A 57671-nucleotide genomic window follows, 5' to 3' on the forward strand; every position below is an offset into this window, starting at 1 on the left:
CAAACTTCCGCTGGGCGATGTGCCCGTCTTCGGTTCTTGAGAAGGCCACCCCGTCATGCTCCAGTTCGATGACGATCCCCGGGGCCTGCTCGGCCAGAATCCGCACGGCATCCTGGTCAGCCAGCCAATCGCTACCCTTGATGGTGTCGTAGTAGTGCCAATGCCAGTCATCCTTTTCCTGATTGCCTAGGCTGGCCGCGATACCACCTTCTGCTGAGCCGGTGTGGGACCGCAGGGGTTGCAGCTTGGAGACGACCAGGACCTTTGGCGACAAGCTGCTTTCGCTTCTGTTGCTCTCCAGATCCCTGTACAGTCCCAGGGCGGTTGACAACCCGGCCGCCCCGGCTCCGACGATGACGGCATCATAGCGGCTTCTGACCTTCTGCGGATTCATACCATTGATACTGTCACAACCCGTTGATAGTGGTGGCCCTTCAGGTCCATGTCTGCTTACGCGGGCAGAATGGGTCTTATGACCGAACTTTCCTTCTCCCAGCAGGTGTATCAGGTCGTCAGGCGGATCCCTCGCGGCAAGGTAGCCACCTACGGTCAGGTCGCCTCCCTGACTGGTCACCCACGCAACGCCAGGTTCGTAGGTTATGCGCTTCATGACAACCCCGAACCCGGGGTGATTCCCTGTCATCGCGTGGTCTTCCGCGATGGTTCTTTGGCGCCGGGATTCGCTTTTGGCGGTCCTGAACGTCAGCGTCAGCTGCTGGAGGATGAGGGCGTTCATTTTGTTCCTCCGCGTAGTGACGAGTCGGCTGGTGCAGACGGCTGGGTGGTGGATTTGGACCGCTGCCGCTGGCAGGCCTGACTCTTCGGGTGCTCAGCTACGACGCATCCGTCCTGCATGTTGATCAGACCACGAATCTCCAGGGATCCCAGCAGTTGCATCAGATGTCTGACGGAGAGCTCGCGTCCTTGATTCGCCAGCTCAGCGCGAAGCTGTCCCGTCATGGGCGGACCATTCCGACGCTGGCAGGTGCGGATAGCCGCCAGCACGGTTGCCTCTTCCTTGGTTAGGCGCTCGTCATCTGCTTTTTTGCATTCACTGTCAGTCCCCGAATTTGATGGCTGGGTTGAAGATTCCTCTCTGTTCTGAGAGTGGGTTGAAGGTCCGTCTCTACCAGTCCGGGATTGTTTGAGCACGGTTGGGTCCGGTTGACCGCCGTTGATGGTCTGGGCCGGATGATCCGAACCAACCGTCGGTGTGTGTCGCGCGTTCTGTCTGTTCGTTTGGTTACCGCGTGATTTGGCGGTATTGACTGAAGCGGAGGCTTCTTGACGGACGGACTTGCCGGGGTGAACCGGTCCATGGGCAGGGTGGCAAATGTCTCGGATGTCGGATGCAGACAGGAGTAGCTCCGCCTTGCCCTCATGGATGAGCCGGTTGCAGCCGGTGTTTTCCGGTTGATCGATTCTGCCAGGAGCGGCCAGTACGCGACGACCCAATTCGACGCCCCAGTTGGCTGTGTTCAACGCGCCTGATCTGTGCCGTGCCTGTGCCACCACGATATCGGAGGCTAGGGCGGCGATGATCCGGTTCCGCAGCAGGAACCGACGCGCCTCGGGGATGGTTCCGGGTGGTAACTCGCTGATCAGTGCGCCGCCATCTGCCTCGATGTTTTCGAACAGACGACTGTTGCGTTTGGGACCCATGTGCAGCAAGCCTCCGGCAAAAACGGCGACTGTGCGTCCGCCACCAGCGGCCAGGGCTCCCCAGTGAGCGGCGGCATCCGTGCCCATGGCCCCGCCGGAGACGACCAGGTGGCCTTCGCCGGCAGCCTTCCTGGCTATCTGGTGAGCAATGGACCGGCCATACTCGTCACATGTTCTTGACCCGACCACGGCCAAGGGTCGGTCACAGCAGATCAATGTTTCGGGATTGCCTTGCCCCCACAGGCAGAGGGGAGGGGCCCAGTCGGAGCGGCGTGCCAGGTCATCCACCTGGCCTGGCCAGCAGGGATCGCTTGGGGTCATCACCCAGAATCGGCCACCGCCAGTCATCATGGTCCGCACCTGGTCGGTGTCCATGGCAAGCGAGGGTGTCAGGCGTCTCCGCCAGGAGTTGCTGATCTTGTGGAACCGGGTGAGGTCCTCGGGGCTCGTTTGTCGTCCCCACCGAGCCGTCCCCTTCAGAAATCGTTCGTCCAGTCTCGTGCGAGCAGCATCATGATGGCTGTCAGTCCCTGCCTGGTTTGGCGCTCTTAGTTCGATCAGATTTCGACAAAGGTCGGCCGCCTGGTCCGAGCCTAGAAGACAAGCAATCATAAAAGCATCGGGACCATCTGCCGCTAGAGTCAACACGGTTCTGGCAAGCCAGTCGCTTTCGACCATGGCCATCGGTAGCGGCTGGCCGTCGGGCATGGGCTTCATCATGGGTTGGGCCATCTCAGACGGCCCTTGTTCTGAGCAGGATGCCGGTGGTCACATCGTCGGCACCGGGGCTGGTCCGCCCGTCCAGGTCTGCCAGAGTCCATGCCAGGCGCATGGTCCGGTCGGCACCTCGCAGGCTGATCCGTTGCTTGCGCAAGGCCTGGTCGACAACCGAACGTGCCTTGGCTGATGTGTTCTGACGCAGCCATTCGCCGCTGATCTGAGCGTTGCAGGTCCAACCTTCCTTGTGGAAACGCTCTGTTGCTGTCTGGCGGGCGCGGGTCACACGCTGGCGGATCTGAGCGCTGTGCTGCCGTGGACGGTGGTCGTCGAATCCCGGGTCGGTCACCGGGGGGACCGTGGTCTGGATGTCGATGCGGTCCATAATGGGTCCTGAGAGCCTGTTCCAGTAGCGGAGGCGTTCGCGGGGCGTGCAGGTGCAGCGCTCGCCGGTGCCGTATCCGTATCCGCAGGGGCAGGGGTTGGCGGCCATGACCAACTGGAACCGAGCCGGGAAGGTGGTGCTGCCCTTGGCCCGGGACAGGAAGATTCGTCCGATTTCCAGGGGCTCGCGCAGGGATTGGATGACCCTTGGAGAGAACTCCGGAGCCTCGTCCATAAAGAGGACGCCGCGGTGGGCACGGGTGATGGCACCGGGGGTGGCTAGTCCGGCGCCGCCTCCGACCATGGCCGCCATGGAGATCGTATGATGCGGAGCCTCGAAGGGTGGCACATCGGTGATCCCATACTGGCTCAGCGTGCCGCACAGCGATCGAATGGAGGCCACCTCCAGCTGTTGGACAGCGTCCAAGGCGGGCATGATGCTGGGAAGCCTTGCTGCAAGCATGCTCTTGCCGGCTCCTGGAGGGCCGACCATGAGCATGTGGTGACCGCCGGCTGCAGCCACCATCATGGCCCACTTGGTCTCCTCCTGGCCAATCACGTCAGCCATATCCGGCTTGGGCGGAGATGGGTCGGCATTGGCGGGGGAGCTGTCTTCATGACCTGAGTTATTGGGATGCACACTCGCTATGGCGGTCGACTTATCAGAGTCTTGGCGATTATCTGCTTCGGAGATGGCGATCCTACTTCGTCCGCCCAAGGCCTGGATAAGCTGGCCCAGGTGGCGTAGTCCCACGACCTCGATATCGGGTACTAGATGAGCTTCATCCAGGTTGTCTGCAGGGACGAAAGCTCGTGTGATTCCCTGAGCTCTGGCCTGCGTCAGGATGGGGAGCAGACCGTTGATGGGCAGAATCGTGCCATCCAGGTTGAGTTCGCCCAATATGACCGTATGGTCCAGGCCTTCCGTCGGCAGTGCTCCGCCGGCTTCGAGGACACTGGTCGCAATGGCCAGGTCGTGTGAGGAACCATGCTTGGGCTTTGAAGCTGGGGACATGTTGACGGTGACCCTGGTTTGCGGCCACCGGAACCCACAGGCCGAGCAGGCGGATTTAACCCGTTCCCTTGACTCCGACAAGGAGGCATCCGGCAGGCCGATGATGGAGAAGTAGGGCAGCCCTGGGGAGATGAAGGACTGTACATGGATCAGAAAGGCCTTGAGGCCTATCAATCCCACGGATTCAGCGGATCCAAGACGCATCAGAAGGCCTCCCTGGTGTGCCTGAGGAAGACTGATCCCGGATTCCATCCGCCCTTGCCCGAACAGTTGGATCCTGTGGCGGCCTCGGCGGATGCCTGACTGGAAGCCAGGGGATAGGGGTTCTCGGAATGCAGGCTTCTGCCAGGGTCGGACTTGACTGACAGGCTGATGACATCGAAACGGGTGCCGCGATGCCGTGCGCTGGGATCTCGGTCATGGCTGATCAGCCATTGGACTGCGGCGCGACGAAGGTGGGTCTGCTTGCGCGGGCCGACAGCCTGTTCTGGGGATCCGAACCGACCGGTGCGTCTGGTTTTGACCTCAACGAATACCAGAGTCGCCTCCGGATCCAGTGCGATGATGTCCAGCTCGCCGAACCGGCTTCTCCAATTTCGGGCTAGAATCTTCCAATTGCGTTGCCGCAGCCACTGGCAGGCGTAGTCCTCGCCCAAACGTCCGAGTTCTCGGCTGCTTACGCCCTTGGCCCTGATCTGTCGCTCAACATCTGCCAGCTCCATGTCGATGGATTCACAGTTGCTCGTATGTAACCTTGTTCTTCCAGGCCGCCTGGTTTCTGGATTGTCGGCGGAGCTGGTGGAAGTAGGCAGAGCGCTTATGGGTTGCGCGACCGTTGAGTCTGGGGTCTTAATATCGGCGTCAGTGCTGCCACCCCGGTCGTCGAAAACTGTGCGGAGATTACTTGGTCTAGTCAGTGCTTGTGTGTCCATGTTTCTAGGAGACCACTGGAGGGAAGTCGGTGACTAGTCGAACCAGGCATGTGGTCGAATGAACCAGCGCATGCACGAAAGTGGATGAACGAGTGGATTGACGATGCTGATGCTGTAGCTATCGCACTCATCTCTGCATCAGGCAGAGGCGGCAGAGGCAAGAAGGACCGAAACAAAAACCAAGGTGGACAGAAACCAAGCAAAGCGGGACTAAGTCAAGCGGAACTTAGGAAACAGAAACCATGGGAATAGAAACGAGTGATACCAGGTAAAGCAAATAAACCAGGGGAGCGGGGCAACAGGCAGTCAAAAGGACCAGAAGCAAAGAGATAAGAGAGGCCGGAAGACATCGCCGGCGGATTCGCTGGCAACGCCTTCCGGCCTGCTGTGGTCAACTATCCTTATGACTGATTGATCACCTTGTCAGCCGAGTATTTGTCTGAAAGGAATGCGGTGATTGGGGCGGTCTGGGTTCCATTTGTCCACCCTTGTCTTCCGCTCTTGACAAATGCCCGGACTCTTAGGCGATTTTCACCGGCCTCGGGCTCACTGCTCCTGCATCAGAGCAGTCATCTGCCCCAGATCCAGCTCGAAGCTGACCCCGCGCTGCTGATAGTCGGGCTGATTGCGTGTGTGCTGCATGGCCGAGCGGACGAATTCGCCGGCGATCCGGGCGGCATCGGCCAGTCCTCGCCCCGCAAAGAGCGCCCCGCAGAGGCTGGAGGCGAAGGCATCGCCGGTTCCATGGATCATGAAGGGCAGCTTGTCGTGGACCAGTTCGGTGCGCTCGCTGACTCCGCCATGATCCGCTGAGGCCACGAAGTTGCGCAGCTTGCCATCCTTCCGGTCGATGCCCTTGATGATGACATTTTTCGCGCCCATGTCCAGCAGGCGGCCCAGACGCTGGCCAACCTGGGCGTCGTCGAGGTCCTGGCCTTCGTAGTCGATGCCGGTCAGCAGACTGACCTCGGTCAGGTTGGGCATGAGCAGGTCGGCTCCATCGACCAGATTGGTCACGGCCCGGCACATCTCCTCGGTGTAGGTGGGGTACATGGATCCGCCGTCGCCCATGACCGGGTCGACCAGCCGCAGGGCCCTGGGGTATTCCCGATACATGCGCTGGATGATGTCGACCTGCTCGGCGCTGCCCAGGAACCCGCTGTAGATCCCGTCCAGCTCGACGCCCTCCTTCTGCCAGGCATCCAGGTATCCCGGCAGCATCTCGGTGGTGTCGTGGAAGGTGTAGTCCTTGAACATGGTGTGTGCGCTGAACAGGGCCGTGGGTACCGGGCAAACGTCGCATCCGGCAGCCGAAAGGATGGGGATGGCGGCCGTCAGCGAGCACTTGCCATACCCGCACATGTCATGCACAGCGGCGACTCGGGGGATGTACTTGCTGTCGCGCTGGTAGAGCCTGTTCTGATCGTCCGTCTGTCCGGCCATCTTTTGAACTCCTTCATGCCTGCTGAGGCTGTTCGCAGCGGAGCCTTCTCCGTTGCTTACTTGACTCTACAGCGAAGGGGTTAAACGGGTACCTCCGCGTGTGCAATGTCGAGACGGAAAAGGCCTGCTTCCAACCTTCTGGAAGCTGTTATAAAAAAGGACGATACCGAAAAGTCCATTCTGGCTTGAACAGAGGGGCTTGTGCCGCTTATGGTCACATTCAAGAACTTGGAAGAGGACGCACGTCACCAACAGATAGGAATCGACATGACCGACCAGAACCCGCACAAGTACCATTTCGAGACGCTTCAGCTCCACGTGGGTCAGGAGCAGGCCGACCCCGCCACTGATTCCCGGGCCGTGCCCATCTACGCCACCACCAGCTACGTCTTCCACGACTTCGACCACGCCGAGGCCCGATTCGCGTTGAAGGACCCTGGCAACATCTACGGACGTCTGACCAACTCCACCCAGGGGGTCTTCGAGGACAGGATCGCCGCCCTGGAGAACGGTACCGCCGGTTTGGCCGTGGCCTCGGGAGCAGCCGCTGTGGAGTATGCCTTCCGGAACATCACCCAGACCGGGGACCATATCGTGTCATCCAAGAACATCTACGGCGGAACCTTCAACCTCCTCAAGCACACCCTGCCCCGTGATGGTGTCGAGACCACCTTCGTGGATCCTTCGGATCCGTCCAACTTCGAGCCGGCCATCCAGGAGAACACCAAGCTGGTATTCTTCGAGACCTTCGGCAACCCCAATGCGGACCTGCCCGACTTTGAGGCCATCTCCAAGATCGCCCATGACCACAACCTGCCGGTGATTGTCGACAACACCTTCGCCACTCCTTACCTGTTCCGGCCGCTGGAGCACGGAGCTGACATCGTCGTGGAATCGGCCACCAAGTTCATCGGCGGCCATGGCACCACCCTGGGCGGGGTCGTCGTGGAAGGCGGCCGGTTCGACTGGGCGGCAGTGCCCGGCAAGTTCCCCACCTTGACTGAACCCGACCCCAGCTACCACGGTCTGCGCTTCTACCAGGATCTGGGGGCTGCGGCCTTCGTCACCCGCATTCGCGCCATTCTCCTGCGTGACACCGGCGCCGTCATCTCGCCCTTTGCAGCCTTCCTCCTCCTGCAGGGGACCGAGACGCTCTCGCTGAGGGTTGAGCGCCACGTTGAGAACGCCTTGAAGGTGGTGGATTACCTGCAGACCGTGCCGGAGGTGGAGTCGGTCAGCCACCCGGCCATCGAGGGCCGTCCCGACCACGAGCTCTACAAGCGCTACTTCCCCAACGGCGCTGGCTCCATCTTCACCTTCGATCTGAAGGGCGGCAAGGATGCGGCCAGGGTCTTCATCAACAACCTGCATCTCTTCTCCCTCCTGGCCAACGTGGCTGATGTGAAGTCGCTGGCCATCCACCCGGCATCGACCACCCACTCTCAGGAGACACCGGAGGAGCTGGAGGATCAGGCCATCCATCCCGGTACCATCAGGCTCTCCATCGGCACAGAGAACATCGAGGACATTCTGGACGACCTCAAGGGTGCCTTCCAGGCATTGAAGGAGTCCGGACTGGCCAAGTAGCCAGCAATTAAACTTCCTTCTTGGTGCCATATCTGCGCGATATATGACCGAGAAGGCACAGAAGCAGAAGGTGCCTGTCGAAACCTCATTACGTTTCGATGGGCGCCTTTGCATATGCCTCCCCTTCCTTCTCCAGTGGCAGACAGCACCTGACCAGTGAGGTGGCAATATTGCGGTAGGTAAGATGGAAGCATGAAACATGGAGCAAAGACGAGGGCGTCTTCCGATCCGTCGTCCGGTGCGGGGAAACCGAGGCAGATAGCTCAGGTGGCCATCAAGGCCAAGGGACTGACCAAGGACTATGGTAGTGGGGAGAACCTGGTCCATGCCCTGCGGGGCGTTGATGTCGAATTCGAACGGGGCAGGTTCACGGTCATCATGGGTCCTTCCGGGTCGGGCAAGTCCACCCTCATGCATACCTTGGCCGGCTTGGACACCGTTACCTCCGGACATGTCTACCTGAACGGGACCGATGCCGCCGGTGTGAAGGGCAGGCGAGCCCGTCGTCAAGGAGGGCGGAGGGGAGTGGTCGACCTGACCAAGCTCAACGACAATCAGCTGACCCTCTTGAGGCGCCAGAGTCTGGGCTTCATTTTCCAGAGTTTCAACCTCCTGCCCATGTTTACGGCCAAGCAGAACATCCTCATGCCTCTGATCCTGGATGGGGCCAAGCCAGACACAGCCTGGTTGGACGTTTTGGCCAAGACCCTGGGCTTGGAGGAGAGGCTGAGTCACCGACCCAGCGAGCTTTCTGGCGGTCAGCAGCAGCGTGTGGCCATCGCCAGGGCCCTCATCACCAAGCCTTCCATTGTCTTTGCAGACGAACCCACCGGAAACCTGGACACGGCCTCTTCGACCGAAGTGCTCAGCTTCTTGCGGGATTCGGTCCGCGAGTTGGGGCAGACCATCATCATGGTCACGCATGATGTCTTTGCGGCCTCCTTTGCCGACCGGGCTTTGGTATTTGCGGATGGGCGAATCGTGGCAGACCAGGACAGACCCACTATGGATTCCATGAACGCCCTGCTCTCCGAGGAAGTCATGGCCTCTACAGCTACAGCTGACTCGGCTGCTCATCGCTGAGGGAACGCTTATGTGGTTCGTTGCTAGAAAAATGATGCGGCATGACCTGGGCATGATGGTTCCCGCCGGCATCGCCATTGTCGTCGGAACGCTGTTTATCGCCATGACCTTCCTCTTCGGCAACACTATGGATGTTTCCATGCGGCGTATGGTCTCATCCGATGCTGCCCAGGCCAACTACGCCATCATCCCAGCGGAAGGCAACCATTCAGAGCAGAAAAGGGTGAAGGACTTCAAAACAGAGGAGCTGGCAAAAGTCTCAGGCGTTCACGCAGTCAGATCAGACACCCAGCTCATGGTGGATGTCCGCGCCGGCATGGTCAAGAGCGAGAGCGTGATTGCCATTCCTATGGCGGATTCATCGCTGATGCCGGTTGGTCTGTCCAAGGGATCCTGGCCCAGTGCTGATGACCAGGTGGTCCTACCCGGGCCGACTGTGTCCAGGCTCAAGCTTTCCCTGGGTGACAAGGTGAATCTGAACCTGTCGCCTAACATGCTGTATATTTCTGAGGACCTTGGGCCGAAAGGGCAAGCCAGCGCTGACCAGGTTGCGGGTAGGTTCGTATCGAGGCCGCTGACCTTGTCGGGTATCAGTGCGAACCAGGGCAACGAGGGCGACAGGTTTGGCGAATCGGGCGGCGCAATCGTGCTGACCCCCAAGACCATAGATGCCTTGATGACGACAGCAGGTCTTGGCAACATGGGTAACCTGTATGCCCAGAACATCTACCTGAATGTTGGCGGGCCGGGCAGCGACCTCGATGGGAGTCTGGCCTCTTTGCGCAAGCTCATGCCTTCCGGCTATTCCCTTGAAGACCGTCACACTATGGAGGACCGACTGGTCAAGACCGCGCTCGGCGGTTCCCAAAACCCCGTGACCACCTTTCTTCTGGTATTCGGCATGCTGGCCATGTTCGTGGCTGCCACCGTCATAGCCAACACCTTCCAGGTCATGGTCGCTCGGCAACGTCGCTACCTGGCCCTCCTGAGGACGATTGGCGCCAATAAGAGCCAGGTCAGGGCCAGCGTCCTGATGCGTTCCATCATCCTGGGCGCTGTGGCCTCCCTGATCGGGGTCGGCGCCGCCATCGGCATCATGGCCATTCTGGGTGCAGCCAAGGCTCATACGAGTTCCCTCTACTTCCAATTGAAGTTGACTCCGGCAGTTATCCTGGTGCCTCTCGTTTTCGGCATCGTCGTTACGGTTTTGGCCTCCCTGGGATCTTCATGGGCCGCCACCAGGGTCAGTCCTTTGGAGGCGCTGAGGCCTGCCGATCTTTTGCAGAACAAGCGGACGAGCAGAATACGACTGTTTGTCAGCGTGGTCATGATTCTGCTGGGCATCACCATGACGGTCTGGTCTCTCTGGCAGGTCAGGCTCAATGTCACGGCAGACAAGGCCAGCAAGGTATCTGGAGATGGACCCAACATTGTTGCCGTGATGGCCGTCATCGGCATCGTCCTTGCCTTCCTAGGTATCCTTCTCAGTGCCAATCGTTGGATTCCTTTCATGCTCAAGGGAGTCGGGTCCCTGGTTTCGCGGATTGGGCCCTCGTCCACAATCGCCGTGGCTAACATTGCACGGAATCATTCCCGTGTGGCGGCAACAGGTACCGCCCTCCTGATCGGCGTAACGCTGGTCGCCACCCTGACTACAGGCGCCGCCAGCGCCAAGCAGACCATGGACGACATGATGGATGAGCACTACTCGGTCGATCTGCAGATCAGCGCCGATGGCCTGGATACCAAGGCTTTGAACGCCATTCGACAAATCGACGGGGTCGCGCAGGCAGAACTGGTGCCCCAATATGCTGCCATGGTCAAATCAGGCGGCGAGAACGGCGCAGGAATGACTATTTTCGCCCTGGATTCGAACATGATCGATCGCCTCCTGAATGCCAAGGTCGGCCAGGATTTTTCTGGACAAGATGCCCTGCTGCTTCCCAAAAGCCTCATGGACAAGCAGAAGGATTTTCATGACGGCGGGAACCTAGGGCTCAATATACTCAACCCGATTCAAGGCGACGCTCAAGGCGGATCCGCAACGGTGGCTCAAAGACTCTTCGTGACCAGTGTCTACGCGCCCTTCCAGGGGATTGATGCCAGTGACTTATATGGCCTGACTGACTCATCATCGCTCAATGGCGCTCAGCCTCAGACCGTGCAGATCTGGGCCAAGGTCGATGGTTCGCCAACAGTCTCGGCGTTCATAGACAAGGTGAAGAGTGCGCTTTCTGGGTATTCGGCTGTTTCTGTGAAGGGCGGGCTGGCTGAGAAGCAACAGTGGGACCGGACCATCGACAACCTGCTCATGATTATCCTGGCCCTGCTGGCGGTGGCAGTTGCCATCGCATTGATTGGCGTGGCCAACACGCTTTCCCTTTCGGTGCTGGAACGCCGGCGTGAGTCCGCCACCCTGCGGGCCATTGGGATGACACGCAAGCAGATCAGACGGTCCCTGGCTGTGGAATCAGGGCTGATAGCCCTGGGGTCGTCCTTGTCTGGCCTGGTCCTGGGTCTGCTCTTCGGCTGGGCTGCAGCCTATGAGATCTTCTCCTCTCTGGGGACTGTGGCTTTCCCCATTCCCTGGTCCACTGGACTGGTGATTCTGGTGGTGGCGCTTGTAGCGGCGATCCTGGCAAGCGTCCTGCCAGCAAGACGTGTCAACCGGACTCCACCGGTTGTGGCTCTTGCTGAGGAATGACGGCAAGCAACCAGCGCGCATCACAAGCACCAGCCTTTATCCCAGCGCGCCTTGGTCGGCGCCCGGAATGATTGATTTGTCTCCCCAGATGCCGTCTTCACTGATGCTGCTTGGAAGCGAGCAGGCTTGAGCGAAGGGACCTTGATATTCCTGTAGTCAATCAAGGGGATCAGGGCAATTGTTGCAATCCCTTGGTCCGATGGTTGCATGTCTTGAGGCTCACGTCTTTTGCGCTGAACATGGTGTTCTTCATCTCCCAGATGTCCATCCCCGCCGCCCCGCGTTGATTTGGATGGTGCCAGCCTAACAGGAAGAGTTTTTCAGCGCACTCATCCGTAAGGATGATTGTTTTCATCGCTCCTAGGGACCATATCGCGGCAGCTGATAGCCGCATAGGGTCAGAAGCAGACGGGAGAAAGGCTTCCTGACGGATAAGGAGCACCATGCAGCACAAAGCGGATATCGCGTCTTCGCAAGGGTTAATCGACAGTGCGGGCCCAGGCGTCGCGGGACCACCGGCCGTCAGCGCCAGGCAGCTGACCAAGGATTATGGGCAAGGTTCGAATGCTGTCCATGCCCTACGCGGAATTGATGTGAATTTTGAACGTGGACGGTTCACGGCCATCATGGGGCCTTCAGGTTCGGGCAAGTCAACGTTCATGCACGTTCTAGCAGGTCTGGATACTGTCACCTCTGGCCATGTCTATATGGCCGCTGATCTTTTGCACCCGAAGAGTAGACATTGTCATCATCCATCGATCGATCAGGCCGGCCGAGTCGATCTGACACGACTGGACGACCGTCAGCTGACCCTGATCAGGCGGCGGCATCTGGGATTCATCTTCCAGAGCTTCAACCTGCTGCCTATGTTCACGGCCAAACAGAACATCCTCATGCCGCTGGTACTGGACGGCGTTCGGCCTGACAGCTCGTGGATGGAACAGCTGGTAGAGACGCTGGGTTTGTCGGAGAGGCTGGATCATCTTCCCGGTGAATTATCCGGGGGGCAGCAGCAGCGGGTCGCCATCGCCAGAGCTCTGATAACCAAACCCGGTCTAGTCTTCGCGGACGAACCGACTGGGAACCTGGACCTGGCCGCAAGCACTGGTGTTCTGAAGTTCCTGCGCGATTCCGTACGCGAGCTGAATCAGACAGTCATCATGGTCACCCACGATGCCTATGCCGCATCCTATGCCGACCGTGCGCTGGTCTTCGCCGACGGACAGATCGTTGCCGACCGACAGGATCCGACGGTGAAAGCCATGAACGATCTTCTGGCTGAACAAGTTTCGGCTGGCGCTGCTGTCTATTCCCAGGTACAGGACTAGGGGTGCATTGTGTGGCGGATAACCCGTACGATGATGAAGCGCGATGCGCGAATGATGATGCCGGCTGGTCTGGCCATCGTGATCGGCACCCTCTTTATGTGCCTGACTCTCCTTTTTGGCAACGTGGCGAATGCCTCCATGCGTCGCGAGATCAGCATGGATGCCGGCCAAGCCAATTATGCTGTGACCTCCAGAAGGGATCAGGACAAGCCAATTCTGTTCGACGAGTTCGATAGCAGGGGGCTGTCGAAACTGCAGGGGGTTCGTGGTCTGCGTCCCGATGTCAACCTCATGGTGGATACGGAAGCAAACGGTCAGTCCAGCAAGGGGATTCTGGCGATTATGGGTGCCAGCCAGGAGCTCATGCCTATCGATCTTGTTCGGGGACAATGGCCGGATTCAGACGATCAGGTGGTACTCCCACGTTCCGTCGCCGACAGGCTCCGGGCGGGCCTTGGGGATAAGGTGCACCTCCATCTGTCCCCGTTGATGCTGCCAGAAAAGGACAGTGCTCAGGATTCTTCAAATAAAGAGAGACTTGTTCACCAAGGCACTGTGGACTTGACCATCTCAGGCATCAGCAAGAGCCGTGGTGGACAGTACGACGACTTCGGCGGAGCTGTGGTGCTGACGGGTTCCCGAATTGATCGTCTGCTGACTAAGGCGGGAATGGCTGGACCGGCGTCCCCTCCTGTGGAAAACGTCTATCTGCAGGTTGATGGCCAAGGCAAGGAACTTCAGAACACTCTGCATGAGATCAGTCGATACGTTCCCGACGGATACCGGCTGGAGGACCGTCGCGTAATGGAGGACAGGCTACTCAGTGAGCAGACCGGCAATGGTGTGAACATCATGACTGTCTTCCTCATGACTTTCGGTGTACTGGCCATGGTAGTGGCTGCCTTGGTGATTGCCAACACCTTCCAGATCATGGTGGCCAGACAGCGCAGGTATCTGGCCCTGCTGAGGGTTATTGGTGCGGATCGACGGCAAATCAGGTTAGGCGTGCTGCAGCAGGCACTGCTTCTTGGTGTCATATCGTCCTTGATTGGCATCCTGCTGGCCATGGGCTTGATGGGTCTTGCCGGTTGCCTTGGTTTGCATTCGGGCACCATGGAGCTTGCACTTCTGCTTACTCCTGCTGCCCTTCTGGTTCCATTTGCGCTTGGCGTTCTGGCAACCTTGGTGGCTGCCTTTGGGTCTACTCGTACGGCTATCAGGGTCAGACCGCTTGAAGCCCTGCAGCCAGTGGATTATCAGGAGCAAGGAAGCAGGAAACGGACCGGTCTGCTGATCAGCATCCTGTTGGCGGTCATTGGCATAGCGTTCGTGATCTGGTCCTCTTGGCGTGTCAGGGAGCTAGTCAGGACAAACACCGGCGATACAGTCCAGACCACTAATCAGCAGGAACTCTTGCTGGGTCTCGCGGTATTGGGTGTTTTGCTGATTTTCCTGGGTGCGCTGACCGGTGCGCGTCGCTGGATTCCAGCTCTTCTGCGTTGCCTGGGTAGGCCTGTGTCCCGGATTGGACCATCTTGCAGGGTTGGAGTGGCGAATATCGCTCGAAATCCCTCACGAGTTGCTGCTACAGGTGTTGCTCTCCTGATTGGCGTAACCCTGGTCTCCACTCTGGCTACAGGTGCGGTAACCACTAAACGGACCTTGGCCAAGGATATCGATCAGCGTTATTCCTTGGATATTGAAATATCTGGTCAGGGGCTGAATAAGAATAATGTGCGGGCCATTGAGCGGATCAAAGGTGTCGCGGATGCAGAGCTGGTGCAGCGATTCAATACCAAGGTCGAGTCAGGAGGCCCCTCACAAGATTCCATGACTGTCTATGCCTTGGATACTTCACGGATCAGGCATGTGCTTCATGCCGATCTGGATCCAGATACGCAAAAGTCGGATGCACTGCTGGTATCGACCAGAACGATTTCCAAGCATTCCGGTTACCGGAACGGAAGTCAGTTGAAGTTGTCGATAGCCGATTCTCAGGCGGACGATAAACATGAAAAAGAGGCAGATGCAAGAAGAACGTTGACCGGGGTCTTTGCAGGATTCAGCGGGCTGGATACCAGTGGCGTCTATGCAATCACGGACTCCCGGAATGTCGCTGGGATAAACACCGAGACGCATGAAATCTGGATCAGGACGCAAGGAGATCGCGATGCCGCACTGCTCTTGGATGACATACGTCAGGCTGTCGGAGAGCATGATGACATGGCTATCAGCGGAGGGCTGACGCAAAAGAGGCTATGGGGCGAAAGAATCGATTCCTTGTTGGCGATCATGGTGGCATTGCTGGGCGTTGCCGTCATCATTGCCCTCATAGGGGTCTCCAACACTTTGATGATGTCGGTGCTGGAACGCCGTCGTGAAACCGCCACGCTCAGAGCAATCGGCATGAGCAGCGTCCAGGTTCGCCGATCCTTGGGAGTCGAAGCCTGCATGATTGCCCTAGGAGCCAGTCTGGCTGGAATCGTTCTAGGAATGCTATTCGGGTGGATAGGAGCCTATCAGGTCTTTGTGCCATTAGGATCCGTGACCTTCACCGTGCCATGGTCGGCTTTTGCGCTGATACTGCCAGTGGCCTTGTTGGCTGCGGTGGCAGCCAGTATGCTGCCAGCCAGGGAGGCAGTCAAGGTTTCACCCATTGAGGCGCTCAGTGATGATTGATGCTGACTGATGGCCTGGTTCATACCAGATGGTTTTCGTAAGCGAAGACCACTGCTTGGACACGGTCGCGGGCATTGATTTTCTGGAGAATGTGAGTGACATGGGTTTTCACCGTGGGCAGTGAGATTCCCAGATTGTCGGCAATCTCCTGGTTGCTCAGGCCTTGGGCTATGTGAACCAGGACCTGCAGCTCGCGATCAGTGAGCAGGTCTGCTTCGGGATCGCGATAGGTTGAGCCAGATGGCATGGATCCGGTCGTAGGCATGTCATGGGCCATATGTTCGATTAGGCGTTTTGTAGCCGAAGGGGCGATGATCGCATTGCCCTGGTGAACTGTACGGATGGAGGACAAGAGGGTTTCAGGCTCGGTATCCTTGAGCAGAAATCCTGATGCGCCGGCTTTTATAGCGGCCATGACATATTCGTCAAGATCGAAGGTGGTCAGCACAATGACCCTGGGCTCCGGGCGGTCAGGCGACAAAGCAGTGATCCGGCGGGTGGCTGTCAAACCATCCATGCCGGGCATTCGGACATCCATGAGGATCACATCAGGCCGCAGGCGCGAAGCCAGGTCCACTGCTTGCTCGCCGTCCGCGCCTTGGCCAACCACGGTCATGTCATCCTGGGAGCCGATGACCATGGCAAAGCCAGCCCGGACCAGATCCTGATCATCCACGATGGCAACGCTGATGGGTTCGGTCCGTTCCATAACTTCCTGCTTCTTTCCGCTAGATGATGGTCAGCGCCACCATCCGATTTTATCCGAGTCGAGTGTGGCTAGGAATTGCGACTGGTTTCAATTTGTAGCCAAGGTAATCGTTGTCTGATTGAGTGTTGTCTAAGCGATGGTTGTCTGAGTGATTGTTACCGAAATAACTGTTGATGGATCCACCACCAGATGGTGAAGTGAGCCGCTTCGGTTACTGACTCCTGGCCTGGGCTGATCTTCAGGTCCGTGATTCATAGAAAGCTCGATTCTTCTGCTGGACTGATTGCCTGCTGTGTTCGTTTCCTGTGTATCCATTTCCTGTGTGCTCGCCATAGGAGGTGCACACCATCAAGAACGCTCATGTCTGGAGTCCGGTTGGTCCGATTGGAAGCGCTTTGATTCCTTATCCTGTTGTGACTGTTGCGGAGGGTTGTCAGGCTGATCGTCAAGATCTACTGGCAGGGGTTTGGCGGGGTGAAGAGCCGGCAGAGGTGCGGTCTCGTGGGTGAGATCGACCATATGGTTCCTGTCTGAATTGGGGCTCTCGTCTGAGGAATTGGCGGTGTCAGTGTTTGAGTGCGAATCAGTGCTGGAACTGTGACGCAGGACTGTGAGTAGTTGTCGCATACGAGCCAGGGCCTGGCGTCCTTGGGTTGCAATGTCGCCGAAGGCTTGTGCTACCTGCTCTGGGGGAGGATCCACCTCCTTGACTTGGTAATCGTTCAACTCGGCGATGGCCTTGCTGGTGGATGCAATGACTGTATTCAGTGTGGCGGCCACCTCTACCTGCATGGTGGCGCCGATGAGTTCCCGCTCTTGATTGGCTGCCAGAGCCTGGCTTTCCTGCAAGGTCTGGTTTAGCGCGCGCTCGCGCTCCTGCTGGAGAAGCAGAACCGAACCACGAGTGCGTCGGCGTGAGGCAATCAGAATGGTCAGCAGGCAGATCAAGGCCGGTGCGGCCATCACTATGAAAAGCGCTAAATGGGATGCAGAAAAAGAGGCTTCTGCTGGTCCTTTTGTCATGTAGGACAAAATGGTGGGACACCCTTGGTTATTGACTGCACATCTGACAGCCCACAAAACCATATCCGTGATGACCGCGAACGGGACCCAGCGCCTGGTGGAGTTTTTACCGTAAACCATCGCCGAATAGACGGCGATTGGGGATAAGACTGCAGCTTCCGGCAGCCAGGGCGAGAAGAGCAGTAGCAGGGCGGCGACAGCAGCCACTATGGCGGCGCAAATGCCTGGACGGACCCTGCGCACAACCAGAGGCAAAGCGATAGCTAGTGTGGCAATGATTCTTGCTGGCCGGCCTGGATCATATTGGGGAGTGACAGGTGCTATGGCAAGAGCTTGACCTGGATTTTCTACCAAAACGACTCCGATTACCAGACCCAGGTCGGCCGTCAACGGATGGCGTTGAAACCAAACGAAGAGCATGGAGACAATCGAACGCAAGGACCATTGCGTTTGTCGGTTGGCATGTATTACTCCTTCAGGGTCGGATTTTGGCGGAGTAGCAAAAGGAATCCGCGCCTGGAGGTGGTAACCGCCCTCTGGCTTGGGACCAGCTTGGAGGCTGCCTCCCAGGGAAGTCAGTCGTTCGCGCATTCCCAAAAGGCCGAAACCTGAATGCTCAGGTCGGTCCATCTGCGGCGGAGAATCTGAATTGGTAGTGGCATGATCGAGCGGTTGGTCGTCAATGGATAGGCACAGACCGTCTGTGAGCCACTGTTCTTCAATCAGCACATCCGAAGCCGAAGCGGCATGCTTGCGAACATTGGTCAAGGCTTCTTGAAGGATCCGATAAGCAGTTATGGCGCGGCGGCGATCCAACTTTTCTGGGTGGGGTCGGCCTTCGAGGCGTCGGTTGAATTGAGATTCTGGCTGAGCAAGTTGGGCGGCATCTATCAAGTTTGTCCATGATCCGTAGCTGGTCGGCGGATTGCTTGAAGAGGTGGCACCTGAGGGCCAAATACACGCATTGTCGGCCGTATCAACGTTGGCCTTGGCAGTGTTAGCAGCTGGAGTTTCTTTGCTTGTGTGAAGATAGTCGCTGGCTTGGCTTGGCTGAGTGCGATCTGTTCCGGCTGGATCCGGATCATGAGCGTTCGCGGATTGACGAGGGGAATTCGTTTGGGCAGTTGCTTGAGATTGGTCAAGGATATGGATGTCGGCAGGATCCGTTGGTGGTGGGGAAGACGGGTGCTGGCCGGGAGGGGAATCCGCTGTTTTTTGGCTGGTTGCGGCCGCTGGGTTGGTCGGTGATTTGAGTTTGCCGAAGAGAGAGCTCAGCTCGCGTAGGGCTCGACGGCTCTCTTGATCGATGGTGCGCATGGTCTTGAGGGCCAGGCTCGTATTGGCAGTGGCTGCGTATCTGCCGGCATCGGCCTGCACGATGACGATGGACAGTGTGTGGGCGACGACATCGTGCATGTCACGCGCTATGCGGGCCCGCTCAGCACTGGCGGACAGGGCGGCGCTCTGTTCTGCCTGCAGGGCCAGGGCGTGATTGCGTTGACGAGCCTCGTCAAGGGCATCTCGCCTGGTCCGCGTCCAGTAGGCTGTGACGATGGCTACGAGCAGTAAAAGCCCTTCGATCAGAAAATTCGATAGGAAGGTGGTCGCCAGTTCTCTGAATGAGATCGGCCACATTGAGGTGCGGTCCGGCTGTGCTCTGCCCGGAGGCAGAAACCCCAAATCGACCAATGTGAAGATAAGGCAGGACAAGGGCGTCATGACCCAGGCCAAGGTCAGGTAGAGTCGACGCAAGGATGGGCGTCCATAGAGCAGACATGAATAGACCATAACCAGGCAGACTGCATCGGCGGGCATGATGGCTGGCCCCAACAAAAGCTGAGCCAGAGCCACAGCAACGAAGAGCCAGGCTGCCAGGTCGGGGAATCGACGACGGATAACGACAGGAGCTATGAGCAGGACCGTCCACATCAGGATTAGGTTTTCCTGCAAGGGGATCAGGGCCCCATCTTTGAGATTGGCGGTGGAGCCACTCAATAGAAGCAACAGAAGGATGGCGAAGAGAGCGTCAGTCAGCAGCATTCGATTATTGGACCTGGTGATTGGTCGCTGCGCTGTTTGACTGACTGTGCTCATGGGATCAACACTATTCAGGGACGGAGGGAGGTGCCATCGGTCCGAGGGATGATGTGGTCAAATGTGGGCCCAGGCTGTCCGAAAGTGGATAAGCCGGAGCAGTCGCGATCGGGGGTGGGTGCTGAATGGCGAGTCGGAGGATGGTGAGTCGGAAGATGGCGGCTTTGCAGATGGCGATTGCCGTTTATCGGTCTGGCCGCTTTGGCCTTGGGAGGCCTATACCGTTCCTTGCCATGGTGCTGTACGCGCATTCTTACATGGAATGGCTTTCTGCATAGCATGCACGGCCGAGACGTATGCGTACCCCAATGCACGGTCCCAATCCTCGGATGGCTTTACTGGCAACAAGTTCGGATTCCATACTTGGATTCAGCAGGCAGTAAGAGCGGATCGCAGACTTGCGCTCAGTCGGCAATGGGTTTGGATTCCATATGGATTCCACATTTGTGCTCAACCGGCAACCGGCAACCGGCAATTGGCAACCGGCAACAAGTATGCATCCCATATCCATCCATCCAGCCTGTATTCCACAGATACCAGTCAGGCCGACGAATCGTCGTGCATTCCGCAACGGTTCGTCGGCCTGACAACGCAGGGGAGGGCACCCAGTCTCAGGAGAAACGCAGCCGAATCTGCTCGGCCGTGCCGTAGGAGGCCTGCGCCCCCTGCCCGGTGGCGGCGTAGGCGGAGACATAGGAGGCCAGCTGGGCGGCCTCAACCAGGGTCATATCGGAGGCCAGGCCGGCCAGCACGGTGCCCATGAAGGCGTCCCCGCAGCCGGTGGTGTCCACGGCGTCCACATGCACGGCGTGAATCCGGTAGGTCCGGCCCTGGTCCAGCACCATGGACCCCTCGCCGCCCAGGGTGACGATGGCCCGGTGGAAGCCGAAGTCCCGCATGGTCTGGTTGATCCGGTCCCAGTCGGCCCCCAGCCAGTCGCCGTCTTCGGGCTCGTCGATGCCCAGCAGCTGGGCCATCTCATGCTCGTTGACCAGGATCAGGTCCGAGTTGGCGATCAGGTCGGCAGGCAGATCGGCGCGGAAGGGGGAGTCGTTGAGCAGCACGGTCATGCCGGCCTCGTGGCCCATGCGCGCGGCCTCGGTGACCGTCTCGATGGGGCTCTCCAGGCACAGGCCCAGCACCTTGGCCGAGGTCAGGGCCTGGCGGGAGCGGTGGGCGTAGTCCACATCCACCTTGCCGTTGGAGCCGGGGGAGTAGACGATGGTGTTCTCGCCGCGCGCATCCACGGTGATGACTGTGGTTCCGCTGGCTCCGGGCACGGTCATCACATGGGAGACGTCCACCCCGGCGTTGCCCAGCTGTCCCAGCAGGAAGTCGGCGTTGGAGTCGGATCCCACGGCCCCGAAGAGCCTGACCTGGGCGCCGATGCGGGCCGCGGTCGCCGCCTGGTTGGCCGACTTGCCCCCGGGCAGCACCTGCAGGGGACCCCCGTTGATGGTCTCGCCGGGCTTGGGAAGCCGGTCGGTGTTGACGGTGTAGTCCGCATTCATGGACCCGACCACCGAGATGGACCCCGTGATGGTATCCAGTCCCTTGAGCACCTGGTCGGGTACCGCCGCCATATCTTGCATCATGTTTCTCCGTTCCTTGATGAGCTTGTCCGCCTTGATGATCACGCTGTGACAGGTTCAGGGATCCTGGCCGGTGTGCGCGGGCGGGCGACCCACCGAGGCGCAGTGGCGGTAGCTGGTCTGCAGCCGGACCGACCGCACGGGCGAGCCGGCCATCAGAGCCAGGAGCATGTCCACGCAGCGGGTTCCCATGGTGTCGATCTGCTGGGAGATGGTCGACACGGCCGGGGTCAGGATGCGGAAGACGGGCAGGTCGTCGAAGGTGATCATGGACAGGTCCTCGCCGATGCCGATTCCCCGGGACTGTGCCGTTTTGATGGCGCGTATGGCATCCAGGGAGGATCCGAAGAGCACGCCGGTGATTCCCTGCCGGGCCCAGAGGTCGATCATGTCAGGGTCGAAGGTGCCGGGCTCTACCTGGTCGGCCAGGGGGTCGTCCATGCCCTCGATGCCTGCCAGCAGGTTCCGGTAGATGTCCAGGCGTTCGCGGAAGGTGGCCGATTCCTTGAGGGGCCCGGGCACTAGGGTGATGTGTCGGTGGCCCTGGGCGTGCAGATCCTCAAGGGCCTGCCGCAGGCCGGGCTCGGGGTCGGCGTCCACGCAGGGGATGGCCCGCCCGTCGCGTCCGGCGGCACCCTCGGCGGCACGGTCCACGCAGACCAGTGGCAGTCCGCGTCGGGTCAGTTCCTCCAAGGTGTGCGAGGAACGCGGCCCGGGCACGATGATGGCTCCGTCGATGTGCTGGCCCAGCAGGTTGCGCACCTGCGCCCGGTCCTCGCCGGGGTCGCCCTGGGTGGAGGTGCAGATCAGCGTCTGGAAGCCGTGGTTGAGCAGCTGGCCTTGGATCAGGTAGGCCAGGTCCGCGAAGTAGGAGTTGCGGATGTCGGGGATGAGCAGGCCGATGGTGCGCGAGTGGGCGGAGTGCATGGATCGGGCCCGGGAGTCCGGCACATAGTGCAGGTCGTGGATGACCTGGTTGATGCGCTGTCGTGTGGCGGGGGAGATGCGCCCGGAGTCGTTGAGGGCTCGGGAGACCGTCGATACGGAGACACCGGCCCGTTGGGCCACATCCCTGATCGTCGCGTACGCCATCATGGCCTTTCGTCGAAGTGGTCGGCCGCCGGGCCGGACTGCCGACCTCGGCGGTTGCCTGACCGCCGCCATGGGCAGGCGAACGGTTCTGACAGCCTTCAGTTATATCAGTGCGGTAACGATACCGCAACTTTCACAGCATGGCCCGTCGAGGGTTGGCTGTGGGTGAAGGCGAGCAAGGTTGAATGCTGGGGGATGAAGCTGCTGTTTGCGCGATTATGCTGGGATAGGGAGATGGACAGCGGCCAGGCTGGCTGGAGGCTGTTGAGCCTCCTGGCCGGCCTGGCCGTGTTTCCTCCTCTCCCAGGCGGAGAGGAGGGCGTGCATGCCTGCCCTCGGCTTCCCGCCTGCAGAAGTGTGGTGGGGGCGCGGGAGGAAAGTGTCGGGCTCTCTTGGGGATGAGCCTTTAAGTGGCACTTGTCCTCCCTGCTCCCCCTTGATGGGCCGGGGGCGGGGGGATTGATATGCCGCCCGGCCGCTCTTACTCGTGCAAAGCGTGCAATAGTCGGCGTGTTTCCTGCCGGTGGCGGCGGGATGCCAGGACCCCGCCCATGCCGGTCATGCCGGTGGCCAGGGTGAGCAGGATGCCTTCCCCGCCGGCCTTGGGGAGCATGCCTGCTGGCAGGTACGTGTACTTCAAGGATGTGTCGGGCGTTTGGGGTGCGCTGCCGAGCGTGTAGTCGACGCTGACGGTGACTGTGCCCGGCTGGTGCGGGGGCGTGGTCACGGTGACGCTGCTGCCGTCGCCGCGCGTCAGGCCTGATGCGGGGGTCTGGTCGAACCTGACGCCGGTGATCGCCAGAGCCAGGTTGAACGACACCGGCACAGGAACAGGGCTCTGGGCTTTACTGTTATATAGCCCTGTGGGGATGCTGTTGTTGCCGAGCTGGCCATAGCCGTTCCATCCCCAGGCCCAGGCGTTCCCGTCGCTGCCCACGGCCAACGAATGATGGCCTCCGGCGCTGAGCTGTGCGGCTTGCAGCCCTTGGCTCTTGTCGGTGGGGTTGTCGGGGTCGCGCACGCGCACAGGAACAGACGAAGTGCTGCCGCTGGTGTTGTTGCCGAGCTGGCCATAGCCGTTTGATCCCCAGGCGTAGGCGTTGCCGTCGCTGCCCACGGCCAACGAATGCCAGTATCCTGCGCTGACCTGCACGTAGGTGAAATCCGCAGGCAGGTCCGGGTACGCCTTGCGGTCAGGCGTCCTCACCCTGACCGGCGTATGCTGGTCGGTGCTCGTCCCGTTGCCGAGCTGGCCATAGTAGTTGTATCCCCAGGCGTAGGCGTTGCCGTCGCTGCCCACGGCCAACGAATGCCAGTATCCTGCGCTGACCTGCAGGTAGGTGAAATCCGCAGGCGCGCCTGCAGGCTTCCCCACTTTGACCGGCGTATTCCGGTAGCTGCTGTTCGTCCCCTCGCCGAGCAGGCCATAGGTGTTGGATCCCCAGGCGTAGGCGTTGCCGTCGCTGCCCAGGGCCAGGGAATGCTGCCATCCGGCGCTGACCTGCAGGTAGGTGAAATCCGCAGGCGCGCCTGCAGGCTTCCCCACTTTGACCGGCGTATTCCGGTAGCTGCTGTTCGTCCCCTCGCCGAGCTGGCCATAGGTGTTAAATCCCCAGGCGTAGGCGTTGCCGTCGCTGCCCACGGCCAACGAATGCCAGTATCCTGCGCTGACCTGCAGGTAGGTGAAATCCGCAGGCGCGCCTGCAGGCTTCCCCACTTTGACCGGCGCAGACCGGGGGTTTGTTGTCCCGTCGCCGAGCTGGCCATAGGTGTTGTATCCCCAGGCGTAGGCGTTCCCGTCGCTGCCCACCGCCAGGGAAAAACCATAGCTGAAGTCTTTGCTTCCGCTGACCTGGCTGAACCTGATGCCCCGGCTGGCGCTGTCCGGCGGGGTGATGGTGGTGGATTCCCTGCCCAGCTGGCTGCCCTTATTAGGGCTGATGCTCCACGTGCTGTTCCGGCCTGCCGGCGTCCAGTGGGCGGTCAGGGTCAGGTCCTTGCCGACGGGCCTGCTGAAATCATAGGCGACATCCCCGGTGAACCAGCCGTCGAACAGGAAGCCTTCCCGCACAGGGTCGGGGGAGGGGCGCTTCACCCTGCCGTACGGGGCGGAGACATGCTGGTCCGCCGGTTTCGGGCTTCCGCCGCCCGTGTCGAAGCGGACCGTGAACGCGGATCGTTGTCCGGCGCCTCTGGTCAGCGGCTGGTCGACCGTGTACGCAAGGCTCCTGGCGAAAGGCTGCCCGTCCTGCCTGCCGGTGATGAGGATGGCGGCTGGCCCCGGCTTGCGGGCGGGGATCTCCGCCTGCCAGGCATCGTTGCTCCTGCTGAGCGTCAATGCGTGGCCGTCCAGGCTGGCTGATTCCAGGATGGACGCTGTGGCGGTGTCGAGCCTGACGGGTTTGCCGGGGTTGCCTTGGGCATCCATGCTCCACGCGAGCATGCCGCCCTGCCTGCTGATGGCGCTGATCCTGCTGCCGGCAGCGGCGGCCTGCATGTACTGCTGGCTCCCGTCGTCCGCGCGCTTGGGGGTTTTGCCGGGCTTCCAGGCCCAAATGTGGCCGTCCGTATCGGTGATGACGGCCTGGTCATTGCTTGTGGTGATCCGGCTGGCTTGCACGCCGTCCGGCAGGCCGACGGTTGCAGGAATGGCTGTGCTGCCAGCCAGGTACCGGGGCTGCCCGTCCGCATCCAGGAGGAGGAACCCCTGGCTGAGGACCTGGGCTTGGACGATGCGCATGCCCGGGTTCTGCCTGATGTGCTCGGGTTGGACGTTGCCGGTGTTTGTTGTATCACTCGTCCAGGCTTGCCCGTCCGCGTCCACGATGAGAGCCTGGCTGCCGGAGGAGGCGGTGACGGCCTGCGCCTGTCCGGGCAGGCTGAGTGTGGCCTGTTCTGTGACTTTCGGGTCTTGGTCTTGGTTGTCTTGGAAGGCGTGGACCTGTCCCCGCTGGTCCACGGCGAGCAGGAGGTTGTCGTTGATACTGATGCTGCTGAATTGGGTGCTCTGGCTGGTGTCGAGGATGGTGGGTGCGGGCTGTCGGCTGGTCCAGGTGTATATCTTCTGGTCGGATCCGAGAGCCGCCTGCCGGCGGCTGCCTGCTGCGGCCTGCAGGTAGCGGAACCCGTCGGCAGCCTGGGCGGGGAAGGGAACCTGCTTGGGCGGGCTGTCTTGTGTCCAGGTGTAGATGCGGCCGTCGCCGGTCAGGCCGACAAGCTGGCCGCCTGCGGCTCGGACGCTGACGTAGTAGGGCTCCTGCAGGCTGGGCGGGCTGATGGTCAGCCTTGCGCCGGCGGCGGGCCCGTGGTCAGGGTTCAGCGTCCAGTCCGTGGTCTTCGTCCACTGGGCTTTCAGGGTCGTGTCCTGGAGGACGGGGGTCCGGAAGTCGAAAGGCTGGCCGTCAAGCATCCACCCGTCGAACCGGAATCCGGGTCGCTGCGGATTCTGCTGCGGGGGAGCGGCGAGAGTCCCGGTTTTCACGGTCGTTTGGGTGGGTTTGCTGCCGTCGGCCGGGTCGAAGCGTACAGTGTGTGTGGCTTGATTGTCTGTCTTATTGGATGGCTTGGTTGAAGCGGGGTCTGTGTTTTCAGGCGTTCCCGTCCTCGATGACGGGATTTCTGAACTTGCTGTCGGGCTTAACGGTGTGGTGGCTTGTATCGGTGAGGATGTGGGCAGTGGGGTATCTGGTGCGCTGCTGGGGAGGGTGCCGGGGTTTTGCTCAGCTACGCGAGGGGTCTGACGACCCCCCCCCCCCGGTGAGGATGGGAGCGTCCGCCTGGGCGGATGCGACGCCCAGGCCTGCAAGCATTCCCAGCAGGACGGTCGTCATCGCCAAGGTGCGACGCAGACGGGAAACCAGATGCATGAAACCAAAACCCCTTCACCAAACACCAAACGGAATCAACGCCGCTTGTCTGTAAACGCCTTGCTTGTCGGAAGCCTTCCGGTCTTCTAACGCCAGCCCGTGCATCGGATTGCAGGAGCCAATGGCGAAGCCAGCCGTCTTCTCGACATCCCCCGCTTTTCACCCTACCACCCAGCCCACGGACAACACACAGGAGCCAGGTCCAACCGCCCGGGGACAATGAACCCGACTGACCTGAAAGAAAGGAGCCAGCGTATGACCAACCAGGGATACTATCTGCCGGGACTCTACGTGAGTGAGGGGTCCATCCCCGTTCCCTTGGACTGGGCGGGCAGTGAACCTGGCGTCTGGCGAGCCGAAGATCATTCGGACCAGGGGGTCATCCGCTGCTTCTACCGCGTGGTCTGTGCCCCCGAGCACATCCACGATGACCTGCCGCTGCTGGTCTACCTGCAGGGCGGACCAGGCTCGGGCGCCCCACGGCCGTTGAACGCCACTGCCGACGGGTGGATGCCTGAGGCCCTGCGCCACTTCCGCATTGTCCTGCCCGACCAGCGGGGTACGGGCCGGTCCAACGCCATTGATGGCTCCACCATGGCCTCCTTGGGTGAGCCCCGGGCCCAGGCCGACTATCTGAAGCATTTTCTGGCGGACTCCATCATCAGGGACTTCGAGCACCTGCGTCGCTCGGTCTTCGCCGGCCGTCCCTGGGTGACCCTTGGGCAGAGTTTCGGCGGCTTCCTGACCATGGCCTACCTGTCGAACTTCCCCGAAGGTATTGCTGCGGCTTTTACCACCGGAGGCGTGCCCCACATCCCCGCTGATGCCTATGAGCTCTATTCCCATACCTTCACCAAGATGGCCCAGCGGTCCCAGATCTTCTATCAGCGCTATCCAGGGGACCGAGACCGTGTGGCGGCCATTGCCGACCGGCTGGCCCAGGGCGATGTGGTCCTGCCCGGTGGCGACCCCCTGAGCGTGGAGCGGCTGCAGACCCTGGGTGCCGACCTGGGCAAGAGCGGCGGGTTCGAGCGTCTCCACTGGCTGTTGGACACGGCCTTCCTGGACGGCGACGGCAGCCTGCCCGCTTCCGGCGCTAGCAGCTCCCGGGCCACCCTCTCGCAGGCCTTCCTGGAGGGGGTGCGGGCGGCCACTGCCGTTACACCGCTCTACTGGCCCCTGCAGGAGTTCATCTACGCCGACGGGGACTGCGAACCCCTGCGCTGGGCTGCGCAGCGGGTGCGCGATGCCCGTCCTGAATTCGACACTGCTGCCCGTCCGCTCATGTTCACCGGGGAGGCGATCTTCCCCTGGATGTTCGAGCAGGAGTCGGCCCTGCGTCCCTTCGGCCCGGCGGTCAGCCTGCTCATGGAGGAGGGCTCCTGGGGCCACCTGTACGAACCCGACCGCCTTGCCGACAATCAGGTACCCCTGCAGGCCGCGGTCTATGCCGACGACCTCTACGTGCCCTCCGAGCTTCAGCTGGACACCCTCTCGCGCGTGGGCCACGCCCATGCCTGGGTGACCAACGAGTTCGAGCACGACGGGCTGCACGGGGACAGGGTCTTCGCCCACCTCTACCGGCTGGCCCTGGAGCGCGGCGATCTGGAGGGGCTCTTCCCGGCGCGCGGCTAGACTTGAGGGCATGAACACGGACTCATTGACTCTCGGATTCATCGGATACGGCAACATGGCCCAGGCCATGGCCCAGGGCCTGGTCGACGCAGGCGTGCTGCCCGGCGGCCGGATTGTGGCTTGCGCAGCCCACTACGATCGCCTGGTGGAGCGGACGGCCCAGCTTGGAGTGCGGCCAATGCACTCCGGCACCGAGGTGGCTGCGGCCGCCGACCTGGTGATTCTGGCCGTCAAACCGGAGCAGGTGGCCCAGGTCTGCGAACCCATCCGCCATGAGCTGGCTGACCCGGACCGCATGGTCCTCTCGGTGGTGGGCGGCATGACCCTTGAGGACTATGCCGACATCCTGGAGGAGGGCACCCACCTGATCTGCGCCATTCCCAACACCCCCATTTCGGTAGGGCAGGGGATTCTGGTCACCCAGGAGGACGATACCCTGACCGACCAGCAGCGGGAGCTTTTCACCCAGGTCTTCGACCCGGTGGCCATGATCGAGCGTCTGCCCCGGGAGCTGGTCTCGGTGGGCACGACCATCGCCGGATGCGCGCCCGCCTACACGGCCATGTACATGGAGGCCCTGGCCGACGCCGGGGTGGAGCACGGGCTGCCCAGGCAGGCGGCCTACCGGCTGGCGGCTCGCATGGTGCAGGGGACCGGAGCCCTCTACCTGGCCACCGGCACCAACCCCGGGGCCATGAAGGACGCGGTCTGTTCGCCGGGCGGAACCACCATCAAGGGGGTCGCATCCCTGGAGAAGCACGGCTTCCGTGGAGCGGTCATCGAGGCCATCGATGCGGTGGAGCGCGGCGACTAGGGGGAGCCACGCCGGGGCAGTCCGGGCAATAGACTGGTGGATATGTCGTTAACCATAGGAATCGTCGGGCTGCCCAACGTTGGCAAGTCCACACTCTTCAACGCCCTCACCCGCAACAACGTTCTGGCGGAGAACTACCCCTTCGCCACCATCGAGCCCAACACCGGCATCGTGCCCCTGCCCGACGACCGTCTGCCCGTCCTGGCCAAGCTGGTCCACACGGACAAGATCGTGCCCGCCACGGTCACCTTCGTGGACATCGCCGGCATCGTCAAGGGGGCCTCGGAGGGGGAGGGGCTGGGCAACCAGTTCCTGGCCAACATCCGCGAGGCCGACGCCATCTGCGAGGTGGTCCGTGCCTTCAATGACGACGACATCGTCCACGTCAACGGCAAGGTGGATCCGGCCGACGACATCGACACCATCAACACCGAGCTGATCCTGGCCGACATGCAGACCATCGACAAGGCCCTGCCCAAGCTGGAGAAGGACCAGCGCGGCGGCAAGATCAAGCCCGCCTACCTGGACACCGTCCGCAAGGCCAAGGAGATTCTGGGCCAGGGGCGGACCATCGACCAGGCGGCCCAGGCCGGGGACATCGACAAGGACGAGCTCTACGACCTGCATCTGATGACCGCCAAGCCCTTCATCTACGTCTTCAATGTGGACGACGACGAGCTGCAGAACGAGGACATGAAGAAGCAGCTGGCCGACTCCGTGGCTCCTGCGCCCGCCATCTTCCTCAACGCCCAGTTCGAGTCCGAGCTGACCGAGCTGGATGAGGCCGATGCGCGAGAGATGCTGACCGACGCCGGGCTCAAGGAGTCCGGACTGGACCAGCTGGCCCGGGTGGGCTTCGACATCCTCGGTCTGCAGACCTTCCTGACCGCCGGGGTCAAGGAGGTGCGCGCCTGGCAGATCCACAAGGGCTGGACCGCCCCCCAGGCCGCCGGTGTCATCCACACCGACTTCGAGAAGGGCTTCATCAAGGCCGAGGTGGTCTCCTACGACGACTTTGTGGCCGCCGACGGCTCCTACGCCAAGGTGCGTGAGGAGGGCAAGATGCGCCTTGAGGGCAAGGACTACGTCATGCAGGACGGCGACATCGTGGAGTTCAAGACCGGCATCCCCTCCGGTTCAAAGAAGTGAACTCCAAGCCCGGGTTCGCCATTCGCCGGGGTCATGGGCTGCCGCTGATCTTTGTGCACGGGTCAGGTGTGGACCACCACATCTTCGACGACCTGGACCCCGTCTTTGAGCGGGTCGGCGGCTTCGAGCGGATTTACCTGGACCAGCCTGGCTTCGGCCGCACACCGCCCGACCCGTCTATCCTCGATCTGGACGGTCTGGCCCGGTGGCTGGATGACCAGGTGGACATTTTCAGCGGTGGCGGCCCCTTCGCCCTGGTGGGTAACTCCCTGGGCGGGTTGCTCAGCCGCCATGCCGCCGCCGGTCGGTTGGACCGTTGCCGGGGGATGGCCCTGCTCTCCTCGGTGGTCGATCCGGTGACCGCCCACAGACGCCTGCCCCCGCGTCAGGTGCTGGTCCAGGACGACCAGGGCCTGGCCGATGTGGACGAGTTCACCAGGCATGCCTACCGGCAGATGGCTGTGGTGGAGTCCAGGGAGCATCTTGAGGCCTACCAGCACACCATCATGCCCGGTATTCGTTCGGCCGATGCCGACACGGTGGCTCGAATGGAGGGGCACTACCAGCTGGATATGGAATTCGACCAGGTCTGGTCCGGATTCATAGCCCCTGTGCTCTTCGTCTGCGGCCGTCAGGATGACCGTGTGGGCTACCTGGACCAGTTCGACCTGGCCTGCCGCTTCCCCCGGGCCTCCTACTCGCTGCTGGACCGGGCCGGTCACAATGTGCAGATCGAGCAGACCGCCCTGGTGTGCGACCTGCTGGAGGATTGGGCCAGGCAGGTGCTGAAAGGCTGAGTCCGCCTTGTTTCCTTCTGCCGCTAAAATGAACTGTGCATACAGGTTCGTTCGATGGCGACGAAGGGGAAGGACATGGCTGTCTGGGGATTAGATGGCAAACGCCTTAAGCGGCGTGTGCTTGCCGTGCTCCGTTGGCTGCTGGACCCCATCCGCCGCACGCCTGTGGTAGTGACAACCGCCCTGTTGACGCTGTTGCTGACAGTCCTGATCGTCAACCGGATCCAGCCAGTGGATGCGGCTCATGCGGAACGATCAGCAGGTGCGAGCGCTTCCAGCACAGCCACTGTTTCGGCGAGACAATTTCCCAAGGCGCATCATTCCGGTAAATCCGAGTCCTCCTCTTCATCAGCGACAAAGAGGCACACAAAGGAACCAGATGAGGAGCAGACAAAGGTTGAGAAGACAGACTCTGCTAGCTCCTCCACTCAGCCTGTCGATTGGCTCAAGCCCTCGCAGCAGGTCGATTACCCGGATCCTGCGGCCCATCCCGGACTCTCCTTGGAGGTCAGTCTACGGGACCAGCGGGTCTATGTGCGCGACGGGTCTCAACTGCTATACACCATGTACGCCTCGACGGGCATGGACGATTCCACGCCCAGGGGCAGCTTCCGTATCCAGTCTGAGCGCGGCGACCACTTCTACAACCCCAGGGAGGGGATGGGCGCCCGTTACTACACCAGCTTTCTGAACCACGGGGTCTTCCTCTTCCACTCGGTCCCCACTGATTCCAGCGGAAGCTACATCAAGGAGGAGGCTGACTTGCTGGGTGTCCGCCCTAGCTCCCACGGTTGCATCCGACTGACCGCGCCCGACGCCCTATGGATCATGCAGTCCGTGCCCGCCGGCACGCCCGTCCTGGTCAAGTGAATTTCAGCACGTCCAAAATGTGACCATTCACCTGCGCTCTCGACTTGGGTTTCCTAATTTTGCCCCTACAACAGAGAGAACTATCGAGAGGAAGTGGTCAGGAATCATGCAAAAGGTGCAGCGGTTCAGTGACTGGTTGACTAAGTGGTTCATTCTGGTGGTCCTAGTTTGGGCCGCCATCAACTTCTTTGTCCCGCAGATTAGCATTTGGGCCCGCAGCTACACCAACTACTTCCTGAGCATTATTCTCTTCGGCATGGGACTGACCCTGAGCCTGGACGATTTCAAGCGAATCGTCAAGATGCCGCTCATGGTCATCGTCGGCACCATAGCCCATTACCTGATCATGCCCCTGCTGGCCGTGTTGCTCTGCCGCATCTTCCGGCTGGACGGCATGATCGCTGTGGGAGTCATCCTGGTGGGCTGCTGCCCTTCGGGGACCTCCTCCAACGTCATGTCCTACCTGTCGCGCGGCGATGTGGCCCTGGACGTGTCCATAGGCCTGCTTTCCACGCTTTGCGCGCCCTTCATGATCCCCATGCTGATGAACCTGCTGGCCAGCCAGTATGTGGCCATCCCCACCAAGCAGCTCTTCCTGACCGCCCTTGAGGTGGTGCTGATCCCCATCGCCCTGGGCCTGGCCGTCCACGCCATCTTCAAGGAGAAGGTGCAGAAGGTGACCGTGGCCCTGCCGGCAGTCTCGCAGATCGCCATCCTGGTCATCATCGGCGTGGTCGTCTCCGTCAACCATGCCAAGCTCTTCACCGCCGCCACTGCCCTGGTTCTGCCGGTGGTCATGCTCCACAACCTGTGCGGGTACGGGCTGGGCTTCCTCTTCAGCCGGCTCATGTACCGCATCTACCCCAAGGGGTTCCGCTACGCCCAGCAGAAGGCCATCACCTTCGAGGTGGGCATGCAGGATTCCGGGCTGGGCGCGACCCTGGCCCTGCAGGCCTTCGCGGCCGACCCGATCGTTGCCATCCCCTCCACCTTCTTCAGCGTCTGGCACAACATCTCCGGCTCGGTTCTGTCCGCCTGGTGGCGTCGGCATGACGACCGTCTCGGGATTGCCGCCGACTCCGCCCAGGGTCGTCCGGAACCGGCTCGCGCCTGATTTCGGAACGCCTTGATTGCTGGCTGGACCTGCTATATGCCCGGTCCGGCCAGCAGGAAGCCCAGGGCCGTCAACAGAGGCGGCAGGAAGATTGAAGCTGCTAGATAGCCCAGGGCTGCCAGGTGCCGTCTCTGTCGAGCCAGGGCCAACACTTCGTTGACCGCTGTCGAGAAAGTGGAGAAGCCACCCAGCAGTCCTGTGGCCAGCAGCAGCCGTCCCCAGTCAGGCAGTCCGTGGAAGGTGGCCAGGGCGGCCACCAGCCCTGCAGCCAATCCGGCCAACAAGTTGATGACCATGGTCGACAGGGGCAGATCCACCTGCCAGCGGGCCTTGACCAGGGTGTCCAGCAGGTAGCGAAGTCCGGCACCCAGGCCGCCGCACAGGCAGATCAGCAATGTCAATGCAATGGTCATCGCGCACCCGCCTGGATATGTGCGGCCAGACGTGTTCCCAGTGCTGCCATGGCCCAGGAGGCCATCAGGCCTCCGGCAAAGGAGACCAGCAGGTAGGCAAGTGTTGCCTGGACTTGACCGCCCGACAGGCCTTGGACCAGTTCCAGCGAGAGGGTAGACATGGTCGACAGCCCTCCGCACAGGCCCATGCCCAGACCCTTGTTGGTCAGCTGCCTTCGGCGTGCATGTGCGCTTTTGGGAAGCCCGGCCAGGAAGGCGGTCAGCAGGGCGTAACCTGCGCAGGCGATTAGGTTGGCCAGGAGGGTTCCTGGATGCAGTGGGCCGCTCTGGCTCGGCAGCAGGCTCAGGGCGTACCGGCAGCCGGTGCCCAGTGTTCCGCCCAGTATCACCACCAGGGCCGTGGCCATATCAGGTCCGGTAGGGGGTTTGGTCATTGAGGTCTCGGTTCCCGACGGATCAGCGTCCGCAGGGTCAGGTTGGATGGCATGTGCCTGCACCCGGCCCACAGACGGGTCGTCGAATCGTGGTGCAGGAACTATCAGCGGTTTGCGGTTCGGGGCTCAAGCCCCGGGCGGGTTCCATCGCCCGATGCTCATTCTAGGAGCCCAAGGGGACCGCAACTGCCATAGCTGTTGCAGTTGCTCACTCGGTGTGGTTCTCCGGGTCCAGGGTCAGCCGGTCGTCGTCGGCATCGTAGTCAAAGAGCTCGCCGTAGCGGCCCCAGGTGATGGCGGTGTCGAACTGCTGGACGGCCTCCTTGTCCGAGTGGTGGGCCCGCAGCAGGTCCAGGATCAGGGAGCCATGCAGGCTCTTGTCGTCGCTGTTCTTCAGGGCCCGGTCGATGATGCGGATCAGCGGAACGTGGTCCATCAGCATCCGTGAGAACATCTCCTTGCTCTCCAGAATGTCCGCGTCGTGCCAGGCACGGCCCTGGTCGGTCAGCCTGACGTGCCCGTTGTCCGCCTGGAAGATGCCCAGCATGAGTCCGGCGTCGATCAGGGGGAAGAGGTCGTCCACCTCGAAGGAGAGTTTGGCAGCCAGGTCGGCCAGGTCCATGCCGTTGGGCTGGTTGACCATGACATCGGCCAGACCGGCCAGGCCGCCGGGGGTGGCGTCGGGCAGGTTGCGTTCGGCGGTGTCCTCGTCCCGAACCGAGTCCCGCACGGCCTGACGGTTGCGCACCTTGGTCTGCAGACGGCGGCGGATGTCCTCGCTGTCACGCTGGCCGGTCAGGATGGAGTAGAGGTAGTCCACGCAGGACTGGAAGAGGTCGGACTGCTTGTCCCGAGGCCTGTCCAGGTTGATGGGCACGTTGGCGATGACCCGGCCGGGATGCGAGTCCAGGACCAGGACCCGGTCGGCCATCTCCACCGCCTCCTCGATGTTGTGGGTGACGATCAGGACCGACTTGACGCTGCCCGCCTCCTCGGACCAGACCTTGAGGACCTCCTGGCGGAGATTCTCGGCTGTCAGCACGTCCAGGGCCGAGAAGGGCTCGTCCATGAAGAGGGCGTCCGGCTTGAGGACCAGAGCACGGGCGATGCCCACGCGCTGGCGCATGCCGCCGGATAGCTCCTTGGGGTAGGCGCTTTCGAAGCCGTCAAGGCCGATGGCGTCGATGGCGGCCAGGGAGAGTTTCTCACGCTCCTTCTTGGGCACGCCCCGGGCCTGCAGACCCAGCTCGACGTTGTCCTTGACGGTCAGCCAGGGCATCAGGGCGAAGCTCTGGAAGACCAGGGCCACGCCGGGGTTGGGCCCGTCCAGCTGCTTGCCCCGGTATTCGACGCTGCCCTTGCTGGCCGGGACCAGGCCGGCCAGGATGCGCAGCAGGGTGGACTTGCCGGCGCCGGAGCGGCCCAGGATGGCCACCACCTCGCCCTCGTGCAGGGTGAAGTCGATGTTGTCCAGGACGGTCAGCTCCGCGCCCTTGTCGGACTGGTAGGTCTTGGTCACGTGCTCGGCCGTGATGATCCCGTTGGAATTGATCTTGGTCATTGTCGAACCTCTCAGACTTCTCATGTCAGGGAATAGCGCCGTTGTGCCAGTGATTGCAGGGGAGACCAGAAGAACCGGTCGGCCAGGACTACGAAGATGCTCATGACGGCCACCCCCAGGATGATGCGGGGGGTGTCGCCGGTGGCGGTCACCTGGGCGATGTAGGCACCCAGGCCCTTGGCCGTCAGCTCCGTCTTGCCGTAGGAGACCACCTCGGAGACGATGGAGGCGTTCCAGGCCCCGCCGGCCGCTGTGATGCCGCCGGTGCACCAGGAGCCGAACAGGGCCGGCAGGATCAGGGTCTTCCATCGCTGCCAGCGGTTCTGGCCCAGGCTGCGCGACATCTCCAGCAGGTCGTCGGGGATGGCCGAGGCCCCGGCGATGACGTTGAAGAGGATGTACCACTGGGTGCCCAGGGCCATGAGCAGGATGCTGCCCCAGTTGATGTCGATCCGCCAGATGATGAAGACCATGGTGACGAAGGGGAAGATGAAGTTGGCCGGGAAGGAGGCCAGAATCTGCACCAGGGGCTGCAGGTAGCGGGAGATGCGCGGATTCATGCCGATCAGGGCGCCGATGGGCACCCAGACGATGGTGCAGACCACCATCAGGATCAGCACCCGCAGGAAGGTCAGCAGGCCCAGCTGGAAGACGTGGCCGACCTCGCCCAGGCCCAGCGGGCGGATGACCAGGCGGTCCAGCTGCCAGAGACCCCACAGGCCGATCAGGGCCAGGCAGGCCCACCAGAGCAGGTCGCCTGTCCGCCTGCGTCCGCCGCCACGGCTCCAGCGCGCCCCGGTGCGGCCCAGGGGGCGGGTGATCCGGTCCAGCAGGTCGGCCAGGGGATGGCCCACCAGGCCCAAGAGGTCCTTGACCCCGGACAGGCGGATGACAGTCAGCACCAGGCTGCGCCGGGGCTCGGTGGACTGGCTGCTGGTGTAGCGGAACTTCTCGGCCCAGGCGGTCAGCGGCTTCCAGAGCAGGAAGTCAATCAATAGGACCACCACAATCATGGTCAGGATGGCCAGGCCCACCTTGCCCAGGTCCTGCTCGGCGGTGGCCTCCTCCACGAAGGAGCCGATGCCGGGCAGGGCCAGGGTCCTGTTGTTGACCGAGATCATCTCGGAGGCGGTCAGGAAGAACCAGCCGCCGCCCATGCTCATCATGCAGTTCCAGAGCAGGGGGATCATGGAGTTGGGCACGTCCAGCTTCCAGAAGCGCTGCCAGCGGGTCAGGCGCATCAGCCTCACCGCCTCGTCCAGGTCGGCGGGCTCACTGGTCAGGGAGTTATAGAAGGAGAAGGCCATGTTCCAGGCCTGGCTGGTGAAGATGGCGAAGATGGAGGCCGCCTCCACGCCCATGATGGACCCGGGGAAAAGGACCAGCCAGATGGAGATGGTGGCCGACAGGAAGCCCAGGACGGGCACCGACTGCAGAATGTCCAGCAGGGGGATGAGCACGGCGCCCAGGCGGCGGGAGCGCGCGGCGGCCAGGCCGTAGAGGAAGGCGAAGACCAGGGAGATGATCAGGGCCGTGAACATGCGGAAGAGGGAGCGAAGCGCGTAGTAGGGCAGGTTGGCCGGGTCGGTGGAGACGTGCGAGGGTACCCCGGCCGGGCCGATGGGCGCGCCCAGGGCCGGCAGCAGATAGGCCAGGGCCCCCAGCAGGACCAGAGCGCCTATGGCTACGGCCAGACCCGTCCATATGCGGGTGGAGCGCGATGCCTGGCTGCGGTCGTCGTTCAGTGGCGAACGGAGCATTCCTGGCAGTGCGACAGTATTCACGATGGCCTCCCTCCAAGGTGCGGAACATCCCTGTCGGCAGCCTCGAAGACGGCGTGGCGATCGGCCATGAGCCGACCATTGTCATCGTTCAAGCTTCGGCTTCGCATGGTATTTGGCCCTGCATTAGTCCCTGCCTTGATCCGACGGGGACTGTTGACCTGCGCGGGGTGTCTCCACCACTTTGCGGCAGCATGCCTTGTCCATGCGGTAGCTTCACCTACCGACCACCCAATAACATAGATGGGCCCAGGAGCAGTGTCAAGCATTTGCGAAACCAGCGTTGCCGTCCTTGCCAGGGCTGACAATGACAAGGGTCTGCACGCAGTCGGTGCAGGCGCGAAATGGAATGTAAGGAGCGAATCCCCATGAAGATCGTGGCAGTCACGGCCAACCCCGAACCCAAGAGTCTGACCGATGCGGCGGGCAACGCCCTGCTGGACGGTGCGGCCGAGGGCGGGGCTCGCACCGAGTTGATCGACCTTTGCGCCGAGGGGTTCAATCCCGTCTTCGGCATGGAGGACAGGACCCACTACCTGGGCCAGGGACCCATGCCCGAGGATGCCCAGGCCATGCAGGAGCGTATCAAGGATGCGGACGTGCTGGCCCTGGTCTTCCCCGTCTACTGGTACAGCATGCCGGCCATCATGAAGGGCTTCATCGACCGGGTCATCTGCCGGGGCTTCGCCTACCACGCTGACGGAACCCCGGGGGCCCTGGCCGGGCGCCGGGTGGAGCTGATCATGCTGACCGGCGGGGAAAAGGAATGGTACCAGTCCAGCGGCGTCGGTGAGGCCCTGGACAACCAGCTGCGCAGGCAGACCTTCCTCAAGTACTGCCAGGTCGCCCAGGTGGAGACCATCTATGTGGACAAGCTGGACTCGGGCAACGACGAGCAGCAGGCGCGGGAGGCCGCCGACCGGCACCTGGTGGCCTTGGCCTTGAAGGGTCGTCAGCTAGCTGCAGGAATCGAGCCCGGAGCAGGCCAGGACGCTCAGTGACGCTCAACATCGGGTTCGTCTTCGATGACACCCTGGATGTGTTTGACGGGGTTCAGCAGCACATTCTGACCCTGGGACGGGAGCTGGGCAGGCGGGGCCATAGGGTCCAGTACCTGGTCGGGCAGACCGCCCATCCGCCGGTTGACGGGGTTCATTCCCTATCCCGTAACGTCATGGTCTCCTTCAACGGCAACAGGATGCGCATACCGCTGCCTGCGCCCAAGGCGCCCATCCGCCGGGTCCTGGAGGCCGGGCACTTCGACCTGCTGCATGTTCAGGCACCCTACAGCCCCTTCCTGGCCGGGCGTGTCATCCGGGCCGCAGATCCGGCAACGGCCCTGGTGGCCACCTACCACATCGCCCCCACGGGAAACCTGCAGCTCTTGGGCGGCCGGTTGCTGGGGATGATCAACCGCAGAACCCATAGGCGCATCGACAGGGTCATCGCGGTCTCGCCTGTGGCGGCCGGCTATGCCCGGCGGACCGCCGGTGTGCCCAGCAGGGTGGTGGCCAATCCAGTGGATGTGGCTGCCCTGCGCCGGGCCCGACAGGCCGCCGGAGATCAGGAGGTGGCGCGACTGCACGGCCAGGGGCCGCATCTGGTCTTTCTGGGACGGTTCGTGGCCCGCAAAGGGGCTGGGATCCTGCTTTCGGCCCTCCAGGCGGGGGAGCGGGACGGCATTCTGCCTGAGGGCCTGCATGTGACCATGGCCGGCAAGGGCCCGCTGCTGGAGGACTGCCGTCGGAAGGCCGCTGTCCTGCGCACCCCGGTGGCTTTCCCCGGCTTTGTGGATGAGAAGGACAAGCCCGCCCTGCTGGCCTCCTCAGACCTGACCGTCTTTCCCTCCACCGGGGGTGAGTCCTTCGGCATCGTCCTGCTGGAGGCCATCGCCTCGGGCACGGCGCCGGTGCTGGCCGGGGACAATCCCGGTTACCGGTCCACCCTGATGGGCGATGAGCGGGCTCTGGTGCCCGTCGACTCGCCCAACACCCCCGAACTGCTGTCCCGGCGAGTTGCCCAGGCTCTGGGGGACGCTTCCTGGAGGCGGAACGTGCGCCATGACCAGATTGCGCTCCTGGACCGCTACGACGTGACCACGGTGGCCGATCAGGTGGAGGAGGTCTACCGGCAAGCCATTCAAGACCGCCGTCTCATGTAGGCTAGGTACATGTCATTCTTCGATTTCTTCGGTTCCATGTTCGACCCTATGGGCGGTCCAGGAGGACCAGGCCGGCGTCGCAATGAAGACGACCCGGTCATCCTGCACGTGCAAACCGATGGGGAGGCTCCCGGCCAGGAGGGCGGCGGTACGCCTCGTTTCCGCTTTCCCGGACCAGGTGATCCCCGGCTGACTTCCCGCAGGAAGGGCAGTGACGGGCCTTCCCGGGGCTCGCGGATCCTGGCGGTGGTTGTGGCCGTCGTCCTGGTCGTCTTGCTGCTCCTGTTCGCGCTCAGCCGTTTCATCACCGATGTCATGTGGTTCTCCCAGCTGGGAGCCGCGCAGATCGTCTGGACCCAGCTGGGCATCAAGGTGGGTCTATGGCTGGCCTACGCCCTGCTGCTGGCCGCGGTGACCCTGCTCTCGGCCATACTGGCCATCCGTAGCCGTCCCGATTCGCCCGACGGGTCCACCATCAGGGTCAAGGGTGATCTGATCGAGGTCGGCAAGGGGGTCTCCTCAAGCAGGGCCCTCAAGGTGGCCGTGGTGGTCTCCCTGGTCGTCGGTGTCTTCTTCGGCTTCCAGTTCAACGCCGACTGGAAGCAGGTGCTCCTGCTCTTCAATGCCCAGTCCTTCGGGGTGCGTGACCCCCAGTTCGGCCTGGACAACGGCTTCTACGTCTTCATCCTGCCCGGCCTGCAGCTGCTGGTCTCCTCCCTGCTGATGATGCTGCTGGCGGCCACGGTCTTCAGTCTGGTCACCAACTTCCTCATGGGCGGCATTCGGCTGACCATGCCCGTGCATGGACGCGGCATTCTGGAGATGACCCGTCCCGCCCGTCGCCAGGTGGCCGTCTGGCTGGTCCTGTTCATGCTGGTCTGGGCCGGTGACACCGCCCTGGGCGTCTTCGGCAGGCTGACCGAGGAGGGCGATCGGATCACCGGCGCCTCCTACACCTCGGTCAAGGCGGCCATCCCCGTCACCCTGATCATGTCCGTGGTCATGGCCCTGCTGGGCATCATCCTGGCCGTATGGATTCTGTGCTCACACACCCTTGAACCCGGCCGTGTCCATGCAGGGTCGCTCGGTTCGGCCGTCAAGCAGTGGCGGGTGCCCGTCCTGGCTGTGGCCGTCACCATCGTCCTGTCCCTGCTGCTGACCGTCTTCTGGCCGGCACTGGTCCAGCGCTTCCGGGTCAACCCCAATGCCCAGGAGATGGAGTCCGCCTACATCCAGCGCAACATTGCGGCCACCACCAAGGCCTATGGGCTTGACAAGCTCAAGACCGAGGCCTATGACGCCACCACCGAGGTCCAGTCGGGCGCCCTCTCCCGTGATGCGGAGACCACTGCACAGATTCGTCTGCTGGACCCCCAGGTGGTTTCCCCCACCTTCCGCCAGCTGCAGCAGTCCAAGCAGTACTACACCTTCGAGGACACCCTGGCCGTCGACAAGTACGACATCGACGGAGTCAGCCAGGATACGGTCATCGGCGCTCGCGAGCTGGACCTGGAGGGCAACGACAACCGCAACTGGGTCAATGACCACACGGTCTTCACCCACGGCTACGGCATCGTGGCCGCCTATGGCAACAAGGTCACCCCTGACGGGCAGCCCGAGTTCTTCGAGCAGGACATCCCCACCAAGGGCAAGCTGACCGACAGCCAGCACTACGAGCCGCGAATCTACTTCTCGCCCAACGCACCCGAGTATTCCATCGTCGGCGCGCCACAGGGTTCATCGGGCTGGGAGTTCGACTATCCGACCGGTTCCAAGGGAGCCACCAACACCTTCAAGGGCAACGGCGGCCCCTCGGTGGGCAACTTCCTGGCCCGGGTCCTCTACGCCATCCGCTTCGGATCCGACCAGATCCTCTTCTCGGACCGCGTCACCCCCGACTCGCAGATCCTCTACAACCGTTCACCCAAGGAGCGGGTGGCCCAGATCGCCCCCTATCTGACCCTGGACGGGCGCGTCTACCCGGCTGTGGTGGACGGCAGGGTCAAGTGGATCGTCGACGGCTACACCACCTCCGACGCCTACCCCTACTCCCAGAAGGTGGACCTGGGTCCCATCACCCAGGACACGACCACCCTGAGCTCCGAGGCAGTCAAGGGTCTGGGCTCCCAGAAGGCCAACTACATCCGCAACTCCGTCAAGGCCACGGTCGATGCCTACGACGGCTCGGTGGATCTGTATGCCTGGGATGCCAAGGATCCGGTGCTCAAGGCCTGGCAGAAGGTCTTCCCCGGCCAGTTCAAGCCGCTCTCGTCCATCTCGGGCGACCTGATGAGCCATATGCGCTACCCGGAGAGCCTGTTCAAGGTGCAGCGCCAGCTCCTTTCCCAGTACCACGTCAACTCGGCCAGCCAGTTCTTCTCCGGCGAGGACTTCTGGCAGACCCCCGTGGATCCGACCGGGAGCAGCAAGGAGCAGACAGCGGGGATCAAGCAGCCTCCCTACTATCTGACCCTACAGACCCCGGGGACCGACAGGCCCGCCTTCTCGCTGACCTCCACCTTCATCCCCGCCGGCACCTCCACCAGGGAGATCCTGACCGGATTCCTGTCCGTGGACTCCGACGCCGGGTCGACCAAGGGGGTGATAGGACCGGACTACGGGACCATCCGGCTGATGGAGCTGCCCAAGAATTCCAATGTGCCCGGCCCTGGGCAGGCCCAGAACAACTTCAATTCGGATGCTGCGGTCTCCACCGAGCTCAACCTGCTCCAGTCCGGGTCCACCAAGGTCAAACGCGGCAACCTGCTGACCCTGCCCATAGGCGGCGGACTGATCTACATCCAGCCGGTCTACGTGCAGTCCAGCGGCGCCACCAGCTTCCCCCTGCTCAAGCGGGTTTTGGTGGCCTTCGGAGATAAGGTCTCCTCCTCAGCGACGCTGGATGCGGCCCTTGACAAGACCTTCCAGGGCAACTCGGGCGCATCGGCAGGTGATGCCGACAATACCGGACGCACCAATTCCGATAAGTCCCCTGATTCCGATAAGGCCCCGGATAAGACCGCCGGGTCCAGCGGGGCGTCGGCGACAGGAGGGCAGGCCCTGAAACAGGCCCTGGACAAGGCCAACCAGGCCATGAGCGACGGCGATGCCGCCCTGAAGAAGGGCGACTTCAGCGCTTACGGCGAGGCGCAGAACCGCCTGCGCGAAGCCCTCAAGGAGGCCTCCGACCAGGAGGGCGGCAACAAGTGAGCGCCACCCCGCGCATCCGGCTCTGCCGTCGCGGGGACCTGGAGGCGGTCACCGCCATCTACAACCAGGCGGTCATGGACGGTGGTTCCACAGCGGATACGGCCCCGGTCAGCCTGGACCAGCGCCTGCAGTGGTGGCTGGGCCACGAGCCGGACCAGGGCCATCCGGTCCTGGTCCTGGAGCAGGAGGGCAAGGTGCTGGCCTTCGGCTCCCTGTCGGCCTACTACGACCGGACCGGCTACCAGGAGACCTGTGAGCTGGGCTACTACGTGGACCGCGACAGCCGTGGCCGGGGCTTGGGGGCCCTGATGGTCCATTCCCTGCTGGAGCGCGCCCAGCAGGAGGGCATGCGTCTGGCCGTGGCCATCATCTTCGATGACAACTCGGCCTCCAAGGCCCTGCTGCAGCGGTTCGGGTTCAGCCGCTTCGGCCTCCTGTCCCAGGCCGCCTGGGACAGGTTCGTCCTGCATGACGTCTCCTACTGGAGTCTGTCCCTTGAGCGTAAAGGGGTCGGGGAGCCTGTGTAGAATCTCACCGTCCCGTTCGAGAGCAGGAGGTATCACCTACATGGCATCCGATTTCTGGCTGATAGCCGGACTGGGCAACCCGGGTGACGAGTATGAGGGCACCAGGCACAACATGGGCTTCATGTGCGCCGATCTGCTGGCCGAACGATGGTCGGTCAACCTGCGCGACCACAAGGGTCTGGCCCAACTGGGCCGTGGCACCCTGGACCTTGACGGACGGCGCATACCCTTCTTCCTGGCCAAGCCGCTGACCTTCATGAACGACTCCGGCGACGCCCTGGCCTCCATTTGCTCCTACTACCACATACCCGTTGGCCGGGTCGTGGTCATCCATGACGACATGGACCTGGAGTTCGGCCGGATCAAGGTCAAGGCCGGCGGGTCCTCGGGCGGGCACAACGGCATCCGTTCCATCGACCGCTCCCTGGGCAGCAACGCCTACGCCCGGGTCCGTATGGGCGTGGGGCATGCCCGGAGGGGAACGGACGCCCACCGCCGCACTGTGGACTGGGTCCTGGGCACCTTTGTCGGCGATCAGCGCAAACGCCTGCCTGAGTTCCTGGCCGACGGTGCGGATGCCGCAGAAACCGTGATCACCAAGGGCCTCAGCCAGGCTCAGGAGCAGTTCAATGGTCGATGAGCATACCCAGAAGGCGGAGCCCCAGGAATCGCTGAACGGGTCCCTGCGTCCCCTCCTGGACGACTTGAAGGCGGATGCTGCCTTTACCGGATTGGTCCAAGGAGACTCCCAGCCTGCTGCCGACACCGACACCTCCCTCATGGTCCAGGCTCCCCAGGGCATCAGGCCAGCCCTGGCGGCCGCAGCAGCCGGACGTGCCCCGGTGGTTCTGGTCGTCCCCTCCGAGCGTGACGCCCAGGAGACGACCGGTGCCATCCGCTCCTGGTATGAGGGCGACCCGGATGATGTGGCTCTGCTGCGCTCCTGGGAGACCCTGCCACACGAGCGGCTCTCGCCCCGGGCAGACACCGTGGCCTCCCGGATGGCCGTCTTCAGGCGCCTGGCCCATCCGGTCCAGGACGACCCTGACTTCGGACCCATCCGCATCCTGGTCATGCCTGTGCGCTCCCTGCTGCAGCCGGTTGTCAAAGGCCTGCAGGATGTGGAGCCCCTGGTCTTCCTGCGCGGCCAGGAGCTGCCCCTGGATCAGGCAGTCCAAGCCCTGGTCCGCAATGCCTACACCCGGGTGGACCTGGTCATGGAGCGCGGCCAGTTCGCCGTCAGAGGCGGTATCCTGGATGTCTTCGTCCCCACCATGGCCCACCCGGTGCGCATCGAGTTCTTCGGCGACGAGGTGGACACCATCCGCAGCTTCCACGCCTCCGACCAGCGCACCTACGGCCCCGACCTGGATCGGATCTGGGCGCCGCCCTGCCGCGAGCTGCAGCTGACCGACCAGGTCCGGGCCCGCGCCCGCTCCCTGATCGGGAGCATCCCCAACGCCGACGACATGCTGGAGTCCATCGCCCAGGCCATTCCGGTGGAGGGCATGGAATCCCTTCTGCCTGCCCTGGTCGACGACCTGGTGCCGGTGGGGTCCATGCTGCCCGAGGGCGCTCTGATTCTGCTGTCGGAACCGCAGCTTCTGGCCCGCTCCGCCCAGGACCTGGTCAAGACCGCCAACGAGTTCCTGGCCGCCAGCTGGCATGTGGCCGCCTCAGGACAGGGCTCGGGCGCGCCCATCAGCTTCGACAGGGCCAGCTTCCTGGACTACGACGAGGTCATCTCATCCCTGGAGTACCGCAAGGGGGAGGTCTGGAAGCTGACCGACCTGTCGGTGGACCCGGACCGGGAGGGGGCCGAGCGTCTGGATGCCCTGGCTCCGGACCAGTACCGCGGCGACGAGGATCGGGCCGCTTCGGGCATCGCCTCCCTGCTGGAGCGCGGCGACCGGGTTGTGGTGACCGCTCCGGCCCAGGGGACGCTGAGCCGTCTGCGCCGGGCCGTACAGACCACTGGCGTTGTCGGGGTGGAGTACCACCGCTCCCTGGCCGTGGACGGCTTCGTGGACCAGTCCGCCCATCTGGCCCTGCTGACCGAACGTGACCTGACCGGCCGTACCAGCGTGGCCGCCGGAAGCAAGACCTCCAACCGTCGGCGCAAGGCCATCGACCTGGACGAGCTCAAGCCCGGCGACTACGTGGTCCACGACCAGCACGGCATCGGCCGCTTCCTGGGCATGCGTCAGCGCAGCGTGGGCGTGGGCCCCAGCAAGGGCAGCCGGGAGTATTTGGTCCTGGAGTACGCCCCTTCCAAGCGCAACGCCCCACCGGACAAGCTCTTCGTACCGGCCGACCAACTGGACCAGGTCAGCCGATACATCGGCGCCGAGATCCCCAGGCTCAACAAGCTGGGCGGATCCGACTGGTCGGCCACCAAGGCCAAGGCCCGCAAGCACGTCCACAAGATCGCCCAGGGCCTGGTCAAGCTCTACTCGGCCCGGCAGCGCACCAAGGGCTTCGCCTTCAGCCCGGACACCCCCTGGCAGAAGGAGCTGGAGGACGCCTTCCCCTACCAGGAGACCCCCGACCAGCTGACCGCCATCGACGAAGTCAAGGCTGATATGGAGAAGCCGGTGCCCATGGACCGTTTGATCTGCGGGGACGTGGGCTTCGGTAAGACCGAAATAGCCATCCGTGCCGCCTTCAAGGCCGTTCAGGACGGCAAGCAGGTGGTGGTCCTGGTACCCACGACCCTGCTGGTCCAGCAGCACTACCAGACCTTCACCGAGCGCTTCGAGGGCTTCCCGGTGGATGTGGCCGCCATGAGCCGCTTCCAGACCGCCAAGGAGAACCAGGCCACCATGGAGGGCCTGGCCAGCGGGGCCGTGGATGTGGTCATCGGCACCCATAAGCTGCTCAACCCGCGCATCCGCTTCAAGGATCTGGGCCTGATGATCGTGGACGAGGAGCAGCGCTTCGGCGTGGAGGCCAAGGAGACCCTCAAGGCCATGCGGACCAACGTGGACGTCCTGTCCCTGTCGGCCACGCCCATTCCACGCACCCTGGAGATGGCGGTGACCGGCATCCGGGAGATGTCCACCCTGGCCACGCCCCCCGAGGACCGCCTGCCTGTGCTGACCTATGTGGGCGCCTACGAGGACGCCCAGGTGACTGCGGCCATTCGCCGCGAGCTCCTGCGCGGGGGCCAGATCTTCTACATCCACAACCGGGTGGAGGACATCGGCAAGGTCTCGGCCAAGGTGCAGACCCTGGTCCCCGAGGCCAAGGTGGGCGTGGCCCACGGCAAGATGGGGGAGAAGCAGCTGGACGGGGTCATCCGCGACTTCTGGCACCGGGACATCGATGTGCTGGTCTGCACGACCATCGTCGAGACCGGACTGGATATCCCCAACGCCAACACGCTGATCGTGGACCGGGCCGACCGCTTCGGGCTCTCCCAGCTCCACCAGCTGCGCGGCCGGGTGGGACGTGGCCGGGAGCGCGCCTACGCCTACTTCCTCTACGACCCCAGCAAGCCCATGACCCAGACCGCCCACGACAGGTTGGCCACCATCGCCCAGAACACGGCCCTGGGGTCCGGCTACGACGTGGCCATGAAGGACCTGGAGCTGCGCGGCACCGGCAACCTGCTGGGCGACGAGCAGTCCGGCCACATCGAGGGGGTCGGCTTCGACCTCTACGTGCGCATGGTCTCCGAGGCGGTGGAGGAGTACAAGGAGCCCGGGCGGACCGAGCCGGTCACCGTCAGCATCGACCTGCCCCTGGAGGCCTCCATTCCGGTGGACTACATCGACTCGGACAAGCTGCGTCTGGAGGCCTACCGCAAGTTGGCCTCGGCCCGCAACGAGCAGGATCTGCGCGACCTGCACGAGGAGCTGACCGACCGATACGGACGTCCGCCGGCCCAGTTCGACACCCTCTTCGCGGTGGCCAGGCTGCGGGCCAAGGCTCGCTCCCTGGGCATTTCGGAGATCGCCTCCCAAGGCTCCCGGGTACGGATCAGGCCTGTGACCATGCCCGACTCCCTCCAGGCCAGGATCGCACGAATATACAAGGGCAGCCAGTACCGTCCGGTGACGCAGACCCTGCTGATCCCAGCGCCCTTCGCGGGCTCCCTGGGTTCGGGACCCATGGATTCGGCGGCCATGACCGCCTGGGTGGACACCCTGCTGGACGACCTGGCCTGGGGGCTGCCCAAGTCCTCGGACGATGGCACGCCAGCGGGTCCCGCGCCCGTCCAACAAAACTAGTATCCTGTAAGAGACATCACAACAACTTATTGAAGGAGCAGTTGTGGCAGCAATTGAAAGCGTGTTCGCGCGCGAAATTCTTGATTCCCGTGGCAACCCGACCGTCGAGGTCGTTCTGCAGACCGAGGACGGCGCCGAGGGGCGTGGTCTGGTTCCCTCCGGTGCTTCCACCGGCGAGGCCGAGGCCTGGGAACGTAGGGATGGCGACAAGAAGCGCTATCAGGGCAAGGGTGTGCTGGACGCCGTCAAGGCGGTCAATGAGACCATCGCTCCCAATGTCATCGGCATGGACGCCACCGATCAGCGCGCCCTGGACGAGACCATGATTGATCTGGACGGAACCCCCAACAAGGGCAAGCTGGGCGCCAACGCCATCCTGGGCGTCTCCCTGGCTGCGCTCTATGCGGCTGCCGAGTCCGCCGAACTGCCTCTCTACCGCTACCTGGGCGGCACCAACGGCCACATCCTGCCCGTGCCCAACATGAACATCATGAACGGTGGCGCCCATGCTGACTTCGCCACCGACATCCAGGAGTACATGATCTCCCCCTACGGCTTCGACTCCTACCGGGAGGCCCTGCGCGCCGGCGTCGAGGTCTACCACACCCTCAAGGGCATCCTGAAGAAGGACGGCCACGAGACCGGCCTGGGCGACGAGGGCGGCTTTGCCCCCAAGATGAAGTCCAACGAGGACTCCCTGAAGTACATCGTCGATGCCATTGAAGCCGCCGGCTACGAGCCCGGCAAGCAGATCGGCCTCTGCCTGGACGTGGCCTCCTCGGAGTTCTACAACAAGGACACCGACAAGTACCACTTCGACGGCGAGGACCGCGACGCCGACTACATGCTGGACTACTACCAGGGCCTGGTCGAGCGCTACCCGCTGGTCTCCATCGAGGATCCCTTCGCTGAGGAGGACTGGGGCGCCTGGCAGAAGATCACCGCCGCCATGGGCGACCGCCTGCAGTTCGTGGGCGACGACCTGCTGGTGACCAACCCCAAGAGACTGCAGAAGGGCATCGACCTGAAGGCCGCCAACTCCCTGCTGGTCAAGCTCAACCAGATCGGCACCGTGACCGAGACCCTGGACGCCATCGAGCTGGCCACCGCCAACGGGTTCACCTCCATGGTTTCCCACCGTTCCGGCGAGACCTCCGACACCACCATCGCCGACCTGGCCGTGGCCAAGAACACCCGCCAGATCAAGACCGGCGCCCCGGCCCGTGGCGAGCGCATCGCCAAGTACAACCGTCTGCTGGAGATCGAGGAGGAGCTGGGCTCCACCGCCGAGTACGCCGGCTACAGCGCCTTCAAGGCCTGCAAGAAGTACACCAAGTAAGGTCTTGCCGGTCGGGCCGGACCCCCTGCAGGTTTTGACCCGACCGTGAAGTCTTTCACCCGTGGCGGTCCGCGTCGGCTGCCGCGGGTATTTTTATGGGTATGGCCAAGAACAGACGTGACGGCACCGACCGGCGGACAAGCAGGCGGTCGTCGGGACCCATCACCTTCTTTGTGGCGGTCATCATCGTGGCCCTGGGTCTGATCCAGCTGGTCTCCACCTTCCACGCCTACGCCATCAATCTTTCCGAGCTCAACGGCCTGCGCAACCAGCAGGCCCAGCTTGTCGAGCACAAGCGTGACCTGGAGAACCAGATTCGGCGCTGGGACGACAAGGCCTATGTGACCGCACAGGCCCGGGATCGGCTGGGATTCGTCTTCCCCGACGAGGAGGCCATCAGGGTCCTGCATCCGGAGGCGGTTACGGGCGGCAAGGACAAGGACCAGGCCGACAGCAAGGGGGTTCGGGCTCCCAGGAAGAACTCCCTGCCCTGGTATCAGGAGATGGCCTATTCCTTCGCCAAGGCCGACCGGGATCCGTCGGCCAATAGGAGCAAGGGGGGCACGGATCAGCATCCTGGCGACGGAGCCGGTCCGAGCGGATCGGCTGGCCCAGCTGGTTCCAACAGTCCAGGTGGCTCCGACGGCCCCTCTCCATCCAAGGGCGGGGGAGGACAGTGAACCCCGACGGTTGATGAACTTAGCGGCAGCAAAGAATCAGGAAAGATGAGGACAGCGTGATCAAGGCCCAGGAAAGGCCCCAGGCAGCAGTGGAATCCCAAGGCGGGGACAAGGCCCGGGTCGAGCCTGAAGTCTCCAGCCTGGTCGGCGACCGGGAATTGGCAGCGGTCAGAGATAGAGTCCAGGAGCTTCTGGCGACTCCGGCCACACCGGAGCAGGTAGCCGTCGTGAACCGGCAGCTGGGCCGCTATCCGAGGGGCATGGTGGCCGTGGGCGCCCGCTGCGTCTGCGGCAATCCGCTGGCTGTGGTCACCCGGCCCCAGTTGGAGGATGGCACGCCCTTTCCGACCACCTGCTATCTGACCAGCCCTGAGGCCGTCAAGGCCGTCTCCCGGCTGGAGGCCGACGGCGTCATGGCCGCCTGGAATACCGAGCTGGGTTCGGATGCGGACCTGGCCAGCGCCTACCGTAGGGCCCATGGGCTCTATCTGGCCTTCCGTTCTGCCCTGGCCCGGCGGTTGGGCGACGACGAGGGGCACATCGCCGGAATCTCGGCCGGTGGCATGCCCAAGCGGGTCAAGTGTCTACATGCTCTGACCGCACAGTCCCTGGTCATGGGCTCTGGGATCAATCCACTGGGCGACCGTGTCCTGGACCTGGTGCGTCGGGTGTTCGATCCGCAGGTCTGCAGGTGTGCCCAGCCCTGGACCGGGACATCCCAACAAGAGAACCGGCAGGAGAGGCAATGAAGGGGGTTTCCATGGATCAGGTGACGGTGGCGGGCGTGGATTGCGGCACCAACTCCATACGTCTGCTGATAGCCCGGGTGGACCGACAGGGGCTCCATCCGGTGGCGCCCAGGCTGATGCGGGTCATCAGGCTGGGGGAGGGCGTGGACCGCAACCACCGCTTTTCCGACCAGGCCCTTGAGCGTGCCTTTGAGGCCTGTCGGCTCTTCGCCCGGCAGCTGCAGGAGCACCCTGTGGATGGCCTGCGCTTTGTGGCCACCTCGGCCACCAGGGATGCCGACAACCGAGAAAGTTTCGAAGAGGGTGTGCGCTCCATCCTGGGGGTCACGCCCGAGGTCATCAGTGGCTCCCAGGAGGCCTCCCTGAGTTTTCTGGGCGCGGTCAGCGTGCTTGAGCAGCGCGGCAGTGACGATATGCCACCTGCGCCCTACCTGGTGGTCGACCTGGGTGGCGGCTCCACCGAGTTGGTCCTGGGCGGGGACGGGAGCGATCTGCCTGTCGACCAGGTCAAGGCCTCCTACTCCATGAACATCGGCTCCGTGCGGATGACCGAGCGCCATCTGCTGGACGATCCGCCCACCCAGGAGCAGATCGACCAGGCACTTGAGGATGTTGACGGCTGGATCGACCGGGCCTTCGACCAGGTCCCTGTAGCCGGTGTAGGCAGTCTGATCGGGGTCTCCGGCACGGTCACCACCATGAGCGCACTGGCCCTGGGATGCAAGGTCTACGATCGCCATGCTGTCGATGGCCGGTCCATTCCGGTCGATGCGGCCCGCCGGGTTGACGACCAGGTGCTGAACATGAGCCGGCAGGAACGTAGGGAGCTCAAGGCCATCCATCCCGGGCGTGTGGATGTGATCGGCGGCGGTGCCCTGATCTGGAGCCGTTTGCTGGAGCGTCTCGGTCGGGCCAGTCCCAGTGCGCTGGCTTCGGGAACCTATGTGGCCAGCGAGCACGGCCTCCTGGACGGCCTGGTCCTGGACTACGGTCGGACCCTCCTGCGCGAATGATATACTAAGGCGTTATGGGTTCCGGCCCCGGTGGCGAAATGGTATACGCATCGGACTTAAAATCCGCCGCCTTCACCGGCTTGTGGGTTCGATTCCCACCCGGGGCACCAAGGCCTCATCGGCTTGGACGGCAGTGTCGCAACTTGTCACCCGGCCGACGAACCGATACTCTGGTACGCAAGAAAACCAAAGGAGTTGTCATGAGTGACCAATCCATGCCCGAGGTGAACGCCGAATTCGGCGCCACGCCGACCATAACCTTCCATGGTCCGGCACCCAGCGGGCTGCGCGCCGTGGAGCTGGTCGAGGGGGACGGGCCTGTCGTCCGCAAGGGCGATACCGTCACCGTCAACTATCACGGCGTCGTTTGGGGTTCGGATCAGGTCTTCGACTCCAGCTTCCAGCGTCATCAGCCGGCCAGCTTCGGCATCGGCGTGGGGCAGGTCATTCGCGGCTGGGACCAGACGGTGCCCGGTCACAACGTGGGGTCCAGGTTGGTGGTCTCCATTCCGCCGGAGTACGGATATGGTCGTCAGGGGATGCCCCAGGCGGGCATCGGCGGCGACGATACCCTGGTTTTCGTGATTGACATCATATCGACACGGTAGACAAAGGTCTCCAGGCGCCGGTGAGGGCCGGCGCCTTTTTCATACCCTTGACTTTGCAGTTCAGGTCGGGCCACGAGACAAGTGCATCAAACAAGGAGGAATCACATGGCTGAGGAAAAGACGATTCTGCTGACACAGGCCGCTTACGACAAGCTGAAGGAGGAGCTTGACCACCGTCAGGGCGAGTACCGCGACGAGATCACCGAACGCATCGCGGCGGCTCGGGCCGAGGGTGATCTGAGCGAGAACGGCGGCTATCAGGCTGCCCGCGAGGAGCAGGGCAAGAACGAGGGGCGGATCAACGAGCTGATCGTCAAGCTTCGCAACGCCAAGATCCTCAAGGCCCCCAAGGCGGGCACGGTAGGCAACGGCTCCCTGGTGACCCTGACCATGGCCGGCAACGAAATGGTCTATGTGCTGGGCTCCAGGGATCTGACGGTGGCCACCGACTACGATGTCATCAGCCCCGAGTCGCCCATCGGCGCGGCCCTTATGGGCGCCAAGAAGGGCCAGACCGTGACCTACAAGGCTCCCAATGGCAAGGACATCTCGGTCACCGTCAAGGATGCCCAGCCCCTCAAGTAGCGGGACGACCCCTCACCATCCCAGCCCGGCCTGAATGAAGCCGCTCCCCGCCATGGTCGACGGAGGGCGGCTTCTTCTATAAGAGACCGCTCTATGGGCGACCGCTTGATTCGTACGGCAGACCGACGGTCTTTGTTGGGCGGAGCTTGATGAAAAGACCGCCAGGCTGGCCATTTGTTCAGCGCAGATTGCAGACCACCAGGTAGATGGCCACGATATGGCAGGCGTAGCCGATGACCGTGCCGCAGTGGAAGATCTCATGGAAGCCGAATACCCGGGGCCAGGGGTCCGGCCGGCGCAGACCGTAGACAATCGCCCCAAGGATGTAGGCCAGGCCACCGGCCACGATCAGCCACACCACCGGCGGACCGGCCATGGGGGAGTCCCAGAAGAGTTTCAGGAAGCCCACGCCCGAGACTCCGAAGACCACGTAGACCAGGGTGTAGAGCCAGCGGGGAGCATCGATCCAGAAGACGTGGACGATCATGGCCACCAGGCTGGCCCCCCACATGCCCAGGATGATGATCCGCCGCCAGAAGGGGTCCAGCGCGAAGGAGATCGGCGTGTAGGTGCCGGCGATGAGCAGGAAGATGTTGACATGGTCCAGGCGGCGCAGCACATCCGTGGTCCCCGGGGTCCAGTCGCCCAAGTGGTAGAGGGCCGAGTTGCCGAAGAGGGCCAGCGAGGCGACCATGAAGACCGCACAGGCCAGTTTGAGACCAGTGCCGTGGGCCAGGCAGATCAGCACGATGCCGGCGGCCAGGGCCAGCGGGGCCGCTACAGCGTGGATCCAGCCACGCAGCAGGGGTTTGGGGCGGCCGTGCACGTCCAGGCGGACCTTGCGCTCGATCTCCATGTCGGGGATGCCCTCAATCCTCGAGGCCTTGATCTCAGCCTTGGCCATGATCCGCGCGGCCTTGGCCTTGGCCTTGGCGCGCACCGCGTCGGCCCTGGCCTGCAGATGGGCCTCGTGGGCCACCTCTGCGTCCTTGCGCAGGTAGGTCAGCTCCTGGCGGCGCTGCTGGCGGCGGCGTTCGAGATCGGGATCGACCTCCTGATCCTCGGACGGTCTGCCGTCCTCGCTGGTCCTGGTTGCCATGGCCCTCCCTTGGCCCCTGACTGGTCCGGGCCTGTCGGGTCCGGTCGCCGGGGCGAAACATCCGTCAACCACCCTACCGCAGACCTATGTATTGGACGCGCATGTCATCATCGCCCTTGGCATGACCCGCCTGTCCGCTTCCGAGGGCCCTTTGTATGATGGGGGCATGGCTGATTTTTCCGAGATTCTGGCATCCTGTGACGACTGTAATGAGGAGGACCGCGAGTGGCTCCACCACCTGGTGGCCGACTGGCAGGTCATCGCCGATCTGAGCTTTGCCGACCTGCTGCTCCTCCTGCGCACGGGCGAGGGGGAGTTCACCGTGGCCGAGCAGTGCCGGCCCTCTACGGTCATGTCCCTGCGGACCGAGGATGTGGTGGGGGAGCACTTCCCGGCGGATCAACGTGAGGAGCTGGAGGCTGCCATGCGGTCCAAGGGGGTGTTGCGGTCCAACAAGCTGCGCACCATCGGCCGCGCCACGGTCTGCGATGTCTACGCTCCCATCCGACACCAGGGCAAAACCCTGGGCCTGGTGGTCCGCGAGACCAATATGGCCACCCGCGAGTCCAACGGCCGTTACGAGAGCGAGAGCATCAACGCGGGTAAGGAGCTCTTCGAGATGATCACCCGCGGCGAGTTCCCCTACGCGGATTCGGTGCTCAACCAGCGGCACAACGCCAGGGTGGCCGACGGTTTCTTTGTGCTGACGGCAAGCGGCGTGGTGCGCTACGCCTCTCCAAACGCCATCAGTTGCTTCCGCAGACTGGGCTCGGTGGAGACCATGATCGGCCAGTACCTGAGCGAGATCGGAACCTCCCTGCTCAAGGAGAACGATCCGGTGCCCGACTCCCTGCCGCTAGTCCTGTCGGGCAAGGCGGCTGTTGATTCGGAACTGGACGCCAACGGGTCGGCCGTCTCCATGCGTTCCCTGCCCCTGTACGGCAAGCAGGGAAGGACGGGCGCCATCGTGCTCTGCCGGGACGTGACCGAGCTGCGCCGCCGGGAGAAGGAGCTGCGGACCAAGGATGCCACCATCTCCGAGATCCACCACCGGGTCAAGAACAACCTCCAGGCCGTGTCGGCCCTGCTGCGACTGCAGGCCAGGCGCACCAAATCCGAGGAGGTCCGCAAGGAGCTGGAGGAGGCCCAGCGCCGCGTCCAGACCATCGCCGTGGTTCACGAGGGGCTCAGCCAGACCGCCGACGAGATTGTGGACTTCGACAAAGTGATCGCCAACCTGCTGAAGATGAGCGTGGACCTGGCCACCACCAGCGACCAGCACATCACCATCTCCTACGTGGGCAAGTTCGGGATGATGCCTGCCCAGGATGCCACACCTCTGTCCCTGGTGCTGACCGAGCTGGTCAACAACGCGGTCGAGCATGGTTTTGAGGGCCGTGACGAGGGGCATATCACCATATCGGTGGGCCGTGGCGGCAACAACCTCAACGTGGTGGTCGAGGATGACGGCAACGGTTACAGCACCGAGTCGGATCAGGGCCAGGCTCGTTCCACCGGGTCCGGTCTGGGGACACAGATCATCAACACTTTCGTCACCAACGACTTCGGCGGCACGGTCAAGTGGGAGCCCCGTCGGGATGGCGGCACCCGGGTGGTCATCAACATCAAGCTGCGAGTGGCCCAGGACGTGTGATGCCGGGAAGCTTGTAGCAAGGGGTACGTTTCGGAAAAAGAAAGGGGGCGACGGCATCAAGCCGTCGCCCCTCTGCTGTTTGGCGCAATCGGGAAGATTCAGGACTGCATCTGCATGGCCTGGGACCTGCGCGCACGCATGGCCCGGCGCTTCAGAGCCCTGCGTTCGTCTTCGCTCAGTCCGCCCCAGACGCCGTAATCCTGATTGGTGTCCAGTGCGCACTTCAGACAGGCGTCAATGACCTTGCAGGTCCGGCACACGGCCTTGGCCTCCTCGATCTGTTGATAGGCTGCACCTGTGTTGCCGACGGGGAAGAACAGCTCAGGGTCCTTGTCACGGCAAGCAGCCTTAGCGCGCCAATCAAACGCATTACTCATCTACCTAAGCCTCCAAGAAGTTTTTATCGGTGCTTTATCACTACCCTATGCAAGATAAGCACGATGAGTGACTTTTTTCAAGGGTCCGTTTGTTTTACGGCTAAAGAGAACACCTGTAGCGGAATGGCGAGACCTGCCTCCAGGACCAGACACCGTCCAGGAATGGCGCTGGCTCGGGAGGATAGGGTGGCCAGCTGATCGGCGGGGATGCCGGCTGCCAGGTCAGCCCCTCGTTCGCCACAGGGGAACACCAGGCGACGGCTGAAACGCTCAGGTCTGCGCAGGGCACTGGCCGTCTCCACGGCCAGAACCACCGTAGTTCCCTCCTGTCCCAGAGCCTCCTGCAGAAGAGGGGCCAGAGGATCCTGACAGAGCGGATCCAGCAGGTCCTGTGCATCGTCAAGGATCCAGACCAACCCTCGACTGCCATTGTGACCACCTCCAGGCGGTGCGGGCACCGGACCCGGGAAATCCCGGCTACTGTAGCCGTGGCCTGTCCGGCGGGTGATACGCAGGTCGAAGTCGGGCTCTGGTCGGGCTCCCGGTTGCATCAGGGTGAGCAGGGAACGAGCCAGCAGGGCCAGCAGGGTGCTCTTGCCTCGGCCTCGAGTTCCGATCAGAGCCGTATGGCCTTTGAGTGGCAGGCGATAGAGGTGGAGCAGGACCCCGTCGTCGGTGCGTCCCAGGGGTATCAGAGGCCGTCCCGACTTCCAGATGATCTTTCCGTAGGCCGGATCATGTTCTGGAAGGGGAGGGGAGAAGAGCGGTGCCGGCGGTCGGCTGCCGCAGAAGCGACTGGCTTTGACGATCTGGTCCACCAGGGCCTGCGGATCGGCCGCTGGGCAGGTGCGGAAGGCCTGGGGGCCCCGACCCTGCTCCAGAAAGCCCAGACCAGGATGGGCGGGGTCGATGGCCGTGGCGCAGGAGGAGCCCAGCAGCTCCCTGGACTGCAGGGGATCCCGCACCCGCAGACAGATGCCCAGGTTCATGTTGGCCCGCATCTGGGCGCTGATCTGCCCCATTGTCTGCTGGGTGCAGGCCACCAGGTTCATGCCCAGGGACCGGCCCTGGGAGGCCAAAGAGGTCAGCCTGTCCAGATAGTCGGGCAGAAGTTGGCGCAGGGCCTGGAACTCGTCGATGACCACCACCAGGCGTGCCGGCGGATCGGACATCAGGGCAGTGTCCTCCACTCCTGCTCCGGCGACCAGGCGCTGGCGGCGTTCCAGCTCACGCTGAAGTCCGTTCAGCGCCCGTGTGGCCCGGTCCAGATCCAGATTGGTCACGCAACCCACGGTTTGCGGTAGTCGGGCCAGCAGGCCGAACCCGGCACCGCCCTTGAAGTCCAGCAGGACCAGATTGAGCCGGTCCGGCGGCTGGCTGGCGGCCAGGGCCAGACACCAGGTCTGCAGAAAGACCGATTTGCCTGATCCGGTGGTGCCAGCCACCAGCGCGTGTGGTCCGTCGCGCGGCAGGTCGATGACCAGCGGGCTGTGATCAGGACGGATGCCGATGACTGCCGGCGCTGTAGGACCGGATGCGGCAAGCCAGGAGTGGACAATGCCCTGCCAGAGCAGGCCATGTGCTCCCGGAGTCCTTGATCCTAACAGTCGGGACTCCAGCTGAGGGCCCGGGCCGGAGACCAGTTGAGCCAAGTCTTGCTCGATCTGGTTCCCAGTGGTTGTCGATGGTGATGCACGATCCGATGCTGGGCTGTATACCAACTGTGTGCGGGCAGGGGGAGGGGGTGATGGCTGACGATGCGCTCGCAGCAGGCTTAGAAGCACCATGGCCAGGGTGCCGGTCAGGCTGGGTAGCAAAAGGAGGAGTAGCATCCAGCGGCCCTGGCCGACCACGTACCAGATCATGCCCGCCTGTGCCAGGGCCGGAGCCGTTTGGGCAACCAGGGTCAGAGCGACCTGGACTCTGCTCTTGTTGGCAGAGCGCGGATGGTCACTCTCGACCTTCTTAGAGGTCTCTTGGCCGACTGTCACCGACGAGGGGAGTGCAGTGGCTATCGAATGGGCCTTGGTCATGCTTCCAGCATGAAAGAACTGGTGCTTGAATGCCAGGGCGAACTAGGTATGTGGTCGAATGTGGATGGTGACTGCCGGATGGTGCAATCAGTTGCCGCCGACGGTGCCCGGCTCGTGACTGCCCTGGACCAGCTGGTCGAACAGCTCGGTGTTACGGGCCTGATTCAGTAGAACGGTGGAACCGACCCGCCTGTTGGGGAAGTAGTTGGGATTGGTCCAGTACAGGCTCCCGGTGACTCCCTTTGGGCTGCTGGCGCTGCGGAAGGCCAGGACCATGCGTATCAGGTCTATGGCGTTGGCCCGCTCATCCACCACCAGGGAATCCAGGCCTGCCGAAAGGACCTTACCGGCCGTGACGGGGTTGAGCAGGACCGAAGGCTGCAGGGCCTTGGTAGTGATGGCCGAGATGGCTTGACGCTGCCGTTCGGCCCGCCCGAAGTCACCCTTGGGATCCGAGTAACGCATGCGGGTGAAGGCCAGGGTCATGCCGCCGTCGGCCTGATGACAGCCCCTGGACCAGACCATGCCTGATCTGGGGTCGTTGACATCCGCGTCATAGCAGAGGTTGACACCACCCATGGCATCGACCACCTTGCTCAAGCCTCCGAAGCGTATCAGGGCCACATGGTCGACCTTATGACCGGTGATGTCCTCGATCTGGCTGGTCAGGGACTGGTAGCCCGAGGTGTATGCAACGGCGTTGATCTTCATGTATCTCCCGTCCTCCTTGACCAAGGAGTCGCGGGGGACTGAGATCAGTGAAGCTGCTCCGTGCCGAGGCTTGGTCAGCACCAGGATGGTGTCGGTACGGAAACCGGTGATGCTGGTATCCTGGCCGGCCCCTGGGGATCCGTCACGTTGGTCCGACCCCAGCAGAAGCCAGGTGGTGGCCCCAGAGCCTGGAGCGTCCGTCAGCATTTGCTCGC

Annotated in this window: 44 protein-coding genes, 1 tRNA gene, 2 pseudogenes and 2 riboswitches (2 of these 49 cut by a window edge); of the genes and pseudogenes, 27 read left to right on the forward strand and 20 right to left on the reverse strand. The window is 62.7% G+C overall.

Annotation, left to right across the window (positions count from 1 at the left end; translation table 11 throughout):
- Positions 1–394, reverse strand: the start of a protein-coding gene (locus AACP62_RS03320) for an FAD-dependent oxidoreductase (protein WP_339346290.1). The gene continues 1508 nt to the left of window position 1, outside the view; the window shows 394 of its 1902 coding nt (coding positions 1–394); it begins with the start codon at positions 392–394; its stop codon lies off the left edge, out of view.
- A gap of 78 nt (positions 395–472) precedes the next feature.
- On the opposite strand from AACP62_RS03320, the gene AACP62_RS03325 reads away from it, so the two are divergent.
- The gene (locus tag AACP62_RS03325) at positions 473–817 is read left to right on the forward strand and encodes an MGMT family protein (RefSeq protein ID WP_024626499.1); all 345 of its coding nucleotides are present in this window, start codon (positions 473–475) and stop codon (positions 815–817) included.
- On the opposite strand, the gene AACP62_RS03330 is transcribed toward AACP62_RS03325, so the two are convergent.
- The 4 genes from AACP62_RS03330 to AACP62_RS03345 all read right to left on the reverse strand — a co-directional run bounded on the left by AACP62_RS03330 (position 733) and on the right by AACP62_RS03345 (position 6153).
- Positions 733–2394 (reverse strand): DNA-processing protein DprA, encoded by a 1662-nt coding sequence (locus AACP62_RS03330; RefSeq protein WP_339346293.1) that lies wholly within the window; start codon positions 2392–2394, stop codon positions 733–735. The two genes, AACP62_RS03325 and AACP62_RS03330, sit on opposite strands and share 85 nt — an antisense overlap.
- Position 2395: 1 nt before the next feature.
- Entirely contained in the window at positions 2396–3982 is a 1587-nt protein-coding gene (locus AACP62_RS03335; protein WP_339346295.1) for a YifB family Mg chelatase-like AAA ATPase, read from the reverse strand.
- The gene (locus AACP62_RS03340; RefSeq protein ID WP_339346297.1) at positions 3982–4500 is read right to left on the reverse strand and encodes a YraN family protein; all 519 of its coding nucleotides are present in this window, start codon (positions 4498–4500) and stop codon (positions 3982–3984) included. Before AACP62_RS03340 ends, AACP62_RS03335 begins: the two co-directional genes overlap by 1 nt.
- Positions 4501–5256: 756 nt before the next feature.
- Positions 5257–6153 carry a pyridoxamine kinase gene (locus AACP62_RS03345; protein ID WP_339346299.1) on the reverse strand — a complete coding sequence of 299 codons (897 nt, stop codon included), beginning with the start codon at positions 6151–6153 and terminating at the stop codon, positions 5257–5259.
- A gap of 267 nt (positions 6154–6420) precedes the next feature.
- Between AACP62_RS03345 and AACP62_RS03350 the strand changes: the two genes are divergently transcribed.
- The 3 genes from AACP62_RS03350 to AACP62_RS03360 all read left to right on the forward strand — a co-directional run bounded on the left by AACP62_RS03350 (position 6421) and on the right by AACP62_RS03360 (position 11527).
- Positions 6421–7740 carry an O-acetylhomoserine aminocarboxypropyltransferase/cysteine synthase family protein gene (locus tag AACP62_RS03350; protein ID WP_339346533.1) on the forward strand — a complete coding sequence of 440 codons (1320 nt, stop codon included), beginning with the start codon at positions 6421–6423 and terminating at the stop codon, positions 7738–7740.
- Positions 7741–7932: 192 nt separating this feature from the next.
- Positions 7933–8823, forward strand: a complete 891-nt coding sequence (locus AACP62_RS03355) for an ABC transporter ATP-binding protein (protein WP_232349507.1) — start codon at positions 7933–7935, stop codon at positions 8821–8823.
- Positions 8824–8833: 10 nt separating this feature from the next.
- Positions 8834–11527, forward strand: a complete 2694-nt coding sequence (locus AACP62_RS03360) for an ABC transporter permease (RefSeq protein WP_339346301.1) — start codon at positions 8834–8836, stop codon at positions 11525–11527.
- Positions 11528–11696: 169 nt separating this feature from the next.
- On the opposite strand, the gene AACP62_RS03365 is transcribed toward AACP62_RS03360, so the two are convergent.
- Positions 11697–11882, reverse strand: a complete 186-nt coding sequence (locus tag AACP62_RS03365; RefSeq protein WP_339346302.1) for a hypothetical protein — start codon at positions 11880–11882, stop codon at positions 11697–11699.
- 88 nt (positions 11883–11970) lie between these two features.
- On the opposite strand from AACP62_RS03365, the gene AACP62_RS03370 reads away from it, so the two are divergent.
- Both AACP62_RS03370 and AACP62_RS03375 read left to right on the forward strand, forming a co-directional pair.
- Positions 11971–12855, forward strand: coding sequence for an ABC transporter ATP-binding protein (locus tag AACP62_RS03370; protein ID WP_339346304.1), 885 nt, complete (start codon positions 11971–11973; stop codon positions 12853–12855).
- Between the two features lie 30 nt (positions 12856–12885).
- Complete coding sequence (locus AACP62_RS03375; protein WP_339346306.1) at positions 12886–15534, forward strand: ABC transporter permease; 2649 nt, start codon at positions 12886–12888, stop codon at positions 15532–15534.
- Between the two features lie 19 nt (positions 15535–15553).
- Here the strand turns inward: AACP62_RS03375 and AACP62_RS03380 are convergent, their stop codons facing one another.
- Both AACP62_RS03380 and AACP62_RS03385 read right to left on the reverse strand, forming a co-directional pair.
- Entirely contained in the window at positions 15554–16243 is a 690-nt protein-coding gene (locus AACP62_RS03380; RefSeq protein WP_339346308.1) for a response regulator, read from the reverse strand.
- Positions 16244–16591: 348 nt separating this feature from the next.
- On the reverse strand, positions 16592–18901 hold the full coding sequence (locus AACP62_RS03385; protein WP_339346534.1) for a sensor histidine kinase: 2310 nt from the start codon (positions 18899–18901) through the stop codon (positions 16592–16594).
- On the opposite strand from AACP62_RS03385, the gene AACP62_RS03390 reads away from it, so the two are divergent.
- Positions 18819–19007, forward strand: coding sequence for a hypothetical protein (locus AACP62_RS03390; protein WP_339346545.1), 189 nt, complete (start codon positions 18819–18821; stop codon positions 19005–19007). The two genes, AACP62_RS03385 and AACP62_RS03390, sit on opposite strands and share 83 nt — an antisense overlap.
- A 23-nt stretch (positions 19008–19030) precedes the next feature.
- Here the strand turns inward: AACP62_RS03390 and AACP62_RS08350 are convergent.
- From AACP62_RS08350 to AACP62_RS03405, 4 genes and pseudogenes are all read right to left on the reverse strand, one after another.
- A pseudogene (locus AACP62_RS08350) lies at positions 19031–19360 on the reverse strand (DUF7134 domain-containing protein); the annotation flags it as partial.
- A gap of 611 nt (positions 19361–19971) precedes the next feature.
- Positions 19972–20955, reverse strand: coding sequence for a ribokinase (locus tag AACP62_RS03395; RefSeq protein WP_425332899.1), 984 nt, complete (start codon positions 20953–20955; stop codon positions 19972–19974).
- A 54-nt stretch (positions 20956–21009) separates the two neighbouring features.
- The gene (locus AACP62_RS03400; protein WP_339346309.1) at positions 21010–22047 is read right to left on the reverse strand and encodes a LacI family DNA-binding transcriptional regulator; all 1038 of its coding nucleotides are present in this window, start codon (positions 22045–22047) and stop codon (positions 21010–21012) included.
- Positions 22048–22525: 478 nt separating this feature from the next.
- Positions 22526–25910 (reverse strand): annotated as a pseudogene (locus AACP62_RS03405) (InlB B-repeat-containing protein).
- Positions 25911–26165: 255 nt separating this feature from the next.
- Here AACP62_RS03405 and AACP62_RS03415 point away from each other — a divergent pair.
- The 6 genes from AACP62_RS03415 to AACP62_RS03440 all read left to right on the forward strand — a co-directional run bounded on the left by AACP62_RS03415 (position 26166) and on the right by AACP62_RS03440 (position 32289).
- Positions 26166–27545 carry an alpha/beta fold hydrolase gene (locus AACP62_RS03415; protein ID WP_339346315.1) on the forward strand — a complete coding sequence of 460 codons (1380 nt, stop codon included), beginning with the start codon at positions 26166–26168 and terminating at the stop codon, positions 27543–27545.
- 10 nt (positions 27546–27555) lie between these two features.
- On the forward strand, positions 27556–28359 hold the full coding sequence (gene proC, locus AACP62_RS03420; protein WP_339346318.1) for a pyrroline-5-carboxylate reductase: 804 nt from the start codon (positions 27556–27558) through the stop codon (positions 28357–28359).
- A gap of 42 nt (positions 28360–28401) precedes the next feature.
- The gene (ychF, locus tag AACP62_RS03425; RefSeq protein ID WP_029678472.1) at positions 28402–29508 is read left to right on the forward strand and encodes a redox-regulated ATPase YchF; all 1107 of its coding nucleotides are present in this window, start codon (positions 28402–28404) and stop codon (positions 29506–29508) included.
- Positions 29505–30305, forward strand: a complete 801-nt coding sequence (locus AACP62_RS03430; protein ID WP_339346322.1) for an alpha/beta fold hydrolase — start codon at positions 29505–29507, stop codon at positions 30303–30305. Before ychF ends, AACP62_RS03430 begins: the two co-directional genes overlap by 4 nt.
- Positions 30306–30359: 54 nt before the next feature.
- Positions 30360–31175, forward strand: coding sequence for a L,D-transpeptidase (locus AACP62_RS03435; protein WP_339346324.1), 816 nt, complete (start codon positions 30360–30362; stop codon positions 31173–31175).
- Between the two features lie 106 nt (positions 31176–31281).
- Positions 31282–32289, forward strand: a complete 1008-nt coding sequence (locus AACP62_RS03440) for a bile acid:sodium symporter family protein (RefSeq protein ID WP_198219181.1) — start codon at positions 31282–31284, stop codon at positions 32287–32289.
- Between the two features lie 32 nt (positions 32290–32321).
- Here the strand turns inward: AACP62_RS03440 and AACP62_RS03445 are convergent, their stop codons facing one another.
- From AACP62_RS03445 to AACP62_RS03460, 4 genes are all read right to left on the reverse strand, one after another.
- The gene (locus AACP62_RS03445; protein ID WP_339346327.1) at positions 32322–32702 is read right to left on the reverse strand and encodes a fluoride efflux transporter FluC; all 381 of its coding nucleotides are present in this window, start codon (positions 32700–32702) and stop codon (positions 32322–32324) included.
- The gene (locus tag AACP62_RS03450) at positions 32699–33136 is read right to left on the reverse strand and encodes a FluC/FEX family fluoride channel (protein WP_339346329.1); all 438 of its coding nucleotides are present in this window, start codon (positions 33134–33136) and stop codon (positions 32699–32701) included. The genes AACP62_RS03445 and AACP62_RS03450 overlap by 4 nt, the downstream gene beginning before the upstream one ends.
- Before the next feature lie 88 nt (positions 33137–33224).
- A riboswitch (Fluoride riboswitch) is annotated at positions 33225–33297 on the reverse strand.
- Between the two features lie 47 nt (positions 33298–33344).
- Positions 33345–34697 carry an ABC transporter ATP-binding protein gene (locus AACP62_RS03455; RefSeq protein WP_101432515.1) on the reverse strand — a complete coding sequence of 451 codons (1353 nt, stop codon included), beginning with the start codon at positions 34695–34697 and terminating at the stop codon, positions 33345–33347.
- A 20-nt stretch (positions 34698–34717) separates the two neighbouring features.
- Entirely contained in the window at positions 34718–36457 is a 1740-nt protein-coding gene (locus AACP62_RS03460) for an ABC transporter permease (protein ID WP_339346537.1), read from the reverse strand.
- A gap of 97 nt (positions 36458–36554) precedes the next feature.
- A riboswitch (M-box (ykoK) riboswitch) is annotated at positions 36555–36713 on the reverse strand.
- Positions 36714–36846: 133 nt separating this feature from the next.
- Between AACP62_RS03460 and AACP62_RS03465 the strand changes: the two genes are divergently transcribed.
- The 13 genes from AACP62_RS03465 to AACP62_RS03525 all read left to right on the forward strand — a co-directional run bounded on the left by AACP62_RS03465 (position 36847) and on the right by AACP62_RS03525 (position 51582).
- A complete protein-coding gene (locus AACP62_RS03465; protein WP_339346333.1) occupies positions 36847–37479 on the forward strand; it encodes an NAD(P)H-dependent oxidoreductase in 633 nt (210 codons plus the stop codon).
- Positions 37476–38639 (forward strand): glycosyltransferase family 4 protein, encoded by a 1164-nt coding sequence (locus tag AACP62_RS03470; protein ID WP_339346335.1) that lies wholly within the window; start codon positions 37476–37478, stop codon positions 38637–38639. The genes AACP62_RS03465 and AACP62_RS03470 overlap by 4 nt, the downstream gene beginning before the upstream one ends.
- 9 nt (positions 38640–38648) lie before the next feature.
- Positions 38649–41849, forward strand: coding sequence for a UPF0182 family membrane protein (locus tag AACP62_RS03475; RefSeq protein WP_339346337.1), 3201 nt, complete (start codon positions 38649–38651; stop codon positions 41847–41849).
- Complete coding sequence (locus tag AACP62_RS03480) at positions 41846–42376, forward strand: GNAT family N-acetyltransferase (protein ID WP_339346338.1); 531 nt, start codon at positions 41846–41848, stop codon at positions 42374–42376. The genes AACP62_RS03475 and AACP62_RS03480 overlap by 4 nt, the downstream gene beginning before the upstream one ends.
- A gap of 40 nt (positions 42377–42416) precedes the next feature.
- Positions 42417–43016 carry an aminoacyl-tRNA hydrolase gene (gene pth, locus AACP62_RS03485; protein ID WP_045935483.1) on the forward strand — a complete coding sequence of 200 codons (600 nt, stop codon included), beginning with the start codon at positions 42417–42419 and terminating at the stop codon, positions 43014–43016.
- Positions 43006–46608 (forward strand): transcription-repair coupling factor, encoded by a 3603-nt coding sequence (mfd, locus tag AACP62_RS03490; RefSeq protein ID WP_339346343.1) that lies wholly within the window; start codon positions 43006–43008, stop codon positions 46606–46608. The genes pth and mfd overlap by 11 nt, the downstream gene beginning before the upstream one ends.
- Positions 46609–46651: 43 nt before the next feature.
- Complete coding sequence (eno, locus tag AACP62_RS03495; RefSeq protein ID WP_024627326.1) at positions 46652–47947, forward strand: phosphopyruvate hydratase; 1296 nt, start codon at positions 46652–46654, stop codon at positions 47945–47947.
- Between the two features lie 95 nt (positions 47948–48042).
- Positions 48043–48627, forward strand: coding sequence for an FtsB family cell division protein (locus tag AACP62_RS03500; RefSeq protein WP_339346349.1), 585 nt, complete (start codon positions 48043–48045; stop codon positions 48625–48627).
- A 56-nt stretch (positions 48628–48683) separates the two neighbouring features.
- The gene (locus tag AACP62_RS03505; protein ID WP_418904371.1) at positions 48684–49376 is read left to right on the forward strand and encodes a DUF501 domain-containing protein; all 693 of its coding nucleotides are present in this window, start codon (positions 48684–48686) and stop codon (positions 49374–49376) included.
- An 11-nt stretch (positions 49377–49387) separates the two neighbouring features.
- On the forward strand, positions 49388–50389 hold the full coding sequence (locus AACP62_RS03510) for a Ppx/GppA phosphatase family protein (RefSeq protein WP_045936140.1): 1002 nt from the start codon (positions 49388–49390) through the stop codon (positions 50387–50389).
- A 24-nt stretch (positions 50390–50413) separates the two neighbouring features.
- Positions 50414–50499, forward strand: a tRNA-Leu gene (locus AACP62_RS03515).
- Between the two features lie 90 nt (positions 50500–50589).
- A complete protein-coding gene (locus AACP62_RS03520; RefSeq protein WP_024627330.1) occupies positions 50590–50997 on the forward strand; it encodes an FKBP-type peptidyl-prolyl cis-trans isomerase in 408 nt (135 codons plus the stop codon).
- A 105-nt stretch (positions 50998–51102) separates the two neighbouring features.
- A complete protein-coding gene (locus tag AACP62_RS03525) occupies positions 51103–51582 on the forward strand; it encodes a GreA/GreB family elongation factor (protein ID WP_024627331.1) in 480 nt (159 codons plus the stop codon).
- A 178-nt stretch (positions 51583–51760) separates the two neighbouring features.
- Here the strand turns inward: AACP62_RS03525 and trhA are convergent, their stop codons facing one another.
- On the reverse strand, positions 51761–52681 hold the full coding sequence (gene trhA / locus AACP62_RS03530; RefSeq protein WP_339346355.1) for a PAQR family membrane homeostasis protein TrhA: 921 nt from the start codon (positions 52679–52681) through the stop codon (positions 51761–51763).
- Between the two features lie 166 nt (positions 52682–52847).
- Here trhA and AACP62_RS03535 point away from each other — a divergent pair, with 166 nt between their 5' ends.
- Positions 52848–54335 carry a sensor histidine kinase gene (locus tag AACP62_RS03535; protein WP_198179860.1) on the forward strand — a complete coding sequence of 496 codons (1488 nt, stop codon included), beginning with the start codon at positions 52848–52850 and terminating at the stop codon, positions 54333–54335.
- A 98-nt stretch (positions 54336–54433) separates the two neighbouring features.
- Here the strand turns inward: AACP62_RS03535 and AACP62_RS03540 are convergent, their stop codons facing one another.
- From AACP62_RS03540 to AACP62_RS03550, 3 genes are all read right to left on the reverse strand, one after another.
- The gene (locus AACP62_RS03540) at positions 54434–54712 is read right to left on the reverse strand and encodes a WhiB family transcriptional regulator (RefSeq protein WP_015021978.1); all 279 of its coding nucleotides are present in this window, start codon (positions 54710–54712) and stop codon (positions 54434–54436) included.
- Between the two features lie 77 nt (positions 54713–54789).
- Complete coding sequence (locus AACP62_RS03545; RefSeq protein WP_339346360.1) at positions 54790–56745, reverse strand: FtsK/SpoIIIE domain-containing protein; 1956 nt, start codon at positions 56743–56745, stop codon at positions 54790–54792.
- An 87-nt stretch (positions 56746–56832) separates the two neighbouring features.
- Positions 56833–57671 carry the 3' portion of an LCP family protein gene (locus AACP62_RS03550; RefSeq protein WP_339346362.1) on the reverse strand. 436 nt of this gene lie beyond the right edge of the window, so only the last 839 of its 1275 coding nucleotides appear in the window; its start codon lies beyond the right edge, outside the window; the stop codon is at positions 56833–56835.

This window comes from Bifidobacterium apis, assembly GCF_036986835.1.
Lineage (GTDB): Bacteria > Actinomycetota > Actinomycetes > Actinomycetales > Bifidobacteriaceae > Bombiscardovia > Bombiscardovia apis_A.

Bases quoted from the DNA above. Each gene is read 5' to 3' on its own strand.
- AACP62_RS03325 (WP_024626499.1), top strand. From the start codon at position 473: ATGACCGAACTTTCCTTCTCCCAGCAGGTGTATCAGGTCGTCAGGCGG.
- AACP62_RS03330 (WP_339346293.1), bottom strand. From the start codon at position 2,394: ATGGCCCAACCCATGATGAAGCCCATGCCCGACGGCCAGCCGCTACCG.
- AACP62_RS03335 (WP_339346295.1), bottom strand. From the start codon at position 3,982: ATGCGTCTTGGATCCGCTGAATCCGTGGGATTGATAGGCCTCAAGGCC.
- AACP62_RS03340 (WP_339346297.1), bottom strand. From the start codon at position 4,500: ATGGAGCTGGCAGATGTTGAGCGACAGATCAGGGCCAAGGGCGTAAGC.
- AACP62_RS03345 (WP_339346299.1), bottom strand. From the start codon at position 6,153: ATGGCCGGACAGACGGACGATCAGAACAGGCTCTACCAGCGCGACAGC.
- AACP62_RS03350 (WP_339346533.1), top strand. From the start codon at position 6,421: ATGACCGACCAGAACCCGCACAAGTACCATTTCGAGACGCTTCAGCTC.
- AACP62_RS03355 (WP_232349507.1), top strand. From the start codon at position 7,933: ATGAAACATGGAGCAAAGACGAGGGCGTCTTCCGATCCGTCGTCCGGT.
- AACP62_RS03360 (WP_339346301.1), top strand. From the start codon at position 8,834: ATGTGGTTCGTTGCTAGAAAAATGATGCGGCATGACCTGGGCATGATG.
- AACP62_RS03365 (WP_339346302.1), bottom strand. From the start codon at position 11,882: ATGAAAACAATCATCCTTACGGATGAGTGCGCTGAAAAACTCTTCCTG.
- AACP62_RS03370 (WP_339346304.1), top strand. From the start codon at position 11,971: ATGCAGCACAAAGCGGATATCGCGTCTTCGCAAGGGTTAATCGACAGT.
- AACP62_RS03375 (WP_339346306.1), top strand. From the start codon at position 12,886: ATGATGAAGCGCGATGCGCGAATGATGATGCCGGCTGGTCTGGCCATC.
- AACP62_RS03380 (WP_339346308.1), bottom strand. From the start codon at position 16,243: ATGGAACGGACCGAACCCATCAGCGTTGCCATCGTGGATGATCAGGAT.
- AACP62_RS03390 (WP_339346545.1), top strand. From the start codon at position 18,819: ATGGCTACGAGCAGTAAAAGCCCTTCGATCAGAAAATTCGATAGGAAG.
- AACP62_RS03385 (WP_339346534.1), bottom strand. From the start codon at position 18,901: ATGTGGCCGATCTCATTCAGAGAACTGGCGACCACCTTCCTATCGAAT.
- AACP62_RS03395 (WP_425332899.1), bottom strand. From the start codon at position 20,955: ATGATGCAAGATATGGCGGCGGTACCCGACCAGGTGCTCAAGGGACTG.
- AACP62_RS03400 (WP_339346309.1), bottom strand. From the start codon at position 22,047: ATGATGGCGTACGCGACGATCAGGGATGTGGCCCAACGGGCCGGTGTC.
- AACP62_RS03415 (WP_339346315.1), top strand. From the start codon at position 26,166: ATGACCAACCAGGGATACTATCTGCCGGGACTCTACGTGAGTGAGGGG.
- proC (WP_339346318.1), top strand. From the start codon at position 27,556: ATGAACACGGACTCATTGACTCTCGGATTCATCGGATACGGCAACATG.
- ychF (WP_029678472.1), top strand. From the start codon at position 28,402: ATGTCGTTAACCATAGGAATCGTCGGGCTGCCCAACGTTGGCAAGTCC.
- AACP62_RS03435 (WP_339346324.1), top strand. From the start codon at position 30,360: ATGGCGACGAAGGGGAAGGACATGGCTGTCTGGGGATTAGATGGCAAA.
- AACP62_RS03440 (WP_198219181.1), top strand. From the start codon at position 31,282: ATGCAAAAGGTGCAGCGGTTCAGTGACTGGTTGACTAAGTGGTTCATT.
- AACP62_RS03445 (WP_339346327.1), bottom strand. From the start codon at position 32,702: ATGACCATTGCATTGACATTGCTGATCTGCCTGTGCGGCGGCCTGGGT.
- AACP62_RS03450 (WP_339346329.1), bottom strand. From the start codon at position 33,136: ATGACCAAACCCCCTACCGGACCTGATATGGCCACGGCCCTGGTGGTG.
- AACP62_RS03455 (WP_101432515.1), bottom strand. From the start codon at position 34,697: ATGACCAAGATCAATTCCAACGGGATCATCACGGCCGAGCACGTGACC.
- AACP62_RS03460 (WP_339346537.1), bottom strand. From the start codon at position 36,457: ATGCTCCGTTCGCCACTGAACGACGACCGCAGCCAGGCATCGCGCTCC.
- AACP62_RS03465 (WP_339346333.1), top strand. From the start codon at position 36,847: ATGAAGATCGTGGCAGTCACGGCCAACCCCGAACCCAAGAGTCTGACC.
- AACP62_RS03475 (WP_339346337.1), top strand. From the start codon at position 38,649: ATGTCATTCTTCGATTTCTTCGGTTCCATGTTCGACCCTATGGGCGGT.
- pth (WP_045935483.1), top strand. From the start codon at position 42,417: ATGGCATCCGATTTCTGGCTGATAGCCGGACTGGGCAACCCGGGTGAC.
- mfd (WP_339346343.1), top strand. From the start codon at position 43,006: ATGGTCGATGAGCATACCCAGAAGGCGGAGCCCCAGGAATCGCTGAAC.
- AACP62_RS03500 (WP_339346349.1), top strand. From the start codon at position 48,043: ATGGGTATGGCCAAGAACAGACGTGACGGCACCGACCGGCGGACAAGC.
- AACP62_RS03510 (WP_045936140.1), top strand. From the start codon at position 49,388: ATGGATCAGGTGACGGTGGCGGGCGTGGATTGCGGCACCAACTCCATA.
- AACP62_RS03520 (WP_024627330.1), top strand. From the start codon at position 50,590: ATGAGTGACCAATCCATGCCCGAGGTGAACGCCGAATTCGGCGCCACG.
- AACP62_RS03525 (WP_024627331.1), top strand. From the start codon at position 51,103: ATGGCTGAGGAAAAGACGATTCTGCTGACACAGGCCGCTTACGACAAG.
- trhA (WP_339346355.1), bottom strand. From the start codon at position 52,681: ATGGCAACCAGGACCAGCGAGGACGGCAGACCGTCCGAGGATCAGGAG.
- AACP62_RS03535 (WP_198179860.1), top strand. From the start codon at position 52,848: ATGGCTGATTTTTCCGAGATTCTGGCATCCTGTGACGACTGTAATGAG.
- AACP62_RS03540 (WP_015021978.1), bottom strand. From the start codon at position 54,712: ATGAGTAATGCGTTTGATTGGCGCGCTAAGGCTGCTTGCCGTGACAAG.
- AACP62_RS03545 (WP_339346360.1), bottom strand. From the start codon at position 56,745: ATGACCAAGGCCCATTCGATAGCCACTGCACTCCCCTCGTCGGTGACA.